The organism is Streptomyces sp. CB01881 (assembly GCF_002953255.1).
Taxonomy (GTDB): Bacteria; Actinomycetota; Actinomycetes; order Streptomycetales; family Streptomycetaceae; genus Kitasatospora.
On record NZ_CP026498.1, the window covers coordinates 9,326,066 to 9,383,736 of the forward strand.

The window sequence follows — 57,671 nt, forward strand, 5'->3', positions numbered from 1 at the left end:
CAACCACTGCGCACAGCACCTCCCCGACCACATGATCCCCACCACCTACACCCTCCTCGACACCCTCCCCCTCACCCCCAACGGCAAGACCGACTACCGCGCCCTCCCCACACCAGAACCCGCCAATACCGGGTCCACCGACTACACCCCGGCCCAGACCCCCGCCCAGGCCCTGCTCGTGCGGATCTGGGAGGAGACGCTCCAGGTCCAGCCCGTCGGCATCAACGACAGCTTCTTCGCCCTCGGCGGCCACTCACTGCTCGCCCTGAGCCTCGCCGACAAGATCCAGCAGGCGTTCGGGGGTGAACTTCCGCTCGCCGCCCTGTACCAGAACCCCACGCCGGCCGAGTTGGCAGCCCGGCTCGAGCGGGCCCCGGACGCCGACTGGCCGTCCTCGATCGTCCCGTTGAAAGCCACCGGCGACCGGCCTCCACTGTTCTGCGTCCACCCGAAGAACGGCACGGTGTTCAGCTTCACCGCGTTGGCCCGGACACTGGCCGCCGAGTGCCCGTTGTACGGCGTGCAGGCGCACTCACTCGATCTGGAGCGGAAACCGCACGACAGCATCGAGGAGATGGCCGCCGCCTACGTCCAGGACATCATCCGGGTGCAGCCTGAGGGCCCGTACCACCTGTGCGGCTACTCGCTGGGCGGCATGATCGCCTATGAGATGGCCCGTCAGCTCACTGCGCTGGGGCGGGAGGTGGCCCGTCTGGTCCTGCTGGACAGCGCTCCGCATCTGGAGGCCGGGTTCCCCTCGCTGGCGGAGCTCGAGTCGATGGACGACGTGACCTTCCTGATCACCGAGTTCGCCGAAGCCGTACCCGTCACGGAGGAGGCGCTGCGCCCGCTCGCGCCCGAGCAGCGGATCAAGCACGTCCTCGATCTGGCCGTGGCCGCCGGCTTCCACATGGAGCACATGGACCTGCGCACCATGACCCGCTACACGGACATCGCGCGGGCGCACACCCGTGCCGCACTCGCCTACCGGCCCGGGCCCTACACCGGCTCGGCGCTCCTGGTGCGCTGCGCCGACCCCACGGATTCTGCCGAAGCCGACCCGAGCTGGGGCTGGCAGGCCCTGGTCGGTGACGGCCTGACGATCCGCGAAGTGACGGGCAACCACCGGACCATCGTGGACGCCCCGCATGTGATCGCGGTGAGCGAGCACGTAAGTGACTACCTGACGTGAACGAAGATCCACGGAAAGTGCCGACCATGTCCGCCGCAACTTCTTGCCGAAAAAGTCCCGATCGGTCCGGCGGATTCACCGGCAACGATGTCAAAGGTCTTGCCAGCGCCACCGCGCGAACTGCTAGCATGATCAACGGCTTGGCTTGAGGATCCCAATCCCTTCCATTGGAGGAAGAACGCCAATGCACCCGACCGGAATTCTGGCCGAGCCTACCTATTCCAGCTATCTGAAGCTCGACCGGCTGCTCGAACTCCAACATCCGTTGAGCACTCCGGAACATCCCGACGAACTTCACTTCATCGTCACGCACCAGGCGATGGAGCTGTGGTTCAAGGTCATGATCCACGAATTGACCAGGGCCCGAACTTATCTGGAGAAGCAGATCTGGACCCAGGCGCTGTCCAAGGTGCGGCGGGCCAACGCCATCCTGGGGGCCCAGATCGGCCAGATGGGAACGCTGGGCCACCTCGACCCACAGGCGTTCCTGGAGTTCCGCGGATTCCTCGGGTCCGCCAGCGGGTTCCAGTCCGCCCAGTTCCGGGCACTGGAGCTGCTGAACGGCCTGCGCGACCCCGGATACCTGGAGCAACTGCGCCGGACCCATGGGGAGAGCCTGCCGGAGCCCCTCGCCGAGGTCCTGTCGGCCCCCAGCCTGGCCGAGGTCGCGGCCGAGGCACCCGGCGCCGCCGGCGCCGGCGACTGGCTCGATGTCTACGCCGACCCGGAGCGCCACGGCCCGCTGTTCCTCCTCGGTGAGGAACTCCTCGAGTACGACCGCCGCTGGACGCTCTGGCGTGAGGAGCACCTGCTGCTGGTGGAGCGGATCATCGGCCGCAGCGTGCGCGGCACCGGCGGAGCCTCCTCGCAGTACCTGGAGCGCAGGATCGGCATCCGCTTCTTCCCGTTCCTGTGGGACGTCCGCAGCCGGCTGACCACAGCAGCGGCGGAACGCGACCACACCACATGACCAACCCGCCGACCAGGCACGACAACCGTCAAGAGAGGAAACCCGTCATGGCAAGCGACGACGCCGAGGACACCACTGTCTACAAGGTGGTCCTCAACCACGAGGAGCAGTACTCGATCTGGCCGGCAGACCGGGAGAACCCGCTCGGCTGGCGGGACGAGGGCAAGAGCGGCAGCAAGCAGGAGTGTCTGGCCCACATCGACGAGGTGTGGACCGACATGCGGCCGCTGAGCCTGCGCCGGCAGATGGAGCAGAGCGCCTCGTGAAGTCCTACAGCAAGGCCTACCCGCTGGCGGAGCTCCGCCGCTTCCCCGGCTGGGCGGCGGCCGCGACCCCAGCCGAACGGGCTCTGGCCGACGAGGAGTTCGGCTATCTCGGCGAGGACCTCGTGGTGTTGGCCGACCCGATCCGCGAGGAGGGCGTCCTCTTCTCGGAGGGCACGCCCGAATGGCGCGAGTTCTGCGCCTCGGTCCTGGGCTTCGAGGTGCCGTTCGACCTCGCCCGGGCCGAGACCGACCAGGCCTGATCCCCCGCACACACCACAGAGAGCTAGGAGCCTCCCCATGGACGACCTGACCCGACGGCTGGCCGACGGACCCCACCCGCTGACCGTGGGTGGTCCGCAGCCCTCGCTGGAGGACCTGCGACGCCGGGTGGAAGAGATCGGCTACGTGTTCGTCAAGTTCACCGGCACCCAGGGCGGCACCGACCTCGGTGTACGCCTGGACCGTGACGCCTCCCAGGTCGGCTCGGCCGACTTCGGCGCGGGCACCGGTTCGATCCACGTCGAGGGCACGCTGTACCTCAACGACGACCCGGTCCGCTGCATCGCTGACATCGACCTGGCGACGATGAACGGAACCGGTCACGTCGTGCTCGTGACCGAGGCCGAGCTGGTCGGCTGAATTCCGGCGATCGCCGCGCGATGGCTTCCCGGCCGCCGTCCGCAGGGGCCGGGAAGCCGCCTCAGGAAAGTAGCAGCGCCGCCTTTCCTCGGATGCCGAGTCGGCGGCCGGAACAGAGAGGTTCGTGAGCGGTATGGGTGAGTCCACCCTGGCCGACCGACTCAATCGGATCAGATCCGGATTCAGCGAGACGCCCATTGTTCCGCTGGATCACGCCCGGCTCGACCTGTTTGCCAAGCTCGAATTCAGCAATGCCAGCGGGAGCGTCAAGGACAGGTCCGCATACGTGATTCTTCAGCGGGCCGTTGAACGCGGTGAAATCACCGGTTCAAGCACCGTCGTCGAGTCCTCGTCCGGGAATTTCGCGATAGCCCTGGCCTCGCTCTGCCGCTTACTCCGCGTTCCTTTCGTCCCGGTCATCGACCCTCATGTCAACGCCTCTACCGAGCTGTTTCTGCGCACCTCCTGTGCGCGCGTGGAAAAGGTGACCGAACCCGACGCCCACGGCGGGTACCTACGCACCCGGCTGGCCCGGGTCGATCAGCTCACGGCCTCCCTGGAGAACGCGTTCTGGCCGGACCAGTACGCCAACCCGGACGCCGCGGACGCGCACGACATGCTGACCGGTGCCGAGATCTGCCGCACCTTCGACCGGCTCGACTACCTGTTCATCGGGGTGGGGACGGGCGCCACCATCGCCGGGATCTCCCGCCGGGTGAAGCGGCTGATGCCGCGGACCAAGGTGATCGCGGTCGACAGTGCCGGTTCCGCCATCTTCGGCGAACCGGCCCGCCCCCGCTACATCCCCGGCATCGGTTCGAGCATTCGTCCGCCGTTGCTGGACCTGGCGAGCATCGACGACGTCGTGATCGTCGAGGAGAGTGACACGGTCGCGGCCTGCCATCGGCTGGTCCGGCGGTTCGGCTTCTTCGTCGGGGGATCCACCGGCAGCGTGTACGCGGCGATCGAGAAGTACTTCGCCGACTATCGCGGCCCCCGTCCGTCCGTCATGTTCCTCTGCGCCGACCGCGGCACCGCCTACGCAGACACCGTCTACCGGCCCGGCTGGCTCGACAGCATCGCCGAGCCGGCAGCGGCGAGATGAAGGGACCCACCACCATGGACCTGTCCATACCCACGTCCATCAACGTCATCGGCGGCGCCGAGGCGCTCAAGTACATCGCGGCGGACCGCTCCGCCTGCGTCGACCTCGTGAGCCGGGCCTACCTCGTCCACGACTCCGGCGACTCTTCCCTCCCGCACAGCAGCTTCCTGCGGATCCCACGGCGCGAGCGCGACCGCATCATCGCTCTGCCGGCCTACCTGGGCGGCGAGTTCGACGTCGCAGGCATCAAGTGGATCGCCAGCTGGCCGGAGAACACCGCGCGCGGGCTGGCCCGGGCCTCCGCGGTCCTGGTGCTCAACGACCCGGCCACCGGCTTCCCGTTCACCTGCCTGGAGGCCTCGGTCATCTCCGCCACCAGGACTGCCGCCTCGGCCGTCCTGGGCGCCGAGGCGCTGATCGGCGGGCGCACCGCCCGGCGGATCGGCTTCATCGGCACCGGCCTGATCGCAGGCCATGTCGCCGACTTCCTTGCCGATCTGGCGTGGGAGACCGACGGCTACCGGCTGTTCGACCTCAGCCGTCCGGCGGCCGAACGGTTCGCCACCCGCCTCACCGAGCGCGGGGCCGCGGACGTCCAGGTCGTGGACGAAGTCGCCGGGGTCTTCGCCCAGTGCGACCTGGTCGTCCTCGCCACCGTCGCCGGCACGCCACACCTCCACGACCCGGAGCTGCTGGCCAACCGGCCGGTCGTGCTGCACCTCTCCCTGCGCGACCTGGATCCCGCGTTGGTCCTGTCGGCCCAGAACATCACCGACGACGTCGACCACGTGATGCGGGAGCACACCTCCCTGCACCTGGCGGAGCAGCAGGCCGGCCACCGGGACTTCGTCGAGGGGACCATCGCCGACATCGTCGCGGGCAGGATCCGGCGCGACCCCGAGCGCGCCGCGGTGTACTCGCCGTTCGGCCTGGGGGTACTCGATCTCGCGATCGGCCAGTGGGTGCACCGCCAGGCGACCGAGGCCGGCGAGGGCCGGCTGGTCAGCGACTTCTTCCCGGCGGCGCAGTGAGCGCGATCCGCAGGCTCACGACCCCCGGGCGGCCGCGGGCGCGCCTGGTCTGCTTCCCGCACGCAGGTGGCTCGGCCAACTTCTTCCGCCCCTGGGCGGACCTCGTGCCGATGGACACCGAACTGTGGGCGGTCCAGTACCCGGGACGCCATGACCGCATCGCCGCGCCCTGCCTGGACGAGATGACGGCGATGGTCGGGGACGTGCTGCCCGGGCTGGAGGCCGCCGAGCGCCTGCCGACGGTCCTGTTCGGACACAGTATGGGCGCCGCGATCGCCTACGAGTGCTCGCGCCGGCTGTCCGAGACCCCTCGGCTCCTTGTCCTCTCCGGACGCGGCGGTCCCGGCCGGTCGATGGGGGAGGAGCTGGCCGACAAGAGCGACGCCGATCTCGTCTCCGCACTCGGCGAGCTGGGCGAGCTCGATCCGGCCCTGCTCGAACACCCCGACCTGCTCGACCTGGTCATGCCCTTGCTCAGGGCGGACTGCCGGCTGAGCGAGTCCTACCTGCCCGACCCGGATCGTCCGACCGACGCCCCGGTCCTCGCCTGTGTGGGCGACCGGGACCCCTTGGTTTCCGAGGACGACATCCTGGCCTGGGAGAAGAGCACGACCGGTTCGTTCACCCACTGCGTGTACCCCGGGGACCACTTCTACCTCCGGGAGCATGCGCCGGCCCTGATCCGGGCCGCACTCGAGGGCTGCGAGACAGCCCGTTCACACACGCTTCGGAAATAGGAGAGGCATGCCAGCGCAACCACTGACCTTCGTCGTCGGAAGCGGAAGGTGCGGATCGACCGCGCTCTCGCAAGTGCTGCGGCAGCACCCGCAGATCCTGAGTCTCAGCGAGCTGTTCGCCTCGCTGGAGCCCTTTCCGCTCCGTGAGGGCACCCTGACGGGCGAGGAGTTCCGGCGGTTCATCGAGGAGCCGCGGCCGTTCACCCTTTCGGTCATGCGACACGGATTCTGGGCCAAACTGCCCGAGGACTCCGAGGTGCGCCAGGCCCTGGGCAACGAGATGCCGGTTGTCGAGGCCATCGCTGCCACCGTCCTGCCCCATCTGACCGACGACCCCGCCTCCCTCCTGGCAGAGTTGCGTCCCGAGCTGGACGTCCGGCCGAGCGGCTCCATCGCCGACCACTATCGCGGCCTGTTCGAACTCCTCGGCCGGCGGCTCGGGACCCGCGTCGTGGTGGAGCGCTCCGGGTACTCGCTCCGCCTGGTACCGCGTCTGCTCGAACTCTTCCCCGAGGCCCGGTTCGTCCATCTCTACCGGAACGGCCTCGACACGGCGCTGTCGATGAGCCGCTACCCGGTCTTCCAGGCCTTCCGGTTCCTCATCGAGCGGGCCGCCGAGGCCGGACGTGGCGGCCCCGACGCGCTGTCGGTCGAGATCGACGAGATGTTCCGCGACGGCGAAGTGGACGTGCGCCCCATCCTGGATGCACAGGTCCCTCTGGCCGAGTACGGCCGGCTGTGGTCGGAGACGATCATCGACGGGCTCGCGTACCTCGACGACGTCCCCGAATCCCGCCTCATCTCGGTGGCTTTCGAGGATCTGCTCGACCAGCCCGAGCTCGAACTGAAGCGCCTGGCCGCCCACGTGGGCGTGGACCCACTGGCCGAATGGCTGGAGGCCGGCCGGGCGGAGCTCGACAGCAACCGGCGCGGCGCGGCTCGGGCCCTCGCGGTTGAGGACCTGACCGCTCTGGAGGAGAGCTGCGCCCCGGGCATGCGGGCCCTCGGACTCTGATCCGGCCGCTCCCGACCGACCACCTGACCGTCCGCCGGCCGAACCGGCGGACGGTCGTTCGTCTCCCCGCTAGGACTCCGTCAGCGCGTTGCGACCGGCTGTACCGGCGGTGAGGGTGGTGCCGTCGGCCGGGTCGATCAGCAGGAACGAGCCGGTCAGACGGTTGTCGCAGTAGCCGTCGAGCGCCAGCGGCTCGGCGGTGCGCAGCACCACGTGGCCGATGTCGTTGGCGTCCAGGCCGTCGGGTGCGTCGCGCTGTTCCAGTGTGTCGATGTCGATCCGGTAGGAGATCTCCTTGACCAGTGCGCGCACGGTGCGGGTGGTGTGCTTGAGGAGCACCTTGGCGCCGACGCGCAGTGGCCGCTCGCTGAGGTGGCTGACGGTGGCCTCGATGTCCTTGGTGGGGACGGGGGCCGGTCCGGCCGCGATGAGGTCGCCCCGGGAGATGTCGATGTCGTCGGTGAGGCGGACGGTGACGGACTGGGGGGCCCAGGCGATGTCGGTGGGCCGGCCGAGTGCGTCGATGCCGGCGACGGTGGTGGTGTGGCCGGAGGGGAGTACCGTCACCGGGTCGCCGACCCGCAGTACGCCGGAGGCCAGCTGTCCGGCGTAGCCGCGGTAGTCGGGGTGCTCGTCGGTCTGCGGGCGGATCACGTACTGGACGGGGAAGCGGGCCGGTTCGATGCTCGGGTCGCTGCCGACCGGGACCGTTTCCAGGTGTTCCAGCAGGGTGGGGCCGCCGTACCAGTCCATGTGGGCGGACGGCTCGACCACGTTGTCGCCGGCGAGTGCGGAGATCGGGACGGCCACCACGTCCTTGACGCCGAGTGAGGCGGCGTAGGCGGTGAACTCGGCGGCGATGGCGGCGAAGACGGGTTCCGCGTACTCGGTGAGGTCCATCTTGTTGACGGCCAGCACCACGTGCGGCACGCGCAGTAGTGCGGCGACGGCGGCGTGCCGGCGGGTCTGCTCGACCACGCCGTTGCGGGCGTCGACCAGGACGACGGCCAGTTCGGCGGTGGAGGCGCCGGTCACCATGTTCCGGGTGTACTGCACGTGCCCGGGGGTGTCGGCGAGGATGAACCGCCGCCGTGGGGTGGCGAAGTAGCGGTAGGCGACGTCGATGGTGATGCCCTGCTCGCGTTCGGCGCGCAGGCCGTCGGTGAGCAGCGCGAGGTCGGGGGTCTCCTGGCCGCGGTTCAGGGAGGCGCGCTCGACGGCCTCCAGCTGGTCGGCCAGCACCGATTTGGAGTCGTGCAGCAGACGGCCGACCAGGGTGGACTTGCCGTCGTCGACGGATCCGGCGGTGGCGAAGCGCAGCAGGGAGGTGGCGCTGGTCTGGGTGGTGGTGGTCATTTAGAAGTATCCCTCGCGCTTGCGGTCTTCCATCGCGGCCTCGGAGAGTTTGTCGTCGGCGCGGGTGGCGCCGCGCTCGGTGAGGCGGCTGGCGGCGATCTCGGCGATGACGGCCTGGATGTCGGTGGCGTCGGAGTCGACGGCGCCGGTGCAGGACATGTCGCCGACCGTGCGGTAGCGGATCAGGCGCCGCTGGAGGGGCTCGTTCTCCTTGGGGCCGCCCCACTCGCCGGCGGTCAGCCACATGCCGTCGCGGGAGAAGACGTCGCGCTCGTGCGCGTAGTAGATCTGGGGGAGTTCGATGCCCTCGCGCTCGATGTACTGCCAGACGTCCAGTTCGGTCCAGTTGGAGAGCGGGAAGACCCGGACGTGCTCGCCGACGGCGTGCCGGCCGTTGTACAGGGACCAGAGCTCGGGGCGCTGGCGGCGCGGGTCCCAGGCGCCGAACTCGTCGCGCAGGGAGAAGACGCGTTCCTTGGCGCGGGCCTTCTCCTCGTCGCGGCGGCCGCCGCCGAAGACGGCGTCGAACTTGTTGCCCTCGATGGCGTCCAGCAGCGGGACGGTCTGGAGCGGGTTGCGGGTGCCGTCGGGGCGCTCGCGCAGCCGGCCGTCGTCGATGAAGTCCTGGACGTGGGCGACGTGCAGGCGCAGGTTGTGCCTGGCCGCCACCCGGTCGCGGTACTCGATGACCTCGGGGAAGTTGTGGCCGGTGTCCACGTGCAGCAGCGAGAAGGGGATGGCGGCCGGCCAGAAGGCCTTGAGCGCCAGGTGCAGCATGACGATGGAGTCCTTGCCGCCGGAGAAGAGGATCACCGGGCGCTCGAACTCCCCCGCGACCTCGCGGAAGATGTGCACCGACTCGGCCTCCAGCGCGTCCAGGTGGGACAGCGCGAAGGGGTTCTCCGAGTCGCCGGGGCCATCGGTGTGGCCGCGAACCGGAAGGGACCTGGTCACACCAGCCCCCTCTCCGCGAGCAGCGCGCGCAGGATGTCCGCCGACTCGGCAACCGTCTGGCGATGGGTCTCAAGACGTAGGTCGGGCAGGTCGGGAACCTCGTACGGGTCGTCGACGCCGGTCAGGCCGGAGAGCTCGCCGGCCGCCTGCTTCGCGTACAGCCCCTTGACGTCCCGCACGGCGCAGACCTCGGCGGGTGCGGCCACATGGATCTCCAGGTACGGGATACAGCCGAGGTCGTGCCGGAGCCGGACGATCTCCCGGCTGCTCCGGTACGGCGCGATGGCCGGGACCAGCACGATCACACCGTTGCGTGCGAGCACCTCGGCGACCATGCCGATCCGCTGTACGTTGGTGTCACGGTCCTCACGAGAGAATCCGAGGCCGGCCGAGAGGAGTGTGCGGATCTCGTCCCCGTCGAGGATCTCCACCCTCCGGCCCACGGCGCGCAGCCGCTCGGCCAGTTCCTCCGCGACGCTGCTCTTTCCCGCGCTGGGCAGTCCGGTCAGCCAGACCGTGACGCCGGACTCACAGGCGGGCGGGTTCGGTGCGGCGGACATCATCGCTTCGTTCATCGCGTCAAGCTCCGGCAGCGCGCTCCCGGTCCGGTCAGCCCGGTGGGCGGAGGCCGCCGTGAGAGCCGCCGCCGGAACGGGGCCGAGAAGCGACCGTACGAGGTCCGCGGCCTGCTGCCGGATCTCCGGCACCGCGGTGCTCTCCCACAGGTCGCCGCGCCGGTGCGCACCGATGGTCCAGAGCGAGCGGGCAGCGCCGTCGCTGCCGCGGAGCCGCCCCTCGGCCGTGGTCGCCAGACCGATCCCCAGCGGCCCGGGTTCTGCAAGTCCGGAGGAGAACAGGCAGGTGAGCAGTGGGTCCGCGCAGTCGGCCGACCGCAGATCCGGCCCGGTGCAGTCCACCACCCAGCCGACCCGGAGCAGCCGGGAGCCGGTCGCCGAGACCGTCAGCGACTCCCCTTCCGCCCGGACCGCGGTGACCTCACCCGTGTGCAGTCGCAGCCGCCGGGTGGTCCGCAGACGGGTGATCGCCTCCGCGGTCTGCGGCGGCATCCGGTGTCGGTGGGTGTTCCACATGGTCTGGTGCGCCCGGAGGAACTCCGCCCGCTCGTCGTCAGCCAGGGTGTCCCACAGCCGGGCCGTGTGCGGGCGCAGTCCGTCCAATGCCGGGCGCCAGTCGCCCTGCGCCCGCGTCACCTGCCGAACGTGTTGCAGGAGGGCCTCGCGCAGCCGGTGCAGCGGGAGCCCGTCCAGGGGCTCCGCCGGCGGCACGGGCGGCAGCGGAGCCAGCGCATGGGCCTGTGGCAGCAGGCCGTGACGGGACAGGGCGTGGACGGTTCGCCCCGGGCGGTCAAGTGACTGGGCGAGGTCCACGGCGGTCAGGCCGCTGCCGACCAGGAGTACGTCGTCGGCCGCGGCGAGAGGCCGCGCGAGCGCGGCGGGTGCCCAGGGATTCGCCACGAACCGCCGCGACTCCCGCAGTTCGCGCGGCGCCCACGAGCTGGTACCGGGCAGCGGACCGGTCGCGATCACCACGCTGTGAGCCTTGTGACGGGATCCGTCGGAGAGGCGCACCTCGGCCCGGTCGCCCTGCCACGAGCAGGCCGTGGCGCGCAGCCGCAGCCGGCGCAGGGTCACCAGGTTGCCGGCCTGTCTTACGGACTCGGCCAGGGTGGCGGCGAGGTAGTCGGCGTAGTGGCGCCTGGGGGCGAACGAGCTTCCGGTCGCAGTGGAGTCGCGGAAGCGGACCAGCCAGTCGGTGAAGTGACCTGGCAGGTCCGGTAAACAGCTCATGTTGCCCGCGGGCACGTTCAGGAGATGCCGCGGATCGTCCGTGGCGAACGCACCGCCCGCTCCCGTCCGCGGGTCGGGATCGACCAAGGTGATCGCCACCGGCACGTGTCGCCGGAGCGACTCCCGTGCGGCCTGGACAGCGACCATGGTCCCGGAAGCCCCTGCCCCCACGACGACGAGCTGGTGAGGGTCACGACCGTGTGCGCCGAGCAATGTGCACCTCCGCAGGATTGTTCACCAATCCGGTGGATTATATGACCATCCCGCTTGGAGTGGTGGCTTCAGATTGCTTTTGTTGCACGTGAGTTGGCGCGAAGTGGTTCTGACCTCACCGATCGTGAGAAGCTGTGCCGCATGCGGATCTCAGCTCGGACGGACTACGCGATACGCGCGATGGCCGAACTCGCGCGCACGCCGGAGGCACCGCAGAAGGCGGAACAGCTGTCCGCCTCCCAGGACATCCCGCTCCGCTTCCTGCTCTCGATCCTGCGCGAGTTGCGACAGCACCGGCTGGTGCAGAGCAGTCGCGGCCCCGAGGGCGGATACCGGCTGGGCAGGCCGCCGGAGGAGATCTCCATCGCGGATGTCATCCGCGCGATCGACGGCTCCCTCGCCAGCTTCCGGGACCTGCGCCTCAGTGACCTCAGCTACCCGGGTGCGGCCGCAGCCCTGCCGGATGTCTGGCGAGCCGTGCGGGTCAGCCTGCGGCAGGTCCTGGAGCGGGTGACGCTGGCCGACATGGCGATCGGCGAACTCCCGCCCTCCGTACAGGCGCAGGCCCAGGAGTACCTCGACGACGCCCGGCACGGATCATAGCGCGCCCTTGCGTTGCAGGTAGCCGAAGCAGATCCACCCGGGCAGCGCCGGCAGCCAGAAGACGAGCACGCGGTAGAGCAGCACCGACGGGGTGGCGATCTCGGCCGGCACCTGGGCGAGCCCCGTCAGGGTCCCGATCAGCGCGGTCTCGACCGCTCCGATGCCTCCGGGCGTGGGCACCACGGATCCCACCGCGTGCGCCGTCAGGAACGCCACCGCGACGGTGGGGATGCCGCCCGAGCCACCGAAGGCACGCAGGGACGCCGCCAGGCAGAGCACGTACGTCACGGTGAGCAGCAAGTGTCCGGCGAGGCCTGTGACCAGTCTGTCCGGCTGCCGCAGCAGGTCGAGCAGCCGGGGCGCCACCCCGGACAGCGGACGGCGCACCAGCGCCACCGCCCGCCGCCGCACCGGGGAAACGACCGCAACCAGGAGGACCGGAATCGCGACGGTCGGCAGACCGATCGCGACGGCCCGGGCGGAGACCAGGTGACCGGGCACCGCAATGCCGCTCATGGCGCCGAAGACGAGCAGCAGGAGCATCCGGCAGGTACCCAGGGCCAGCTGCGAGAGCCCGACGCTCGCGACCGCCAGGACCGGCCGTACGCCCGACTTCTGCAGGAACCGGACCGCGAGAGTCACCCCGGCGAGCTGCACCGGGGCCACCAGCTTCACGAACGATCCCGCAAGCTGCGCCAGCAGGACCCGGCCGAACGGCAGCCGCTCCGGAACGAATCCGCTCAGGCCCATCGCTGCCACCGGATGACTGAGCAGCGCCGCGAGGAGCGCGTAGGCCAGCCACCGGGTGTCCGTGGCGGTGACGTCGATCCGGGCGAGGGGGAACCCGGTGAGGAGGTAGTAGACCGCGCAGCCGCCCACGGCCACGGTGAGGACCGTACGAAGGCGCACCCGTGACAGCCGGGCCGGCGAGGCCGGGGCCCCCGGAACCAGCTCCAGGACGCGCCCGCGGATCGCGGCCAGCAGATTTCCGGCCGCCCTGCCCTCTCCGGCCGCTCCGTCGGCCCCGACGGCCCCGGCCTGGCCGGCCGGCCCGCCGCTCGTCAGGCCCAGCCCGGCCAGGAGCTCACCCCGGCGCCCGCCGTTGAACAGGCGCAGGTCGGCGCGGAGGGTCCGGCTGAGGCCGGCCGGCTGGAGCAGGGGCACCGCGGCCGCCACACGTTCCTCGCCCAGTGCCCCCGCAGCGGCGGCCACCGCCCGTTCCGGGCCCACCCGAAGCGCGAGGACCGTGAGCAGCTGCGCGATGTCCAGGCCCAGCACGAGGTCGTCGGCCGCCAGGGCTGTGCCGCCGAATCCGGCCAGCACGACCACGCCTTGATGGTTGATCAGGAGCGAGCTCCCGGCCAGACCGCGGTGCGCGATCCGCCGGTCGTGCAGCAGTGCGACAGACCTCCAGAACCTGGCCTGGAGCTCGTCATCGATCTCGGCGTCGGCCAGTTGGTCCAGGGTCCGGCCCTCGACCTGCTCGTAGACGAGCAGCACCATGCCGGTGCCCGACTCCACGGTGGCCAGCAGCTGGGGGGCCGGCACACCGGAGCCGGCCACCGCGGCGGCGACCACGGCCGCCCGCTCCACGACCTGTCGCGGCGTGCGTGGGCCGCGCTCCACGACTCCGGGGCGGAACCGCAGCCACCGCAGAAGCCGCGGGAGGGACCCGGACGCCAGCTGCGCGCGGTCGATGACGCGCACGTCGAGCGGCGGCCCACCCTCCTGCGGCACGTGATACCACCGGGTGCCGTCCGGGGCGTCGGTCACGTGGCGGATGCCGTTCGGCCGGAATCCGGCCGAGCCCAGGGCTTCCAGCATCCGCCCGACGGCGGTCTGCGGCCCGGGCCCCCCGAGTACGCGGCGGGTACCGAGGACGATGGTCCGGCCCGCCGCCACGGCCGGGCCGCCGACCGTGGACCGGAGCAGGACGACGCCCCGGCCGAGCATGCGGAGCAGCAGGCGCACCAGGTCCGACAGCCGGCGAGCCCGCGTCGCGTGTGACGGCTCCCCGGGCCCTGTCCGGCGGCCCGGCCACATCGTCAGACCCTCGTCACGGTTACCGCGCATCCGCCGCATCGTCAAAGGAGGCCTCTCACTGGACGGTTCAGCGCATTATCCCGCCGGACCGTCGTCGGAGATCACCCCCATGGCGGAACCCGCGGTCGGGCGGTCAACCCGGGCGACGGTCCGGGCCGGTCAGCCGAGCCCGGCCACCGGACCGAGATGACGCCGTAGCGCGTCCCGGATCGGCGGCAGGATGGGCAGGCCCGCCAGGTCCGAGAACGGAATCCAGGCAGACGCGTCGACACCCCCGTGCCCGCCGTGCGTCAGCTCGCCCCCGGTCACCTCGATCTCGTAAAGGGCGAAGACGGCATGGAAGTCGATGCCGATGCTCAGCAGGCGGTGTTCGGCGTCGAGGTCCAGCAGCCGGCCCGCGGCAACGTCGAACCCGGTCTCCTCCTTGAACTCGCGCACCACGGTGTCCCGCGGGTGCTCGCCGTGCTCGACCTTGCCGCCCGGAAGCATCCAGCGACCGTGGTCGTCCTTGGAGGACGGCCCGATGCGCACCATCAGCACCGCGTCCGGCCGCCGCAGGATCCCGTACGAAGCGAACCGTTGCAACGGCTCGTACGCGGTCGTCATACCGGTCCGTCCTCCCACATCCATACGCCGGGGCCCGTCCTGGAGCTCATGCCCAGTGCCGCCGGTCCTTGTCCATTGTGAACCGCCAGAGCGCCAGCGCCGTGAAGGCCGCTGCGAAGCCGAGCAGCGCCCCGGCGTTCGGCAGCACGCCGCCCACTCCGGCGCCGTCCAGCACCACCTTCCGGAAACCGCCGACCGCCCAGTACACCGGGGTGAACCTGGCGATCCAGCCGATCCAGTCGGCCATCAGCTCGGTCGGCACCAGAGCGCCGCCGAAGACCGTCCAGCTCAGCGTGACCATCCGCTCGACCGCGAACGCCTGCCGCCGGGTCGGGGAGACCGCGCACAGGGCCAGCGCGAAGGAGACCACACAGACGGCCAGCGCGACCATCACCACGAGCAGCGCGAGCAGCGAACCGTGGACCCGCAGGCCGATCACCGCCCAGCCCAGCACGAACAGGAACACGCACTGGCCGACCACGAGGGCCGCGCACAGCGCGGCCTTGCCCACCAGCAGCTCCCAGGTGCGCAGGGGCGACAGACGCAGCCGCTGCCAGGTGTGCAGGCCGTGCTCGCGGAAGTAGGACTCGGTGACCAGCCCGGTCATGAAGAACGAGAACATGCCCGTCATGCCGGGCACCGCCAGCTGGGCGCCGTCGGCGTCGCCGTAGCCGAGCTGGGAGAGCGCACCGGAGTACAGCGGCTTGATGAACAGCATCAGCAGACAGGGCGTCAGCAGCACCGTCACGAGCGGTGCCGGCTCACGGCGGAGCCAGGTCGCGTCATGCCGGAGCAGTGACAGGACTCGTGTCATGCGATGCCTCCCCCGCCAGGATGTTGAAGTACGCGCGCTCGAGATCCGCCCGGGCGATCTCCACTCCCTGAAGCCGCTCCCGGTGGCCGGCCACAGCTTCGAGCGCTTTGACGATGTCGACCGCGGGCCGCGCGGTCGGGAGGAAGACGGTGTCGGCCAACACCCGCGCCCCCGGCCAGATGATCTCCGGTGGCTCGCCGTCGAAGCGGAGGGCGAGTTCGCTGCGGGTGTTCTCGGCGATCAGCCCGTCCACAGTGCCGTCCGCGACGATCCGCCCGCCGGCAAGCACCACCACCCGGGCGCGCAACTCCTCGACCTCCGCCAGGTAGTGCGTCGTGTACACCACGAGCGTGCCGCGCGCAGCCTGCCGTTGCACGACCTCCAGCAGCCGGAGCCGGGTCTGCGGATCCGCGCCTGCCGTCGGCTCGTCAAGCAGCACGACCTCGGGCCGGTGCACCAGCGCGCAGCCGGCGTGCAGCCGGCGCTGCTGGCCGCCGGAGAGCTCCGCCGCGCGCTGGCCGCGCTGACCGGTGAGCTCCAGCGCGTCGATCAGCCCGTCGACGGACTCGGTCAGTTCCCGTCCCCGCAGCCCGCCGAGCGAGCCGAAGAAGCGCAGGTTCTCCTCGACCGTGTGCACCGGGTAGACCGCGATCTCCTGCCCGGCGAGACCGAGGCGGCCTCGCAGCGCCTTGGCCCCGCCGGCCACATCGGTCCCGAGCACCTGCACGGACCCTCCGTCGGGGCGGAGCAGACCAGCGATGACGGACATCAGCGTGGTCTTCCCCGCTCCGTTCGGACCGAGCACTGCCAGCACCTCGCCGCGATCGGCGGAGAGCGTCAGTCCGCGCAGCACGTGCCGCTCGCCGAAGGACTTCTGCAGCCCCTCGATCTCCAGACCAGGTCCCACTAGTCGGCACGCCGCCCGAGCGACACCAGCATGTCCGAGGAGTTCTTCTCGATGGCCCGGACCGCGACCGGCTCCAGCATCGGCCGGAGCATCGGGATGCCGATCTCGAAGTCCACCTCAAGGGTGGCCTCGGTGATCTCCTCCGTCACCTTCGTCACCTGCCAGAACCCGGCGAACCGCTCGAGGTCACCGGCCACCTGCTCATAGGTCAGACGCCACTGCGACGGGTCCCGGACCTCACGCTCGCTCCACTTGAGCACGGACCCCTTGAGCAGGACCTCCCACTCGGTCACCGCCTCGGTGATCCCGTCGGGCCGGGTCTCCTCGGAGAGCACCTGGGTCCTGATCACCGAGTCCATGAAGGTGGGGTAGGACTCGATGTCACAGATTCGCTTCCACACGTCGTCGGCCGAAGCGACCAGTCGTTCACGCACCGTTACGATCGGCAATTTCTTCCATCTCCCCTGTATCAGTCCAGTTCGAGCTGAGTCCGCCGGGCGGCGGCGTTCAGCTTTTCCGCCACGAATGCCAGATCCTGCGCCCCGATGAAGGCCGCCGGGGTGAGCCGCAGGATCGACGGCGCCGTCAGGCACGGTGTCAGCAGCAGGTTTTCCGCCAGAGCGGCCCGCATCATCTCCCCGGCCACGTCCGGCTGGGTGCCGTGAAGCCCGAGCAGCGCGCCCCGGCCGGTGACCTCGGTGAACAGCCGGGGCCAGGACCGGACCAGGTCTTCGAGGATCTCCCGCAGCCGCCCGCCCGCGCTCCGGGCCAGCCCTGGAACGTCCTCGGCGGCCAAGACCTTCAAGGTGGCCGTGAGCGCCGCCGCGGCCAGCGGGTTACCCCCGAAGGTGGAGGTGTGCAGCAGCGGGTCCCGGTCGTACGGCTGGAACGCGTCCTCGGTGGCGATCACCGCCGACACCGGGATGACCCCGCCACCGAGGGCCTTCCCCGACAGCAGGACGTCCGGGCGGACGCCCAGATCCTCATGGGCCCAGAACGAGCCGCACCGCCCCAGGCCGCACTGGATCTCGTCGAAGACCAGCAGCGTACCCGCCTCGTCGCAGGCCTCGCGCAGGGCCGTCGCATAGCCGGGCGTCAGCGGGTAGACACCGCCCTCGCCCTGCACCGGCTCCGCGAAGACCGCGGCCGGGCGGTGCCTGCGGATCAGCTCCGCGGCGGCGCCGGCGTCGTCCCGCGGCAGCCGGATCACGTCGGGGAGCAGTGGGCCCAGGCGGTCGCGGAACAACGCGGCATCGGTCAGGCTCAGCGCACCCACGGTCTTGCCGTGGAACGAGCCGGCCAGATGCGCCAGTGGTACGCGTCCGGTACGGGCCCGGGCGAGCTTGATCGCTGCCTCGACCGCCTCGGCGCCCGAGTTGAGCAGCATCACCTTGTCCAGCCCCGGCGGGGCGAACTCCGCCAGATCGGCTGCGGCCCGGGCGTTGAGCTCGTTGGGCAGCGTCCGGGTCGAGCCCGACAGGCGGGCCAGTTGCTCCGCCACGGCCTCGACCACCTGGGGGTGGCTGTGGCCGAGCAGGAAGACGGAGAACGAGCCGAGGTCGAGGTAGCGCGCGCCGGCGCCGGTGGTCACCCAGGAGCCACTGCCGGACACCTCGGGATCCGTCGCGCCCATCAGCCTGAACAACAGCGCCCGCCCGGACGACTGGTGGTCGCGAATGAGGTCGAGCAGATCCATCAGGAGGCTCCTTCGGTGGGCTGCTCCGAGAGCTCGAAGCTCCAGGGCAGGCCGAGCGCCCAGCGTCCGAGCAGTTGCCGGGTGGCGAACCGGGTGGGCGGGTGGAAGCGGGCCGCCTGGACGTCCCGGATCAGCCGCGAGGCCGGGCCCGTCGCGGAGTACGAAGCGACGCCGACCAGCTCCGCGGCCAGCTCCACCGCGCGCACGGCCATCTGCGCGGCCTGGTCCTTGAGGGCCAGCATGGCCGGCACCAGGCTTCGCGGGTCCGTCCGCCGCTCGTCCAGCTGCCGGGCGAGTCCGGCGGTGGCGGCCTCCAGCGGCAGCGCCGCGGAGATGATCTCGCCGAGGGCGGACTGGAACGAGGGCAGCTGGGACCGCGTCGCGCCAAGGTGGTTGATCCGCGACCGGCCGAGCGCGGCACGTGCCTGGTCGACCGCGGCCGAGACGACGCCGAGGTAGCAGGCGGTGGCGGTGACGCAGAACCAGCCCAGCCCCGCGGCGAAGACCTCGTCACCGAGCGAGCCGGGCTCGCTGCGATGGAAGACCAAGTCGTCGGGGATCTCGCAGTCGGTGAACCGTACCGTGTCGGACTCGGAGGCGCGCATGCCGAGGGTGTTCCAGGTGCGCTCCACGGCGATCCCGGGACTGCCGTTCACCACCAGAGCCACCAGCAGGCTCTCCGGCCCGCCGGCCTCGTCGATCATCTGGAGGCAGAGCAGGTCGCTGCGCTCCGCCAGCGAGCACGGCACCTTGAGGCCGTTGGTGATCCAATTGTCGCCGACCCGGCGGGCGACGGTGTTGGACCTGGTCAGGCTGCCGTTGAGGCCCGGCTCGGCGAAGGCCGAGGCGACGATGCGGTTCTGACTGGCGATGGCCTCCAGGAGCAGCCACGACTCGTCGCGTTCCCGGTACCAGTGCTCGACCACCACCCCGACCGAGAACAGGTGCATGTTCACCGCGACCGCCAGCGCCGGGTCGGCCGCGCCGATCCGGCGCTGCAGCGCGCAGCATTCGGTGATCGACGCCCCGCCGCCCTCGAAGTCCTTCGGTACGGGCGCGCCGAAGTAGCCGTTCTCCCGGAGCAGTTCGATGCTGCGGTCGGCAAGCCGACCGGTCAGGTCGTTCTGCTCGGCGAGGGCGGCCAGCTCGGTCGTGGCCCGTTCCGGCAGCAGGTGCTCGGTGTCCGGCCAGAGCGCGCCGATGCCGTTCCGGTAGTCGTAGGCGTCGTTCATGCCGCCCCCTCCTCGCCGACCCAAGGCCGCGGCGAGCTCTTCGCCAGGTGCGGACGCCGGTCGGCCCAGGCCGCGATCGCGGTTTCGATGGCGCCGGCCGGATCGTCGACCTGCCAGTTCACCCCGATCGGCTCGCCCACCGACATGTAGGGGATGAACTCGCCGAGCAGGTCGATCTGCCTCAGCTGACGATTTGTCAGATGCGGTTTGGCGAAGGGCAGGTAGAAGCGATCCCACTGGTCCGGTGTGACGAACCCGGGGGTCTCCAGCGGCTCGTACCCGTGGGACGCCCGCCAGCGGTTCAGCGACAGGTACATGGAGTCGACCACGCCCTTGAGCGGCAGCACCTGCTCGCCCGCCCCGAGCACCACCGGCTCGGCCCTCGGCCCGGTCTCCGCGATCTCCAGCACGCAGGTGGCGATGTCGCAGGTCGAGACGACCTCCACCGGGGCGTCCACCTCGCCGATGAAGACGGGCAGCATGCCGGTCACGCCGGACTGCATCACCGAGTACAGGCCGGTGTGCCGGCTCACAGCCCCGTCCGAGCGCCGGCCGACCACCAGTGGTGGGCGCACGATGGTCGCCCCGTACCGGCTGGTGGCCTCGCGCTCCGCCTCGGCCTTGGACCACTCGTAGGTGTTGCGGTAGTCGGCGAGGTCGGAGGACCGCGTGTTGCCGCGCAGGCCGGTCGCATAGGCGGTGGAGACGTGGATGACGTGGGTCGCCTGCCCCACCAGCGGCTCCAGCGCGGCCACCGGCGCGACGTTGGAGTCCTTCGCCTCCTGGGCCGGAAGGTTCCAGCGCGGCCGTGCCGCCGCGTGCACGATCACGTCCCAGGGCCCGGCCAGCTGCTCCGGGGCCGGCGCCTCGCCCATACGCCAGGCGACGGCGTCCGCGGCGCCCCTGGCCGAGCTGGCGGTGACGTGCCAGCCGGCGGCCCTGGCGCGTTCCACGATCTCGACGCCCACCACCCCGGTGGCACCGGTGACCAGCATGGTTCCTGGCCTGTTCACAGCGGCTTGGTCCATTCGGTAGGAAGCAACGGGGGAAGGCCGAGCTGGTCGGCAAGTGCGTGCCAGCCCCGGACCAGCCGCAGCGCACCGAACATGCCTTCCGGCGAGCGGAGTTGCGGCAGAGGATCGGCCAGTCCGAGGGTCGCCTCGATCTCCGAGACCCAGGATCGGACCCGCCTCAGCCAGTCACCGGCGCGCTCCTCGGAGGGGGCGGCCGCGGCGAACTCGCGGGCTTCGCTGATCAGTCGGTGGCCGGACTCCCAGTCGGCCGCCGGCACATGCGTGTACGGATCGATCGCCCCGCCGTCCTCGGCGACATAGGGCTCGGCCCCTGATCGCAGGCCGCCGGCCTGGCAGCAAACCATCACCAGATAGCGGGTCTGGGCGAGGACAAGGTGCCACTGACCGGCCGGAACCCCACCCTCGATGTCCTCCAGCGCCGACTGGGCGCCGACCATGATCAGCAGCGCGCCGTGGCTGACCTGGGCCACTTGCCGGTGCAGGCTGTCGTTCGTCCGAACCGTCATACGGGGCACTCCACTCCCAGCCAGAGCAGGTCCTCGACGAAGAGCGCAGCCACGTCCGGGTGCCACTCCTCGTCCAGGGCAAAGGTCCACGTCTTCGCGTGGTCGACCGGGCCACCAGCGGGCACCGACAGCGTACGAAGGCCCCAGCGCGTGACCAGTCGGCTCTCGCCGAACTCGTACTGCTCGGTTCCGCGCGCGTGGCTCAGCCTGACCCGCCAGGCCGAGCCGTCCACGTCCCGCGCGTAGTGGTCGAGCAGCTCGCCGACCTGGGCCAGGTAGGCCGGCACCTTGTCCGGGGAGGCCGGCGGGCACATCGCCAGCTCGAACGCCGCGAGCCCGTCGCGGTCGTCGAGCTTGCGCAGCTTCTCACCCAGCCACTTCGGCTTGAAGTACCGCTCACCGCGCTCGACCGCCCGCCGCTCCAGGGCGGCGGCGAGGGCCTCGCCGATCCGCAGCGCCGCCACCATGGGCTTGCGCTCGGCGAACACCCGGGCGGCGATCCGCTTGCGAACCGCCTCCGCCGCGTACCAGGAACTGATCCAGCCGGACAGCTCGGCGTCGAGCCGCCGCTGCCAGGAGGACCACTCAGGCGTGCCGGTGAGCAGCAGTCCGAGGCCGAACCGGCTTACGCTGTCGAGGACCTGACGCCTCGTCCCGAGATCCCCCGGCCCGATCTCGGCGGGCGGCCAGTGGGTCGTGGTCAGCTCCTCGTACCGCTTGGTGACCTGGCCGGCCCCGTGCAGTACGACATCGATCCGAGACCCCTCCGGATAGGACATCAGCGGAAGGGTGCTGGCCACCTCGTCCGGCACTATCGCATAGAGATCCAAGTCACTGTTGGCATTGCCGAATCCGGCGATCACCGAACCGGCAGCCGTGATCAGGAGCGGCTCTCCGAATGAGCTGTCCACCTGTTCCAGTATCTGATCTGGCGTCAGATTACTGCGAGAAAGGTGCGCGTGAAACCGCTCGGTCAGCGCGGCGTTTGCCGGCGACCCCTGTATGGCCATCAAGGCCCCCACCCTCAATCCCCCGTGCGTGCTGCTCAAAACCCAGCCGTCTACGGCGGCTACCGTCCCACACCGCCACAATGACAGTCAATCACATTACGTGACCAACCAGGGCTTTGCCATGATCAACCCGGTTGTGCATGGCCATGCATCGAATGTGTCCAGAAGGTGACAAGCTCACAGATCCCACACTTCTACCCCCCCAACGGCACGCATGAGAAGCCACCCGGCACACCCGGACAGCCGCAAGGCACATCCGGGTTGACAGATGCGCACCCGGCTATGAAACATGCAGTGAAGCGCGTACGTGGACCAGCCGGAGAGCAGTGCCGCGGCCTGATCAAGCCTCGGGGACATCGCTACTCTCCGCTTATGCACCGCGTCCTGACGGCGCTTCAGACTCGTGATCTAACGGGTTTCCATGGGGGAAATCGAGTGGAGCTTCAGTCCAACCTGTCCGGAATCGATTCGGACGCAACATCGCCGCCTTCGGCGGAACAGATCATGCTGGAGTTGGTGGACCCACAGGGCGTCACCGTCGGGATCTCCGAGAAGATCGCGGCGCACGAATCGCCGGGCCGTCTCCATCGGGCGTTCTCGGTATTTCTCTTCGACGACGAAGGACGCATGCTCCTGCAGCAGCGCGCGCTGTCGAAATACCACTTCCCCGGCGTGTGGTCGAATGCCTGCTGCGGGCACCCCCTTCCGGGAGAGGCGCCGTTCCAGGCGGCCGTCCGGCGGGTCGGGGAGGAGCTGGGCATCGCCCCGGCGCTCCTGATGGAGGCCGGCACCGTCACATACCGACACCCGGACCCGCAGTCCGGGCTGGTCGAGCACGAGTACAACCATCTCTTCGTCGGCCTGGTCAGGGCCGAGCCGCGGCCTGACCCGGACGAGGTGGCCGGATTCGCCCTGGTGACCCCGGATGAGCTTCGCGAGCGCCGGGCGGTCGACACCTTCTCGGGCTGGTTTCAGGACGTCCTGGAGGCCGCCCTGCCCGCGGTGAAGCGCCTGGACGCCGACATCCACTGGTGACGAACGATCAGATCCGCAGTCCCGGAGACCGTCCGAGAGGAACTGGAATGCCGACAAGCGTGGCCGATCAGCACTGGCTCGGCACCGAGGTGGACATCGACTGGACCGATCTCAGGTCGGCCCACGCCCAATGCCGGTCCGTACTGCGCCGGCTGGCCGCCGACAGCTCCCTGCTGACCCACCTGGTCGACCGGCTCGCCGACGACAAGGACCTGCTCGCGGACGCCGACCACCACCCGGTAATGGACCGGCTGACCCTCTGGCACGATCCCGACCGCGGCATCTACCTGCGCCTGCACGTGTCGCCCGGTACCAACGAGCTCATCCCGCACGACCACAAGTACTCGTTCACCACTTACATCCTGCGTGGCTCCTACACCCACGTGTGGCGTCGGCGCGAGGGCAGCTACCAGGGCGACTTCACCTCGGACCAGGCTCCGCTCGGGCTGGTGACCAGCGAGCGGGTCGGATCCTGCTACACCCTCGGGTACTCGCTCATCCACCAGACGGTGATGGAAGCCGGCACAGTGACGCTCTTCATGCGTGGCCCGAAGGAACAGGCGCGGTCCTACGCCGCTCTCGACATGCTCGACCGCCTCACCGTCGATGCGGCGACCGAACCGGTCGCGTCGGAGCAGCGCCGGCACACCGACGGCGAGCGCGGCCTGGGATTCGACGAGTACCTCCGGCTGCGGGACCGGCTGTCGGCCCAGGGCGTCCTCGAACCGTCCGTCTCCCCCACCGATATCACCACGACCCACCCCGAGAGGCGCCCGTCTTGACCGACATCGACACCGTGACCCGCGAGATGCAGGATCGGATCGCGTACTACCAGCGCCACTTCAGCGATCTCTTCGGCCGGTACTTCGAGGATCTCCGCAACGACTTCGACGGCCCGGAGCTCAGCCGCTTCACCCCGCGCTGCCTCGACCTGCTGCAGGAGCTCTCACTGCGCGGCGGCAAGCGCCAGCGTGTGGCGTTCATGTACGAGGCGGCCCGACTGGTCACCGGCGAGCACCTCCCGGGGCTCGACGAAGCGGCGTTGAGCATCGAGCTGCTGCAGACCCACCTGCTGGTGCACGACGACATCATCGACGACGCGCCCACCCGGCGTGGCGGGCCCTCCACGTACTACGCCTACCGCGCGGAGTTCCCCGACCAGCCGCAGACCGCGCTCGGCCTGGCACTGCTCGCGGGTGACCTGGCGGCCTTCCTCTCACTCCAGGTCCTGCTCGACGCGGACCTTCCCCTGGCCCTCCGGACCGGCATGGTGGACCTGCAGACGCGCGCCGCCGCCGCCACCTTCGTCGGCCAGATCTTCGACCTCGAGCGGGACTTCCCCGGCATTCCGAGCGAGGAGATGCTCCACTCCGTCTCCGACTACAAGGCCTCCAGGTCCTCCGCCCTGGCCCCGGTGCAGCTCGGCCTGCTGGTCGCGGGTGAGGACCCGGCCCAGCACGCGGAGACCCTCAGCCGGTACGCACTCATGTTCGGCATCTCCGGGCAGATGTGCGACGACTACCTCAGCCTCTTCGGCGACGAGGCGGTCACCGGCAAGCCCAACACCGCGGACATCCGCGACGGCCGACGCACCTACGCCGTCCGCGCTCTGCTGGCGGCTGCGTCGGAGACGGAGCGCGCCGTGGTCGAGTCCGTGCTCGGCAGCCCCGACTGCACCAACGAGGACGTCAACAAGCTCCGGGAGATCGCCTCGCGCCACGGCGTGGACCGTCAGCTGCGCTCGGACATGCACCGGTACGCCGAGCTGGCGTGCAAGGAGGCAGCCGGCTGGCGCCCCCGCTGGCGGGAGGAGGCCGTCGCCTTCTTCGAGCGCGTCCCCGTGTGGGGTGTGGAGCGGACGCTTTGACCTCGACCACCGATTCCGCGACCGCCGGTTCCCTGATCGGCAGGCCCGGGGCCGCCGGTCCCTCGCACGCCGTGGGCGGGGGCGCGGTGCCCAGGCATCTGGGTCTGATCCTCGACGGAAACCGGCGCTGGGCCAGGGCCCGCGGCCGTTCCGCCTCCGACGGCCACCGGGCCGGGTTCTCCCGGATCCCGGAGGTCCTGCGGTGGTGCGAGAGCCTCGGCGTCGAGGTGGTGACGCTCTGGATGCTCTCCACCGACAACCTGAGCCGGGACCCGGCCGAGGTGGACGCACTGGTCAGCATCATCGCCGACACGGTGGACGGCCTCACCGCGCACGGCGGCTGGCGAATCCGGCATCTCGGAGTCCGCTCCGCCGTCCGCCAGCCGCTGCTCGACGCCCTCGACCGGGCGGTCGCCGACACCCGCGGGGTCGCCGGCCTCCAGGTCAACCTGGCCGTGTGCTACGGGGGCCGCGAGGAGATCATCGACGCCTGCCGGAGCCTCCTTGAGCAGTACCGGGCAGAAGGACTCTCGACCTCCGAGGCGGCTGAGAAACTCAGCGTCGAGACGATCTCGGACATCATCAGCGCCGGCGCACCCGAGCCCGACCTGATCATCCGTACGTCCGGCGAACAGCGCACCTCGGGCTTCATGCTGTGGTCCGGGATGTACACCGACTACTGGTTCACCCCCATCTACTGGCCGGACTTCGATCAGGCGGCTCTCGACGAGGCGCTCGCGCACTACCGGCGGTCACTCTCCGGGCGGCTGCCCGCGAGAGTGGGGTGACCGAGCATGGAGAGGACCGAATCCACCATGGCCCCGAAGCCAATCTCCCGGGGCTGCGCCATCGGGCTCATCGGCATCGACGGCGTCGGGAAGACCACGCTCGCCGGTGAGCTGGAACGACGCCTGACCGAGCGCGGGGTGCCGGCCGTGCTGCTGTCCCGGCGGCAGTACCTCAAGACGCGCCCGCACGACTTCGTCGGCGACACGATGGCGACGCTCTACGAGGGATCCCTGCGGACCCTCTACGGCTTCGCCGGTCTCGCCGGTGGCGGCACGCTGGGCGACCACTTCCCGCCACCGGCGGGCCCGGTCATGTCCGCCGACTTCGAACGGCTCCTGGACGGCGCCGCGATCACCGGCAACGACCCGCACGCGCTGATCACGTCCATGCTCTGCGAGATCGCCGGTCATCTGGCGTTCCGGGAGGCCGTGGTGGCCCCCGCGGTACGCGCCGGGAAGGTCGTCATCGAGGACACCCACGGCATCAAGATGGTGGTGAAGCTCTATCTGCTCGCCACCTCCCTCGCAGGCTCCGGCGACCTGTCGAACCAGAGCCTGGAGGCGGTGCTGAAGGCCGGGATCACCGCGCTGCGGCCCGATCCCGCGGCCTCCGTACCGGTGCTGGTCCAGGTCGATCCCGAGATCGCCTACCAGCGCCGGGTGGCCCAGCACGGCCGCGTGGGAGGGATGGAGCACTACGGCCCGGTGGGCCGTGCCGTCGGACACGACTCGTACGTCGAGCTGCAGAGCCGCAGCCAGAAGATCTTCGACGAGATAGGCACGCTCTGGGGCTGCCTGCGAGTGGAACTTCCGCCGCAGGACCGGGAGGGCGGCCTCCGGACAGCGGTGGACCAGATACTCGCGGCCGTGGACGGCCTGGCGGAAGGGCAGTAAGCAGTGACAGACCAACTCGCGATCGGTCTCGGACCGCATTGGATAGACCACCTGCCGGCGCTCGACTGGACAAACCTGCGCGCCGGGCACCGCCAGGCCCGCTCCGTGCTGACCCGACTGGCCGGGGACCGGGAGCTGCTGACTCGCCTGGTCCACGAGATCGAGCACGACGAACAGCGGATGACCGCCAGCGAGATCCACCCGCTGATCAACCGGCTGATCCTCTACCAGGACGACGCCCGCGGCTTCCAGATCCGGCTGCACATGTCGCCGGGCTCGCGTGAACTCGTCCCGCACGACCACAAGTACACGTTCACCGCCTATGTACTGCAGGGCGCGTACGTGCACGTCTGGCGGCGCCGGGCCGACCGCGGGGAAGGGGAGTTCACCGGGGACGACATCCGACCCGGAATCGTCTCGATCGAACGCCCCGGGACCTGCTACACCTTCGGGCACCCGCTGATCCATCAGACCATCATGGTGCCGGGCACGGTGACGCTGTTCATGCGCGGGCCACGGGTCAAGCAGCGTTCGCACGCGGCCCTGGACATGCTGCCGCAGGCGGACAACTGGCCGCCGCCGTCCGAGCTCGGCAAGCCCAAGCACGCCAACGGTCAACGGCCGGTCACCCTCGACGAGTACCGCGCGATGCGCGCCCAGCTCGTCGACAGCGGGCTGATCGACGTCATATCCGCCTCAGGGTCGACCGGATGACGCCACGCCATGTCGGGGTGATCCTGGACGACGGCGCGAACAGGGCCGGAACCGACGGCCCACCCGAGGCCGAGGCGTACCGGCGCAGCTGCCTCAAGCAGCTTGAGATCGTCGAGTGGTGCCGGGCGGAGGGAGTGTCCGAGGTCACCCTCTACATTCCGCCGCCAACGTCCCCGCTCGCCGACGAGGAGCTGGAAGCCGTCTGGGGCGAGGTGCTCGACCAACTGCGGCAGGACCGGGCCGGCATCGCACCGGTGACGCTTCACCACCTTGGCGATCCGGCCCTGCTGCCGGCCGCCCTGGCGGCCAGGCTGCCCGGCCGCACCGGGCCGGACTCCCGGAACGGCCACGGGTTCACCGTGAACCTGGTGCTGGGCTACGAGGGCCGCAACGAGATCCGCGACGCGGTGAGCTCGATCCTCGTAGCCGCGCAGGACGAGAGCAGGAGCCTGGCGGAGGCCATCTCCGGCCTGGACGCCGAGCAGTTGGGCGCCCACCTGCTCACCGGAACCCTGCCGCCGATCGATCTGGTGATCCGGACCGCCGGCCGGCGGCACCTGGCCGGGTTCCTGCCCTGGCAGGCCGCCTACGCGGAGTTCCACTTCACGACGGCTTCCGCGTCCGAGTTCGCCCGGGGCGACCTGACCGTGGCGCTGGCGGACTACTCACGCAGGAATCGCAGGTTCGGCAAGTGATGGGAGTGATGATGGAGACGCACGACGCGGAGTCGTTCGATCTGGCTGCTGCGTGCTCGGAGATCGACTGGGACGATCCACGTCGGTCAAGCCGGCAGACCCGGAAGCTGTTGGGCCGGCTGGCCGCCGACCGCGAGCTGCTGACGGATCTCCTGGTGGGCATCGAGTCCGATCCGCTGCGGCTCGGCCGTTCGGAGCGCCACCCGCTGATGCACCGGCTCTCGCTGTACGAGGACCCGGAGCGCCGCTGCCAGCTGCGCCTGCACTTCTTCACCGGCCGCGACCGGGACCTGGTGCCGCACGACCACAAGTACCCGTTCAGCGTCCACGTGCTGTCCGGCGGCTACCTGCACGTCTGGAACCGGCGGACCGACGAGGCGCAGATCGGCGACTTCACCTCGGAGGACGTCACCCCCGGCATCGTGACACTGGAGCGTCCTGGCACGAGCTACAGCTTCCAGAACTCGCTCGTGCACCAGACCATCGTGCTGCCGGGCACGGTCTCGCTCTTCCTCCGCGGTCCCAAGCGGCAGGACCGCTGGCATGCCGCCAAGGACATGCTCCACCTTCTCAACGGCTACGAGGCACCCAGCGAGGGCAAGAAGACCCACCTGGGCGCGGAGCCGATCACCACCGATGAGTTCCTCGTCATCCGGGACGACCTGGCGCGACGCGGGATCATTACCGACAGGAGGCCCTCAGGTGTCGCTGCCTGACTTCTTCATCCAGCCCGTCGTGCAGTTGCTGGCACAGACCGCGTCGCCCTACGACGTGCCGGCGGATCCCGAGATCTTCAACGAGAACTGGCTGGAGCCCACCCTGACCCGGACGCTCGCGCTACTGCGCGAGGCCGACCCGGAGAAGCTCGCCGCAACATCGGTCACCGGCAGCGGGCTCACCTACCTCTCGCTCGCATCGGACGTGGAGAAGGACTACTCGGTCCACCTCCGTATCGCCGGCGAAGGCAAGCCGGTGCCGCGCGACCCGGCCGAGAAGGCCGTGGTGCTGACCCTGGGCGGCACGATGGAGCTGGAGGCCTACCGGCACGGCGGGGACGTCGAATCGGACACGCCCTGGTACGTCCGGCAGTTCACCCCGGAGAACATCTACGCCTGCCACCCGGGGACGCTCCACTCGGTGGAGCAGTCCGAGGACGCGGTCCAGCTCGTCATCTCCAGGGGCGAGGCACCCGCGATCGGCCGCCCGCTCGACGCCGACGAATACCGCCTCGCCGCCGAGCGCACCCGGCAGCTGCTCGACCGGGTTCTCGAGAGCCGGCGCACCGAGACTGCGCAGATCGCCTCCTGACCGGGGCTCCTGGAAGGACCCGGCGGTGATGGGGCGGGGCCGCGGCCCCGCCCCATCACCGCCGTCCGGCTGTCGTCCGGGCCGTCCGCGGCCACTCCGACGCCACCGCGTTGGCCCTTCGCCGCGGAGCAGTCCTCGTTCAGTTCCGCTCCGGTCGAGTTCCGGGTCGAGTACCGCCCCGGTCGGTGTCACGGGCAGGACTGGCCGGGTCCCCGGCACGCACGAGACATGACATGCCGTCATGCCGGGCACGACCCGTGGATCCGCATACGCAACATTCGGAATCATCTGAAACGAGGAGGAACGGGTGGCCCTGCTGACCCGCATTCGGGGACCGCGCGATCTCGACAAGCTCACGCCCGGACAGCTGGCCACCCTGGCCGAGGAGATCCGGACCTTCCTGGTGACGGAGGTCTCCAAGACGGGCGGCCACCTCGGCCCGAACCTCGGCGTCGTGGAGCTGACCGTCGCGCTGCACCGGGCGTTCGACTCGCCGCGCGACCGCATCCTCTTCGACACCGGCCACCAGAGCTACGTGCACAAGCTGCTCACCGGCCGCCAGGACTTCTCCCGGCTCAAGATGAAGGGCGGCCTCTCCGGCTACCCGTCCCGGGCCGAGTCCGAGCACGACGTGATCGAGAACTCGCACGCCTCCACCGTGCTCTCCTACGCGGACGGCCTGGCCAAGGCCAACCGGATCCAGGGCAGGAACGACCCGGTCGTGGCCGTGATCGGCGACGGCGCGCTCACCGGCGGCATGGCCTGGGAGGCGCTCAACAACATCGCCGACGCCAAGGACCTGCCGGTCGTCATCGTCGTCAACGACAACGAGCGCTCCTACTCGCCGACCATCGGCGGCCTGGCCAACCACCTCGCGACGCTGCGCACCACCCAGGGCTACGAGCGCTTCCTGTCCTGGGGCAAGGACGCGCTGCAGCGCACCCCGGTGGTCGGCCAGCAGCTGTTCGAGACCCTGCACGGCGCCAAGAAGGGCCTCAAGGACTTCATCGCCCCGCAGGGCATGTTCGAGGACCTCGGCCTCAAGTACATCGGCCCGATCGACGGCCACGACCTCACCGCGCTGGAGTCGGCGTTCACCAAGGCGCGCGGCTTCGGCGGGCCGGTGATCGTGCACTGCCTGACCGAGAAGGGCCGCGGCTACCACGCCGCCGAGAACAACGAGGAGGACCGCTTCCACGCGGTCGGCGTGATCCACCCGGACACCGGCCTGCCGGTCAAGAGCTCGGGCAAGGACTGGACGTCCGTCTTCGGCGAGGAGATGGTCGCGCTCGGCCACGAACGCGAGGACATCGTCGCCATCACCGCCGCGATGCTCCACCCCGTCGGCCTGGCCCCGTTCGCGAAGGCCTTCCCCGACCGCATCTTCGACGTCGGCATCGCCGAGCAGCACGCCGTCACCAGCGCGGCCGGCCTGGCCACCAACGGGCTGCACCCGGTCTTCGCGGTCTACGCGACCTTCCTGAACCGCGCCTTCGACCAGGTCCTGATGGACGTCGCCCTCCACCGGCTCGGGGTCACGTTCGTCCTGGACCGGGCCGGTGTCACCGGCACCGACGGCGCCTCGCACAACGGCATGTGGGACATGTCGATCCTCCAGGTCGTCCCCGGCCTGCGACTGGCCGCCCCGCGCGACGCCGACCAGGTGCGCGCCCAGCTGCGCGAGGCCGTCGAGGTCAAGGACGCCCCCACGGTGGTCCGCTACTCCAAGGGCACGGTCGGCCCCGCCGTCGCCGCGGTGGGCCGGATCGGCGGCATGGACGTGCTGCGGGAGGCCCCCGGGGCCGCGGAGCGGGCCGACGGCCGCCGCGCCGACGTGCTGATCGTCTCGGTCGGTGCGATGGCCCCCACCAGCCTGGAGGTGGCCGACCTGCTGGCCGCCCAGGGCATCACCGCCACCGTGGTGGACCCGCGCTGGGTCAAGCCGGTGGACGAGGCCCTGCCGGGCCTGGCCGCCGGGCACCGGGCGGTCGTCACGATCGAGGACAACGGCCGGGTCGGCGGCGTCGGCGCCGCGGTCGCGCAGGCGCTGCGCGACGCCGAGGTGGACGTCCCGCTGCGCGACTTCGGCATCCCGCAGGAGTTCCTGGACCACGCCTCGCGGGGCGAGATCCTCGCCGAGATCGGCCTCAACGCCCCGGACATCGCCCGCCAGGTGACCGCGCTGGTCGCCCGGCTCGCCAAGCTGGACGTGGCCACCGTCGAGGCCTGAGACCCCGTCGGCTGTTCCCGGGCCGGGACTGTGGAGCTCCTGGCCCGGGCGGAGCGGTGAGGACGGGCGGGGACGCCTTCCGGGTGGCACCGCCCGAGCCGGTCACCGCGACCGGGGGCGGTTCGTCGTCGGGGTCTGCGCCGCGGATGGGTGAGGTACGGCCTTCGAGGCGGACAAGTCCCAGGGCCTGCTTCATCTTCCGGTAGTCGTGCTCGATGCGTCGGCGGAGCTTGGCGAGGCGGACCAGGGGACTCCACGGGCTGGAGGTGACGAAGTGTGCCAGGGCCTGCCGGTTGCCGTCCTCGCCCGGCCGGGGCCGTCATCGGCTCCACCGACTCGCGCCGGCGGAAGGACGACGGGGAGCGGGCCCGAGGACGGCAGAGGGCCAGTGGAAGGCCGGCGGAAGGTCGATGGAAGGCTGGTGGAAGGCTGGTGGAGAGACCGTGGGAGGCCGGTAGGAGGCTGAACCAGTCGTCCGCTCCCGTCCGTCATCTCCTGGAGAACCGTTCACTCGTCCGGTCCCCCGTACAGGAGTCATCCCGCCACCATGTCCACCCAGGCCCCAGCTCTTCGCCGCCCGGAAGCCACCGTCCACCGAAGGCCCCCGGTGCCGCTGCCCGCCGCCCACCGGAGAACCCGCCGGCCGGAGGCCCGGCCTGCTGTGGGGAGTGGCCGGTGAGGGGCTTCGGCGGATCCCGGCGGAGGGTCTGGACAGGCGCGCTCGCCGGGGTGGTAACCGCCGCCCTGGTCGCCGGCCTGCTCTGGTGGCACCCGTGGACCCCGGCCGCGACCGGCCGGCAGAAGCCGATGGAGTTCACCACGGCCGGCGGTGGCTCCCCCCGCTTCGGCACCGGCGAGAAGCTCTACCGCTACAAGGTGCGCGCCGAGAACGGGATCAAGGAGACCCCCGACCAGTTCGCCGCCGAGGTCGACGCGGTCCTCGGCAACGTCCGGCTCGGCTGGGCCGCGGACGGCACCCGGTCCTTCCAGCGCATGCCCGCCGACCCGGTGGACTTCACCGTCTACCTGGCCACCCCGGAGACCACCGACCGGATATGCGGCCAGTACGGGCTGGACACGGGCGGCTGGGTGAACTGCGGCGTGGGCCACCAGGTGGTCATCAACCTCAAGCGCTGGAACGAGCTCACGGAGTTCTACAGCGGCCGGCCCGAGCTCTATCACGCGCTCGCCGTCAACCACGAGGTCGGCCACGTCCTCGGCCTCGGGCACGTCGACTGCCCCGGTCCGGGCCTGCCGGCGCCCGTGATGATGCAGCAGATCAAGGGGCTGCACGGCTGCGTACCGAACGGCTGGCCGTACTCCGAGACCGGCACCCTCCTCACCGGTCCCGCCGTCGAGGCCGCCACCCCCGCCCCGTAGCCGCGCAAGCGGGCCGGCCGCCGTACACGTGGGCGGCGGCCGGCCCCGCCCGGCCCGGAAGCCAGGGTCGGCCCGGGCGGGGCCGGGTGGGCCCGGGCGGGGCCAGGCCGGGTGGGCTGGGCCCGGGCCGGGCCGGGCGGGGCGGGTGGGGTCAGTCCAGGCCGCGCGCGTGCCGCAGGCGGTCGGCGAGCATGTCCGGCGCGATGATCGGGTCCGGGTAGTCGGGGCGGTCGGCGAGCAGCCAGGGCCGGTGCACGGCCCGGCCCTGCACGTGGCCGAGCTCCGGCACCCAGCGTCGCACGTACGCGCCGTCCGGGTCGTAACGGTCCGCCTGGAGCAGCGGGTTGAGGACCCGGTTCGGGCGGGTGTCCGTCCCGGTGCCGGCCACCCACTGCCAGTTGAGCTGGTTGTTCGCCACGTCACCGTCCACCAGCAGGCTCAGGAAGTGCCGCGCGCCGATCCGCCAGTCCAGGTGGAGCGACTTGGCGAGGAAACAGGCCGTCAGGAGCCTCGCCCGGTTGTGCATCCAGCCCTCGTGCGCGAGCTGTCGCATGCCGGCGTCGACGATCGGGTAGCCGGTGCGCCCCTGCCGCCAGGCCTCGGCCTCACGCTCGTCGTGCTGCCAGTGGTCGTGCCGGGTGCGGTAGTCCCGGTGCGCCGCGTCGGGCCGGGCGGCGAGCACCTGGTGGTGGAAGTCCCGCCAGGCGAGCTGTCGGACGAAGGCCTCCGCGCCCTCACCGCCGCGCTCCAGCGCGCGCACCGCCAGCTCGGTGGCCGACAGGCACCCGAAGTGCAGGTAGGGCGAGAGCCGGGAGGTGCCGTCGTCCGCGAGCGCGTCGTGCACGTCCGCGTAGGCGTCGACGTCCCACTTCCGCCAACGTGCCCGGCCGGCCGTCTCCCCGCCGGGCGGCAGCGCGGGCGACACCGCACGGGCGGTGGGCAGGTCCTCGCCGCGCACGGCCGGCGGGGTGTCCAGCGACCGGGGGGCGGGCATCACGGCCCGGCGGGGCACACGCTGCCAGGCCCGGTGGTACGGGGTGAAGACGGCGTAGTGGTCCTTCCCGGCCGGGGTCACCCGGCCTGCCGGGACCACGGTCAGCACGGCGTCGTGGACGTGCAGCCGGTCGCCGAGCCGCGCCCGCAGGCCGGCCTCGCGCCGCTGGGCGAACGCGCTGACCCCGGCGCCGACGTGCACGCTCACCGCGCCGGTCTCCTCGGCCAGTCGGGCAGTCTGCTCGGCGGCGTCGCCGTGCCGTACGACCAGCCGGGAGCCGATCCGGCGCAGCGAGGCATCCAGGTCGGCAAGGCAGTCGGCAAGGAAGGCCTGACGGTTGGGGGTGCTGAAGCCCGCGGCCTCGACGGCGGGGTCGAGCACGAACACCGGTACGACCTGGTCGGCGGCGGCACGGGCGGCGTGCAGGACGGGGTTGTCGTACAGGCGGAGGTCCTGGGTGAACAGGGCGACGGAGACGGTCATCGGCGGTGCCTCGGGCTGGTCGAGTGGGCTGATCGGTCGAGTGGGCTGATCCGTCGAGTGGGCTGGTCGGTCGGGTGGGCGTGGCTTCGGCGCCTCGGTGGCTACCTTGGGTATCCGCCGGTGCGGGCCGCGTGCCGGCATGGTGGCAGCGGTCCACCGCTGCGGCGAGCCAGTAGACATGTCATCAGGAGTGGGCCGGGCAGGTACACCCGACAGCTCGGCGTGTCGGCGGCGGGTCGCAGTAGGCGGCACGGCAGGCGGCGCGTCTCACGCGCGCGGTCGCATGGTCACTCCGCTGTCAGCGCTTGGGGGTGGACGCGAGGGTGGGTGTGGGCACGCGGGCGGGCGTGAGCATGGGACCCCCATGGGAGCCCCTTGGCGGCTCGGGGCCGGCTGAGCGGCCTGTCATGCGGTCTGCAATGCGGTCTGCAGCTTCCGTTCGGAGCCTTGCGCTCTGCGGATTGGACCAGAGGGCAGCGGATCGCCGTCCGTCGGCCGTCGGCCGTCGGCCGCTTGGTCTCGCTGGTCGGACAGGCGCGCCGCGCTCGACGCGGCAGGGACGGGAGGGAGTGACGGGGCAGGAGGCTCGACCGGGGGCCGCTCTCAGGCGGTGGCCGCGGCGGCCTCGGCGAGGGCGTCCAGGACCGGGCGGATCAGCGGGTGGCCGTCCGCGCCGGCCCGGACCGCTGCAAAGACCCGGCGGGTGGCGAGTGCGCTGTCCACCCGCCGGACCGCGACCCGGGCGAGGTCCACGCCCAGCAGCGCGGAGCGCGGCACCAACGCGACCCCGGCGCCGGCCGAGGCGAGCGCGACGACGGCGCGGAAGTCGTCCGAGGAGTGCACCAGGCGCGGCTGGAACCCGGCGTACTCGCAGGCCAGCAGCACCACGTCGTGGCAGGGGTTGCCGGGGTAGGGGCCGATCCACGGCTCGTCGGCGAGGTCGGCCACGGCGATCGGCCCCTCGGCGGCGGCCAGCGGGTGGGCGAGCGGAAGCACCGCCTCGAACGGTTCGGCGTACAGCGGCACCCGGGTGAGTCTGGCATCGTCGGCGCGCGGGGCGCCCCGGTACTCGACGGCCACCGCTAGGTCGGCGCGCCCGTCCAGGACCATCGGGAGGCTGGCGTCCCCTTCCGCGTCCAGCACCTTGAGGTGGACGCCGGGCGCGCGGGCGGCGAGGGCGCCGATGGCGGGTGCGAGGACGAGGGAGATGCCGGTCGCGAACGAGGCGACGGTGACCTCACCGGAGACGCCCGCGGAGTAGGCGGCGAGGTCCGCCTCGGCGCGCTCCAGCTGGGCGAGGACGGCGTCGGCGTGGCCGAGCAGGATCTCGCCGGCCGCGGTGAGCCGGACGCCCCGGCCCTCGCGGGCGAGCAGGTGGTGGCCGGTCTCCTGTTCCAGCGCGGCCAGCTGCTGGGAGACGGCTGAGGGGGTGAGGTAGAGGGCGGCCGCCGCAGCGGTCACGGTGCGGTGGTCCGCCACGGCCCGCAGGGTCCGAAGCCGTCGTGCGTCGATCACACGCCAATTCTGCCAGCGCCTCGGGGCGCTCCGGAGCGGGGTGGCGGGGGCGGCGGAGCGAAGGCGGCGGAGTAGGAAGTCGGGACCGGCCGACTTCCTACTCCGTGAGCCCTGCGGCCTCAGCGCTCACGGCTCATCGGCGGCGGTCGCCACGCTCCCCTCGCTCCCGCACGACCTCGCGCGTGCGGGGAGAGAGAAGGGCGGGCGACGAGGCACCGGCGCGAGCCGGCCGTGTACTTTGCAAAGCTGTACAGCTATTTGCAAAGTGCGGGGCGAGGCGAGAGCGGGGGCGAATCTGGGCGCCGGGCGACGTCCCGCAGCCGGGGAAGCGATTCGCCAAACACTCCTCACACTTTGCAAAGTCACCTGTTTGCAAAGTGCTGGGACGGGAGGGAGGGCACGGACAGCCCGAGCGGCACGGATGGGACGCATGGCATGAACGGCCAGAGAACGTGCACGCCAAGATCGTCAAGAGTGCCAGGAGCGCCATCCCCCAGGCCTGCCAGAAACCGTGCGAACGCTCGACGTGCAGCAACGGCCACAATCGCGGCGAGGCAGGAGATACGGGAAAGGCAGGAGGTACGGGGAAGGGCGTGACGCGCAAGACCTACCGCGAAGGGTCCGCGGTCGGGAGTGGGAAGTCGGGCGGGCCGACTTCCCACTCCCGGGCGGGAGGGTGGGGCAGATGGTCTTCGATGGCACGGCGGCCGGGCGCTGCTCTTCCGGCCGTCGGCCGGCCGGGCCGCCCAGGGGCCTTCGGGGCGGGATTGGTGCCGTGCGGCGGGGGCGGGCCGGGCCGGCCCCCGCCGCTCGGCGGCTTGGGAGCCCGTGGCGCGTCCGGTCCGAGCGGACGCGCCACGGGCGGTCGGGCGAGGAGCCGGGCGAGGCGTCCCCGGGCGCGGGCCGCTCCTCTGGCGCCGGGCTGCACCCCGGTGCCCGGGGCGGCGCCACGGGGTCACTCCCCCGCGGGCCGCGCCGGAGGGTTACTCCCCCAGGGCCGCGCGGGCGTCGACGAAGGCGGCGATGGCGCGCTCGACGTCCTCGGTGGAGTGCGCCGCTGAGAGCTGCACCCGGATCCGGGCCTGGCCGTGGGGGACGACCGGGAACGAGAACCCGATCACGTACACCCCGCGCTCCAGCAGCAGCTCGGCGAGTCGGCCGGCCTTGGCGGCGTCGCCGATCATCACCGGGGCGATCGGGTGGTCGCCGGGCAGGATCTCGAAGCCGGCCTCGGTCATCTTCGACCGGAACAGCGCCGTGTTGGCGGCCAGCCGCTCGCGCAGCTCGGTCGACTGCTCGACCAGGTCGAGCACCTTCAGCGAGGCCGCCGCGATCACCGGGGCGAGCGAGTTGGAGAACAGGTACGGCCGCGAGCGCTGGCGCAGCAGGGCGACGATCTCGCGGCGGGCCGCGACGTAGCCGCCGGAGGCGCCGCCGAGGGCCTTGCCGAGGGTGCCGGTGATGATGTCGACGCGGTCCATCACGCCGTGCAGTTCGGGGGTGCCGCGTCCGTTCGGGCCGACGAAGCCGACGGCATGCGAGTCGTCGACCATCACCATGGCGTCGTACCGGTCGGCGAGGTCGCAGATCTCGCGCAGCGGGGCGACGTAGCCGTCCATGGAGAAGACGCCGTCGGTGACGATGAGGCGGCGGCGGGCGTCCTGGGTGTCCTGGAGCTGCTTCTCCAGGTCGGCCAGGTCGCGGTTGGCGTAGCGGTGGCGGCGGGCCTTGCAGAGGCGGATGCCGTCGATGATGCTCGCGTGGTTGAGCGCGTCCGAGATGACCGCGTCACGCTCGTCGAGCAGGGTCTCGAAGACGCCGCCGTTGGCGTCGAAGCAGGAGGAGTAGAGGATCGTGTCCTCCTGGCCGAGGAACGCGGAGAGGCGGTCCTCAAGCTCCTTGTGGACGTCCTGGGTGCCGCAGATGAAGCGGACCGAGGCCATGCCGTAGCCCCAGCGGTCGAGGGCGTCCTTGGCGGCGGTGAGCACCTCGGGGTGGTCGGCCAGGCCGAGGTAGTTGTTGGCGCAGAAGTTGAGCACCTCGCCGGGGCGTCCGCCGCCGGTGACGGTGACGGCGGCGCTCTGTGGGGTGCCGATCACCCGCTCGGGCTTGAAGAGGCCGGCCTCGCGGATCTCGTCGAGGGTGGCGGCGAGGTCGTCGCGCACGTTGTCGAACACAGCAGACTCCTAGTCGGCGGGGAGGCTCAGGCGGTCCAGTCGAGAATGATCTTGCCGCAGCGGCCGCTGGCCGCGTCGTCGAATGCGGCCTCGAAGTCGGAGGCGGCGTAGCGGCCGGTGATGACGGGGCTGAGGTCGAGGCCGCCCTCCAGCAGGACGGACATCGCGTACCAGGTCTCGAACATCTCGCGGCCGTAGATGCCCTTGATGGTGATCATCGAGGTGACCACGGAGGCCCAGTCGACGGGGAACTGCTCGGCGGGCAGCCCGAGCATGGCGATCTTCCCGCCGTGCGTCATGTTGGCGATCATCGACTGGAGCGCCTCGGGGCGGCCGGACATCTCCAGGCCGACGTCGAAGCCCTCGCGCAGGCCGAGTTTCTGCTGGCCCTCCTCGATGGTGTGCTCGGCGACGTTCAGGGCGAGCGTGACGCCGACCTCGCGGGCCAGGTCGAGCCGGTACGGGGAGACGTCGGTGATCATCACATTGCGGGCACCGGCGTGCTTGGCGACGGCGGCGGCCATGATGCCGATCGGGCCGGCACCGGTGATCAGCACGTCCTCGCCGACGAGTGGGAAGGAGAGTGCGGTGTGCACGGCGTTGCCGAAGGGGTCGAAGATCGCGGCGACGTCGAGGTCGACGGGGACGCGGTGCACCCAGACGTTGGAGGCGGGCAGCGCGACGTACTCGGCGAAGGCGCCGTCGCGGCCGACGCCGAGGCCGATGGTGTTGCGGCAGAGGTGGCGGCGGCCGGCCAGGCAGTTGCGGCACTTGCCGCAGACCAGGTGGCCCTCGCCGCTGACCAGGTCGCCGACCGAGATGTCCGCGACGGCCGCGCCGATCTCGGCGACCTCGCCGACGAACTCGTGACCGAGGACGAGCGGGGTGCGGATGGTCTGCTGCGCCCAGCCGTCCCAGTTGCGGATGTGCAGGTCGGTGCCGCAGATGCCGGTGCGCAGCACCTTGATCAGCACCTCGCCGGGGCCGATGGCAGGCTTCGGGACGTCCATCAGCCAGAGTCCGGGCTCGGCCTTCTGCTTGACGAGTGCCTTCACTGCGGCGGCTCCTGACGCGCGAGGGGGGCGGCCTGGTGTGGGCAGGCCGACGGGGCCCGGCGGGGTGGCGGCTGCCGCCTCCTTCTCACCGGGCACGGAGCAATCTGCCTGGTGGGAGGGGGTGCGGTCCATCGAGGAATTCTTAAGGGCCGCCACAGCTGGGCTAAACGATCGTGCCCGAGCAGCGGCTGGCGGCCTTCGCGGCGTGCCGGTGGCCACCCGTTCGGCGCAGCACGCGGGAGTGTGCGGACCGGCCGGGCGGCTGCGGGGCCGTCTGCGGGGGTGGTGGCAGCCCGGCGACGAGCCTGTCCGGCGCGTCCAGGACACAGGAGGCGGGAGGAGGAAGGCGGCGGGAGGCAGGAGGCGGAGCGCGGACGGCAGGGCGCAGGGAACAGGACGCAGGGAACAGGGCTGGACGGCGGGCGGGCCGTCGGCTCGCTCAGCTCCTCCGGCTGCTGACCACCTCGGTGAGCGCCGCCCCGGCTGCCAGGAGGCCGGCGGCAACGACGAGCAGACCGCCGGTGGACACCAGCAGGTCGGCCGGGCGGGGAGTCGTCACGAGCCGGGAGAGCAGCGTGTTCACCGGGGACAGGCCCTTGGCCACCAACAGCGCCAGCAGCAGCACCAGGGCGAGCAGCAGGGCGTAACCCTGCCGCCGGAAGACCAGGCGGGAACAGACCAGGCCGACCGCGATTCCGGTGAACGCGCAGGTCAGCTGCGCCTCGGTGCCGAGCAGCAGGTCGGCGGGGGTCAGCGGATGGGTGCCGGTCAGGAAGGGGATGCCGAGGCCGAGGGTGGTCAGCAGCAGGCACCAGAGGACGGCGGTGCAGACGGTGCCCAGCAGGACGCGGCGGGAGCCGCCTGCGTTGACGACGACGACGGCGCGGTGGGCGTGGTCCTCCAGTCCGGCCTGGGCGATGGTGAGCCAGGTGGAGCAGAGCAGCATGGCGCCGGCCGCCGCGCCGTAGGTGGCGGTGAGCGGGCCGTTGTCGCTGCTGGTGAGCACGGTCACCAGGCCGACGAAGAGCAGCACCGGCGCGAGGTAGCGCTGGGAGAGCAGCATGGTGGTGAACTGGTAGCGGACCAGGGGGATCATCGGGCCACCTTCCTCGACGCACCGCGTTCGCCCCGGGCGGGACTGTCGGCCCGGGTGGGACTGTCGGCCCGGGTGGCGCCGTCGGCCGGGGTCAGGCGGTCGACGGACCAGTGGTGCTGGAGTGCGGCGAGCAGGACGGCGTCCGAGTGCCTGCGGTCGACCCGGAGCACCAGGGAACCGTCGCGGCGGGCGGTGTCCAGCACACCAGGGAGGGTGTGCCAGTCGGGTCCGGGCGGGGTGGCGCCGGCGCAGGGGGCCGTCAGGACGATCTCGGTGGCGGCGGCCTCGGCGACAGCGGCCGCGGTGCCCCGGCCGTCGGTGCCCCCGACGTCGGCGCGGCGGGTGACCCGCCCCTCGCCGATCGCGTAGGTACCGGTGGCGTGGGCCCCGGCGACCGCCTCGCGGTGGTCGGTGAAGACGACGGCCCCGCCGTCGCCGGCCACCTCGTCGATCAGTGCGCCCAGCACTCCGTGGGCGGAGGCGTCCAGGCCGGACCAGGGTTCGTCCAGGACGAGCAGTCCGGGCCGGACGAGCAGGGCCTGCGCGAGCGCGACCTTCTGGGCGTTGCCCTTGGAGAGGGTGCGCAGCGGGGCTTCCGGTCCGCCGACCAGGGCGAGCCGGTCGATGAGCAGGCCGGCCCGGTCGCGGGCGCGGGCGGTGGACAGGCCGCGGATCCGGCCCATGTGGGTCAGGTAGGAGAGTGTGGTGATGCGGTCGTTGGCGGTGAAGCGGTCGGGGACGTAGCCGGTCTCGCCGGGGCGGCCGGTGACGCGGCCGGTGGTGGGCCGGGAGAGTCCGGCGAGGATCCGCAGCAGGGTGGACTTGCCGGAGCCGTTGCCACCGACGACGGCGAGGACGTCACCGGCGGCGACGTGCAGGTCCACGTCCCGGAGGATCCACCGCCCCGCGCCGTAGCGCTTGCCCATTGCTTCGCACCGCAACAAGTCGGCTCCCGTTGACGTCAGTTCGCCTCCGCACCCTACTGCGCTGCGGGCGGTCCACGGCGCCAGGGTGCGGGAAGAAGGGCCGGCGCCGGGGTGCGGGAAGGTACGCCGGGGTGCAGGGGTCGCCGGGGTGCACGGGTCGCCGGGGTGCACGGGTCGGCGGGGTGCGGGAAGGAGCCGCGCCGGGCTGCGTCCGTTCGGGCCAGCGGGGCGGCGGCCCGGCGCGCGGGCCGGTTGTGGCGCACATACGGTGGCGAACGCTCCCCCCCGGCCTCGGGGAGCGGTGCTCCGGGGCCGTCCGCCGCAGAGAGGCGCCTCAACCATGAGCCCGACCATGAGCCCGACCGTGACGAAGACCCGACGACGGACGTTACCCGCGCTGCGCCGCCGCTCCCCCGCGCGGGCGACCACGACGACGCTGGCCCTGGCGGGTCTGCTGGCCGCAGCCGGTTGCTCGGGCGGGGCGGCGTCGGACCCGTCGGCGTCCGGGGCGGTGACCGCTGTTCCGGCCGCGCTCAGCCCCTCGGCGAGCGGTCCGTCCCCGGCCGGCGGTTCGCCGGGCGGATCCGGTTCGCCGGGCGGATCGGGGCCGGCCACCGCGTCGGGGCCGGCGGGCGCGTCGGGCGGCTCCGTGGCGCCGCTGACCCCGGACGTCACCGCCCGGTTGGACGCCGCGATGCAGCGGGTGCTGAACCAGGCCTCCGTCCCCGGGGTGATGGTCGGTCTGACCACTCCCGACGGCAGCTATCTCAAGGCCTTCGGCGTCTCGGACAAGATCGCCGGCACACCGATGGTGACCGGGCTGAACATGCGGATCGGCAGCGAGACCAAGACCTTCACGGTGACCGGGCTGCTGCGGCTGGTCGACCAGGGAAAGGCGGGCCTGGACGACCCGGTCGCCAAGTACCTCGCGGGCGTGCCCGGCGGTGACGTGATCACCCTGCGCGAGCTCGCCGACATGCGCAGCGGCCTGTTCTCGTACACCGCGGACCAGGGGTTCGTTCAGGCCTTCCTCAACGACCCGAACCGGCCCTTCACGCCGCAGGAGCTGCTGGGGTACGCGTTCGCGCACCCCGCGAACTTCGCTCCGAACACCCAGTTCGAGTACTCCAACACCAACACCGTGCTGCTCGGCCTGGTGATCGAGAAGATCAGCGGGCAGCCACTCGGAGGCTTCCTGAAGCAGCAGGTGTTCGACCCGGCAGGTCTGGGGCGGACCGTCTTCCCGGCCGACGCGTCGTTCCCGCAGCCGCACGCCCGCGGCTACACCAACCAGACGCCCGACGGCGCGGTCGCGGACGCCACCGACTGGAACCCGTCCTGGGCCTGGGCGGCGGGCGCCGCCATCTCGGACCTGGCCGACCTGCAGAAGTGGGCGAAGGTGCTGGCCACCGGCACGCTGCTCAACCCGCTGACCCAGGCCGAACGGCTGAAGACCCCGCCCACCGGGGTGCCCGGACTCGACTACGGGCTGGGGCTGTTCGTCAACCACGGCTGGGTCGGGCACAACGGTTCGCTGCCGGGTTACCAGAGCGTGGCGGTCTACCTGCCATCGGCACAGGCGACGCTGGTGGTGCTGCTGAACACCGACATCCCGTCGCAGGGTTCGGAGCCGTCGACGCTCTTCGCGCAGGCCGCCACCGAGATCGTCTCGCCGGGAAACGTCTACAGCTTCCCGGCCGCCCCGGGGAGCAGCTCGCCCTCGCCCGCAGTGGTCTGAGGGCCGGTCCGCGCGGCGGGCCGAGGGCCCGACTCCGAGCCCCGCCGCATGCGTCGGATTCCCATGCGTCAGAGTTCTTGGCCCGGCTGCCTGATCAGGCAGCCGGGCCAAGAACTCTGACGCCGTATCACTTCCGGACGCCGCACCGCTTCCGTCCCGCGTGCGTCACCTGCCGAGCACCCGTGCGAGGTCGTAGGAGACGGGCTCCTCCAGCTGCGCGTAGGTGCAGCTCTCCGGGGTCCGGTCCGGGCGCCAGCGGCGGAACTGGGCGGTGTGCCGGAAGCGCGTGCCCTCCATGTGGTCGTAGGCGACCTCGGCCACCCGCTCGGGGCGCAGCGCCACCCAGGAGAGGTCCTTGCCGCCGGTCCAGCGGCTGACCGCGCCGGGCAGCCGGGCGCCGGCGTGCGCGGCCTCGTCGGCCCAGGCGCCCCACGGGTGGCCGGAGGGGTCGTCCATCCGCAGCGGGGCCAGTTCCTCGGCGAGTTCGCGGCGGCGGGCCATCGGGAAGGCGGCGCAGACGCCGACGTGCTGGAGCCGGCCCTCGGCGTCGTTGATGCCGAGCAGCAGTGAGCCGACCACCGGGCCGCTCTTGTGCTCGCGGTAGCCGGCGACCACGCAGTCGGCGGTCCGCTCGTGCTTGATCTTGAACATGGTCCGTTCCCCCGGCCGGTAGGGCTGGTCGAGCGGTTTGGCCACCACGCCGTCCAGTCCGGCGCCCTCGTACTCGGCGAACCAGCTCCGGGCGAGGTCGCGGTCGGTGGAGGCGAGTGCGGTGAAGACGGGGTCGGCGGCGCCGGCGAGGGCGGCCTCCAGGGCGGGGCGGCGGACGGAGAGGGGTTCGTCGAGCAGCGAGTCGTCGCCGAGGGCGAGCAGGTCGAAGGCGACGAAGGAGGCGGGAGTGCGCTCGGCGAGCATGGCGACCCGGCTGGCGGCGGGGTGGATGCGTTCCAGCAGCTCCTCGAAGCGCAGCCGCCCCTCCCGGGCGATCACCACCTCGCCGTCCAGGACGCAGCGTGGTGGCAGTTCGTGTTTCAGTGCCTCGACCACTTCGGGGAAGTACCTGGTCAGCGGTTTGCCGGTGCGGCTGCCGAGCTCGACCTCGTCGCCGTCGCGGAAGACGACGGTGCGGAAGCCGTCCCATTTGGCCTCGTACTGCATCCCGGGCGGGATCTCGGCCACGGACTTGGCGAGCATCGGCGCCACCGGCGGCATCACGGGCAGGTCCATGGCTCCGATCCTCGCGCCTGCCGTCCCAGGACGCGCGCCGGACGGGACGCGCGGAACGCGCGCCGGACGGGACGCGCGGAACGCGCGCCGGACGGGACGCGCAACGGGGCGGGGCGTGCCGAGCCCGGCCCCGCACCCCCGCAAGCGGCACCACCTTGGATGGTTTGCCGCTGTTCGGGGGCGCACTCTAGGGTGCGCGGTGTGGTGATCAGGTGATGGACCTCGGGGACGGAACGGCGGGCCTGGGCGGGAGGTTCCGGTTCGTGGGCCGGCAGCGCGAGCTGGGGCAGCTACTGGCCGCGCTGCGGCGGCCGCCCGCAGTCGTGCTGGTCGAGGGCGAGGCCGGGATCGGCAAGTCGCGCCTGGTCCGCGAAGCCGCCGCCGTCCTGCGGGCGGAGCGGCGCCAGGTGCTGACCGGTCTCTGCCACCCGCTGCGCGAGCCGTTCCCGTACGGGCCGGTGGTGGACGCGCTGCGCAAGGCCGACCTGGCGGACGTCACCGGCTTCCCGCCCACCGCCGGCGCCCTGGCGCCGCTGCTGCCCGACCTGGCCGGCCGGCTCCCGGCCCCGCCGCAGCAGCCGGCCGACGCCTCCGGGCGGCGTTTCCACCTGCTCCAGGCCGTACGGTCCTTCCTGACCGCGCTCGGGCCTGCCGTGCTGGTCGTCGAGGACCTGCACTGGATCGACGACGCCACCCGCGACCTTCTCCTGCTGCTCGCCCGCGACCTGCCGCCGCAGCTGAGCCTGGTGCTCACCTACCGCGCCGAGGACCTTCCGCCGAAGAGCGCCGTGCTCGGCGCCGTCTACCACCACCCGCCCGGTACCGGCGGCTCGGTGATCCGGCTCGGCCCGCTGCTGGAGCCGGAGGTGCGGGAACTCGCGGCCGCCGCCCTCGGCCCGTCCGCGACCACGGCGCTCGGCGCCGCCCTGTACCGGCGCAGCGAGGGGCTGCCGTTGGTCGCCGAGGAGGACCTGATCACCCTCGCCGAGCACAGCGGAACCCACGGCTACCCCGAGGCGCTGGAGCGGTTGCAGGACGCCGACGTGCCGCACGGGCTGCGCGAGGCGGTCACCGGGCGCCTCGGCATGCTGTCGCCGGAGGCGTCGGCGATCGCCGAGACGTCGGCGGTGCTCGGAGTGCCGGCGCCCGAGGAGTTGTTGGCCGACGTCGCCGGGTTGGGCCCGGAACGGGGCGCCGAGGCGGTGATCGAGCTGCTCCGGGCGTCGCTGTTGCGCGAGGCGGACCAGGGCGAGTACGCGCTGCGGCACGTGCTCGCGCAACAGGTCGTGTACCGCGCCATCCCGGGCCCCGCCCGGCTCCGCCTGCACCGGCGCGCCGTCGAGGCGCTCCGGGCCCGTACCCCGGCGCCGCTGATGCAGATCGCCCACCACACCCTGGCCGCCGGTGACCGGGCCGGTTGGCTGCTGCGGGCGCAGGAGGCCGCCGACCAGGCGATCGCCGTCCGCGACGGCGGCACCGCCGCCTCCCTGCTGCGCCGGATGCTCGACCGGCCCGAGCTGGCCGGCGGGGCGCGGTCCCGGGCGGCCCTGGCGCTGGCCGGGATAGCCGCCTACAGCCTGGACTTCCGCACCGATGCGCTGCCGTTGCGCCGGCTGCTCGACGATCCCGGGCTGCCGGTGGAGGTCCGCGGCGAGATCCGCCTCGGCCTGGGCCTGGGCATGCTGAACGAGAACGCCGATCCGGCGGGCTTCGACGAGGTCGAGCGGGCGGTCGGCGAGCTGGCGGCGGGCCGCCCCGGGCTCGCGGTCCGGGCGATGGTCGCCCTGGCCCTCAAGGAGGCCGAGGGGCCCGCGTACACCCGGGCGTGGCTGGAGCGCGCCGAGGACGCCGTCCGCGACCTCGACGACGAGGCGATGAAGGCCGCCGTCCACGCCACCCGCCTGACCCTGATGGCCTGTCAGGGTGACCCGGAGCTCTGGGGGCCGACCGGGCGGTTGCCGCGCCACACGGACGACCGCGAGGTGCTCCGGCAGACCGCGCGCGCCCTGCAGAACGTCGCCGACACCGCCGCCTACCTGGGCCACGACCGGCGGGCCGCCGCGCTGTCGGCGGAGGCCGGGCAGATCGCCGTCCGGGTGGGCAGCCCGATCGTGGTGTTCCTGTCCCGCGGCACCCGGCTGCGTCTGGACGCCCTCGCCGGCCGCTGGGACGGGCTGGAGGAGCGGCTTGACGCGCTGGTCGACGAGTACCCGACCGCCGGGGGCGCCCGGGCCGAGCGGGCCGTGGTGGGCGGTATCCTCGCCGCGGCCCGGGGCCGGCACACCCGGGCGCTCGAACACTTCCAGGAGGCGTTCCGGATCGGTACCGACCAGATGCTGGTGGGCATCGAGCTGCGGGCGGCCGCCGGACTGGCCTCGCTCCACCTGGCCAGGGGAGAGGCGCCGCGCGCCTGGGCGGTCGCGGGACAGGCCGTGGGCACGGCGCGGCGGGCGGCCGCCTGGCCCCGGGCGGCCGGCCTGCTGTCGGCCGCGGTCGAGGCGGCGCTGGCCTGCGACCGGCGGGCGGCCGCCGAGCGGCTGGTGGCCGAGGCCGGGTACGGACTGGACGGGTGCGACGCCCCGGCGGCCGCCGCCGACCTGGAGGTCGCCCACGGCCTGCTGCTCCTGGACACCGACCCGGCCGGCGCCGCAGGGCACTTCTCCGGGGCTGCGCGCAGGTGGCACGGGACAGGGCGCCCGTACGAGGCGGCCAGGGCCCTCGAACGGGCGGGCGACGCGTGGCGCGGCGCCGGCGGCGCCGGGGCGGTCGAGCCGCTTACCGAGGCGCTGGCCCTCTTCACGGAGGTCGGGGCCACCGCCGACGCGACGCGCTGCGGGCGGGTGCTGACCGACCTCGGTGCCGTCCGCCGCGGTCCCGGCCGCCGGGGCTACGGCGGCAGTCTCTCTCCGCGTGAGCACCAGGTCGCCGGGCTCCTCGCCGCCGGTGCCACCAACCAGCGGATCGCCGAGGCCCTGTTCCTGTCACCGCGGACGGTGGAGAACCACGTCGCCAAGGTGCTGCGCAAGCTCGGCACCGGCCGCAAGGGCGTCGCGGCCGTCTACCCCGAACGCGCGGACGGCGGATGAACCGGTCCGCAGCACGGCGGCCGCCGCCGCCCGGAGGACGGACGGCGGCGCCGGCAAACCGGCTGCGGCGGCGCGGACCCGGAGGTGGTCGGCGCGCCGCCGCAGTGGTGCCCGGTGCCGGGTGGCTCCTCGGCCACCCGGTACCGGGGATCAGTGGACGGACCGGTGGACGATCCGTCGGACCTCAGGAGACGGTCCACTCCTGGTTGGGCTTGTTGCTGCCGCAGGTCCACTGGATGACCTTGGTCCCGGCGGTCTGCGAGTTGCCGGTGACGTCCAGGCACATCCCGCTGTTGACGGACACCAGCTGGTCGGCTCCGGTGCCGGGCACCGGGAGCAGCCGCCACTGCTGGTTGGCCTTGCCCGGGGCGCAGGTCCACTGGACGACGCCGGCACCCTCGGTGGCGGAGGCGCCCGCCACGTCCAGGCACATCCCGCTGCCGGCCGACGCCACCTGGTAGGTGTCGGCGGCGACCGGGGCCAGCTGCCACTGCTGGTTGGCCTTGCCCGGGGCGCAGGTCCACTGAACGATGTCGGCACCCTCGGTGGTGGAGGCGCCCGCCACGTCCAGGCACATCTTGCTGTTGGCGTTGACCAGGCTGTTGACGGCCGGGCCGGCCAGCGGGGTGACCGTCAGGTTGGCGAAGTCGGCGTTCTGGAAGCCGCCGACGCCCAGGCCCAGCTGCCCGCCGAGGTGGCTGTAGTCGGTGACCGACGCGACCTGCACGTGGTCGACGGACACGGTGATGGCCGGTCCCTGCATCGCCAGCTGGAGGTTGTGCCAGGTGCCCTGCCCGCCGCCGGGGTAGCTGCCGGTGGCGAGGGTGGTGCCGGCGCCGGAGGTGTTCTCGGTGAACAGGGTCCAGGTGCCGTCACTGGTGATCTTCAGGTGGTACGCGGAGTGGTCGTGGTCGATGTGGTCGAGGCGGCCCAGCAGTTCGGCGGACCCGGACTGCTCCAGCAGCACGTCGACGCCGGCCTGGTAACTCGTCCACTTCGGGTCGCCGACGAGGGTGAGCGGGGTGTACCCCATGTCCGTGTGCCACGGGATCGGCGCGGTGGTGAGGACCTGGCGCGCGCAGGTGGCCGTACCGGCACCGGCCGGGCACGGGCCGGTCTCGAACGCGCCCGCCCAGTCGTGGAAGTACGGGACGGCGGAGCCGGTCGTGGCGTGGGTGAGATCGGCCGTGTAGGGGAGCGGGAACGCGGTCCGGCTCGGCGGCACCGCGGTGCCCTTGCCCTGGCCGGTGGTGGTCGTCACGGTGTAGAGGTAGCCCGGCTGCACGGTGAGCGAGTACGCGCCGCCCTTCGGCGTGATGTCCTGGGTGTGCAGGAACCACTGGCCCGGGTCGGTCGACGCCATGTCGGTCGCCCAGACGTGGACGGTCCCGGTGGACAGGCCGCCGGTCACCTTGAGGTTCAGGGTGGCCGGGCCGGTGGCGTCGGTGGTCTCGATGACGGTGCTGTAGTCGCGGCCGGACCTGAGCGTCACGTAGCTGCCGCTGTGCGGGTCGCCGTTGGCCCCGGTGCCGGCGAGGTATCCGCCGGCGGTGTCGAGGTACTTCCAGCCGGGCTTGGTGAACTGCGTGGTGTGGGCCATGGCCCAGATGTCGCGGTCCACCGAGTAGGCGCCCGACCACGGCTGGTCCGCCGCCATCAGGCCGGCGCCGTGGTACGGGAGGTGGGCGGGCCAGGAACTGACCAGCGCCCACTTGAGGTTGGCGGTGATCCTGGCGTCGATGTACTCGCGGTTCAGGTTGCGGGCCAGCGCCGTCGGGTTCGGGCCGCCGCTGTCGTTGTCGTCCTCGGACTGCCACAGCGGCTTGTTCAGGGCGAGGGCCGTGCTGTTGCCGGGGCAGCCGGTGTACACCGGGTCGGAGTGCCAGCAGACGCCGTGGGCGCCCACCACCGCGACGGCCTTGTTGAACGCCTGGTCGGTGGCGAGGTCGGTGGCGACCTTCCACTCCGGGTCGTCGGTGTCAGCGGCCACCAGCTTCGTGGCGGAGTTGCCGTCGGCGTCGAGAGCGGTGCGCAGGTTCTCGAACCACGCCTTGTCGTAGCCGATCTCGTTCCAGCCGCCGAGGTAGCCGACGCTGAGCCCGTGGGTCTTGGCGCAGCCGAGCCAGCTGGTCAGGTAGGTGATGTTGTCCTGCGACCACATCCCGCCGTTGAACCAGCCCGGTCCGGCCCATTCGAGTCCGTAGAAGGTGATCGAGGGGTTGCGCTGCTTGGCCTGCTCCATGAGCCACCACTCGTAGCCGCGGTTGCAGTCCAGGTCGGTGCGGCTGCGCATGTGGCTGGGTTCGGGGCCGTCGCTGGAGTTGGCGTCGGCGCCGATCTCCACCTTGAGGATCTGCAGGTTGGCGCCGTAGCCGGGCTTGAACAGGTAGTCGAGGATCTGGGAGCGCTGCGGCTCCGGATAGTCGACCAGCAGGCGCGAGGTCGCGCCGCCGCCGCTGATCGCACCCATGCCGTCGAACGTGCGTCCGGCGGAGGTGCCGTCGATCGTCACCGCCTGGGTGGCGGTGGCGGTGGCGGCGGCGGCCGGTGCGGCGGAGGACGGCAGGATCGCCGATGCCAGGGCGAGCCCGAGACCCGCTGCGCCGGCGGCTGCGCGGCGGAGCGGACGAGCGAGGCGTCTCATGGGGACTGCCTTTCTACGGGGGACGGACAGGGAAGGTGGGCCTCGGCCGGTGCGGCCGGTGCCCGCCCGGAAGGGATGTCAGGCGGGCAGGCCGACGGCGCGTTCGCGGCTCTGGCGCTGCTGGATGACGACGGCGGCGATCAGGAGGGTGCCCTGGGCGACGTTCTGCCAGAAGGTGTTGATGCCCTGGACGGTGAGGCCGTTCTGGAGGGCGCCGAGCAGGGCGACGGCGAGCAGGGTGCCGCCGATGCCGCCCTTGCCGCCCTTGAGGGCGCAGCCGCCGAGGGCGGCGGCGGTGATGGACTGGAGTTCCAGGCCCTCGCTGCCGGAGACGGGCTGGCCGCTTCCGGTGCGGGCGGTGAGCAGGACGCCGGCGAGGGCGGCGACGACGCCGCTGAGCGCGTAGGCGGCGATCAGGTACTTGTTGAGGTTGATGCCGGCGAGGCGGGCGGCGGTGTCGTTGCCGCCGATCGCGTAGACGTTGCGGCCGATGTCGGTGTACTTGAGCAGCACGTGCACGGCGGCGGCGGCCAGGATCAGGATCCACACCATGGTCGGCAGGCCTGCGATCTTCCCGCGGCTGAGGAAGACGAACACCGGGTCGTTCAGGACGAAGCCCTGGGCCCGGCCGTCGGAGACCAGCTGGGCGACGCCCTTGTAGGCGGCGAGGCCGGCCAGGGTGGCGATGGTCGGGTTGACCCGGCCGTAGATGATCACCGCACCGTTGAGCAGGCCGACGGCCGCGCCGACGGCGAGCGCGGCGCCGATGCCGGCGGGTGCGCTGGACCCGGCCGAGGTGAAGACCATGGCGCTGACCACGGAGGCGAGTCCGGCCTGCGAGCCGACCGAGATGTCCAGGCCCCCGCAGATGATGACGACGGTCTGGACGACGGCGAGCAGGCCCGCGATGGTGGCCGCCTCGGCGATCACCTGGACGTTGTCCCAGCCGAGGAAGTTGGGGTTGAGCGAGCCGAACAGCGCGACGACGACGGCGAGCGCGCCGATCAGGCTGAGGTTCTGGGCGCCGACGGAGCCGAGCAGCGCACGCGGGCCGCCGGTGCGGGGCTGCGGTGCCGTGGTGGGGGCGGTGCTGGTGGTCATGCTGTTGCTCCGGTGCTGGCGTGGGGGTCGGTTCGGGCGTCGGTGGCCAGGTCGTCGGCCATGGCGAGGGCGAGGATGCTCTCCTCGCAGGCTTGGTCACGGCTCAGCTCGCCGGTCACCCGGCCGCCCTGCATCACCACGACGCGGTCGGCGAGGCCGAGGACTTCGGGGAGTTCGGAGGAGATGACCAGCACCGCGACGCCCTCCCGGGCGAGGTCGGCGATGATCTGGTAGATCTCCGCCTTCGCTCCGATGTCGACGCCGCGGGTGGGCTCGTCCAGGATCAGCAGGTCCGGCCGGCGGGCCAGCCAGCGGGCGAGCACCACCTTCTGCTGGTTGCCGCCGGACAGCGTGCGCACCTCGGTCTCGATGGAGGGGGCGCGTACCCGCAGGCGGTCGGCGTACCGCTGGGCGAGCTCCTTCTCCTCGCGGACCTTGACGAAGCGCCGGCGGCGCAGCCGTTCGAGGCTGACCAGCGAGGTGTTGTCGCGGATCGTGCGGTGCAGGAAGAGGGCCTGGGCCTTGCGCTCCTCGGGGGCGAGGCCGACGCCGGCCCGGATCGCCCGGCGCGGGCTGCCCAGGCGCAGCCACTGTCCGGAGACGCTGACGGTGCCGGCCCGGACCGGGGCGTCGCCGGCCAGGGCGAGGGCGAGTTCGGAGCGGCCGGCGCCGATCAGGCCGGCCAGCGCGACGACCTCGCCGGCCCGGACGGTGAGCGACACGTCGTGGACGTCGTCCGTGCTGAGCCGGTCCACGTCGAGCACGACCCGGTCGGTGGCGACGTTCTGCCGGACGAACAGGCCCGCGAGGTCGCGGCCGACCATGAGCCGGACCAGTTCGTTCTCGTCCGTGTCGGCGGCGTCGACCACGCCGGCCAGCGTGCCGTCGCGCAGCACCGCGATGCGGTCGGCGAGCTGGAAGATCTCCTTCATCCGGTGCGAGACGTAGACGACCGCGATGCCCTGCGACCGCAGCCGCCGGATCAGGGCGAACAGGGCGTCCACCTCGTGCTCGGAGAGCGAGGAGGTCGGCTCGTCGAAGGCGATCGCCCGGGGGGTGACCTCGCCGGTGAGGGCGCGCAGGATCTCGACCAGCTGGCGCTGCGCGGCGGTGAGTTCGGAGCCGAGCAGGTCGGGATCGAGGACCTTGGCGAAGCCGAGGCGGTCCAGGTCGGCGGCGATCCGGCGGCGCAGTTCGGCCCGGTCCAGGCGGCGGCCGGCCCGGCGGGGAAGGCTGCCGGCGTAGACGTTCTCGGCGACCGAGACGTGCGGGATGATCTCCGGTTCCTGCGGGATGATCCGGATGCCGGCCCGGCGGGCGTCGGTCGGCGAGCCCAGGTCGAGGGCCTGGCCGTCGAGCAGGACCCGCCCCTCGCTCGGCCGGTGGTCGCCGGTGAGGATGCGCAGCAGGGTGGACTTGCCGGCGCCGTTCTCGCCCATCAGGGCGGTGACCCGGCCGGGCGGGAAGCTCAGGTCGACGCCTTGCAGCGCCTGGACGGTGCCGAAGCGTTTGCCGATGTTCTCGGCGGTCAGGCCGGCTGGTGCGGTGGGCGGGCGGCTGGGTGTCGTCATCGTGGCCTCAACTGGCGGTGCGGTAGTACGGGCCGGGCGGTACGGGCCGGGCAGTACGGGCTGGACGGGGCCGGGCGGGGGCCGGTGCGGCGGCGCGGGGGTGACGGTGGCCGCACCGGCCGGGCCGCGGGTCAGCTGCAGCCGACGCCCGCGGCCTGCCAGGTGGCGGCGTCGACCATCTTGGTCGGGGCGAACGCCTCGGCCGGGAAGTCCTTGCCGTTCTTGAGCCTGTCGTACATGGTCTGGACGGCGAGGGCGCCGACGTCCTTGCCGTTGATGAACAGCGCGGCCTTCATGCCCGAGGGCTTGCCGGACTTCCAGTCCTTGCACGCCAGGTAGGCGCCGAGGCCGACCCCGTCGATGTCGTCGGGGCTGACGCCGCCGTTCTCCAGGGCGGTGACGGCGCCTTGGACGTTCTCGTCGTTGCAGCCCCACACCACCCAGTGCTTGACGCCGGGGTTGGCGGTGACGGTGGCGGCGACCTTGTCCTGGGCGCCGGTCGGGGTGTTGTCGGTGGCCACGTCGAGGGTCTGCACGCCGCTGACGGCGGAGTCGAAGGCCGTCCTGGCGGCCTTCACCCGGTCCCCGCAGACGGTGACGTCCTGCTTCCAGGCGGAGATGATCCGGGTGTCGGCGGGGTTCCAGCCGGCCTTCCTGAACTCCTCGGCGGCCCGCTTGCCGACCTCGCCGCCCATCTGCTCGCCGCTGAAGCCGATCCGCGGCACCAGGTCGGACTTGCCGCAGGAGGCGGGGGCGGGGCCGGTGGTGCAGATCTGGTCGTCGGAGGTGAGCAGCGCGACCTTGGCGTCGCGGGCCGTCTGGACGACCTGCGGGCCGACCGCCGGGTCCGGGACCACGACGATCAGGCCGTTGCTCTTCTGCGCGATCGCGGACTGCACCTCGCTGACGGTCTTGTTGGCGTCGCTGCCGAGGTTGACCACCTTGAGGTCGATGCCGAGTTCGGCCGCCTTCGCCCTGGCGCCGGCGGCCTCGCCGACGAAGTACTCCTGGTCGCCCTGCTTCTGCAGGTACGTCAGCGAGACCTTCCCGGTGACCGGTGCGGCCTGGGAGTCCGCCGTGCCGGAGGTCTGGCCGGTGGAGCAGGCGCAGAGGCCGAGGACGGTGGTCAGGCCCAGCACGGCGGCGGGGACCAGACGGGCACGGATGGGGGACACGGGGCGGCTCCAGGGTGGACGAGCGAGACCGGACCGATCCAACAGAATCGATCACATGTCATCACTTTCAAACGCGATACATCACAGGAAAACCGGCACTTCACCTTCCCGTCAAGAGGCCGAAAACATTCGGCCCCCAGCCGATGCACCTTTGTTACCAAGGCGCCGACCAGCCCATTCTCAGGCACCGCGGCGTGAAATCGGAAAACACCTACGGCAAGGACCACCCATGAATTACGCGCGCAATTACTAGGTATCCGGAGTCAATCAGGTCCGGATGGCTCTCCCGCCCGACCATGGACGACAGTGGATCACCGGCCACCACGCCCGATCCGGCGGGTCCGCTCCGCCGGATCCGCGCGGAATACCAGCAGAATTCCGCCGGTCCGGAGCCGACCGCCGGAGCCCGGCCTCAATGCCGCGCACCCCGGGTTCTTCGGGAGCCCCGCGACCGCGCCCCATTGACCGCCGGCTCGCGCACCCCTACTGTGCGGATCCGGTCGACTCTGTTTGCTTGTGAGCGATTGCGACCTCCCCCACCCAACCGCTCGGCAGCGCGCGGTGCGCCGCTTCCGGCGTCGTACGAAAGGCCTCTCCCGTGCACGGACCCCTCCGTCTCCTGGCCACGCCCGGACGCACCCTCAGAAGGGCGGCCCTCGCCGCCTCACTCCTCCTGTCCGGCGCGCTCGTCGCCGGACAGGCCGCGACTCCGGCCCTCGCCGCCACCACCACGGTGAGCACCGCCATCACCGTGGACGGCACCAAGTCCGGCCGGACCTTCGACGGCATCGGAGCCGCCAGCGGCGGCGGCGGCAACTCCCGCCTGCTCATCGACTATCCGGAGCCGCAGCGCAGTCAGCTGCTGGACTACCTCTTCAAGCCCGGGTACGGAGCCTCCCTCCAGTCGCTGAAGATCGAGATCGGCGGCGACACCAACTCCACCGACGGCGCCGAGCCCAGCTACCAGCACTCCCGGGGCGCGGTCGACTGCAACCAGGGGTACGAATGGTGGCTGGCCGAACAGGCCAAGGCCCGCAACCCCGACATCAGGCTCTACGGCCTCGCCTGGGGCGCTCCCGGCTGGATCGGGGTCGACGACCCCGCCAACCCCGACCCCGGCAAGCCGTACTTCTGGTCCCAGGACATGATCGACTACATCGGCGGCTGGCTCGGCTGCGCCGCCCGGCACAACCTGCCGGTCGACTACATCGGCGGCTGGAACGAGCGCGACTACAACGCCACCTGGTACAAGAACCTCAAGCACACCCTGGTCACGACCGGCCACGCCGACACCAAGGTCGTCGCGGCCGACAGCTACGACTGGAACCTCGCCACGGCGATGACCGACGACCCGGCGCTGAACGACGCGATCGACGTCATCGGCATGCACTACCCGTGCGGCTACCTCGGCGCAATGACCACCTGCAACAGCACGCCGGCCGCGCAGGCGCTCGGCAAGCCGATCTGGGCCAGCGAGAGCGGCTCGCAGGACTACAACACCGGCGCCCCGGCGGTGGCGCGCGCGATCAACCGCGACTACATCGACGGCAAGATGACCTCGTACATGAACTGGCCGGTCATCGCGGCGCTCTACCAGAACCTCTTCTTCTCCACCGACGGCCTCTCGCTCGCCGCGCAGCCCTGGTCCGGCAACTACTCCATCGGCCAGACCACCTGGGTCACCGCGCACACCACCCAGTTCACCCGGCCCGGCTGGAAGTACCTCGACCCGGCGGCCGGCTACCTCGGCGGCAACCGGGCCAACGGCAGCTTCGTCTCGCTGAAGTCGGCGGACGGCCGCGACTACTCCACCGTCGTCGAGACCATGGACGCCACCGCCGCGCAGACCGCCACGTTCAAGGTCACCGGCGGGCTGTCCACCGGCCAGGTGCACGTCTGGTCGACGAACCTCGCCACCGCCGACACCGCCGACGACTTCGTCCACGAGCAGGACCTCAAGCCGGTCCGCGGGGCCTACACCCTCACCCTCCAGCCGGGACACGTCTACACCGTGACCACCACCACCGGCCAGGGCAAGGGAACGGCCACCCCGCCGGCGCCCGCGCCGCTGAACCTGCCCTACGCCGACGGCTTCGACAAGCCCGCCGCGACGGCCTCCCCGAAGTACTTCTCCGACATGAACGGCGCCTTCCAGACCGTCCCGTGCGGCGGCGGCCGCACCGGCGCCTGCCTGCGTCAGATGGCCCCGGTCTCCCCCATCCGCTGGACCGACGAGTCGAACAACCAGCCCTACACCATCGTGGGTGACAGCAGCTGGGTGAACTACACGGTCGGTGCGGACACCCTCTTCGAGCAGCCGGGCTCGACCGAGGTCCTCGGCCGCGTCAACCAGCAGGGCCGCAACAACGGCGGCCTGAACGCCTACCACCTGCGCCTGAGCGACACGGGCGCCTGGGCGATCCAGAAGAGCGACCTCGCCTGGAACCTCACCACCCTGGCGTCCGGCACCGTCACCGCGCCCGGCCTGAACACCTGGCACCACCTCGCCCTCACCATGCAGGGAGCGACGCTCACCGCGACGATCGACGGGCAGAGCGTCGGCGGCGCGACCGACCACTCCTTCACCTCCGGCATGGCCGGCCTGGCCGTTGCCGGCTACCAGACCGACCAGTTCGACTCGTTCACGCTGACCCCGGGAACCGGCAGCAGCTCGTTCACCGGCCCGGTCACCTCCGGCCTGGCCGGTAAGTGCCTCGGCGCCTCCGCCGCCCCCGCCGCCGACGGCGCCAAGGCCGTCATCCGCGGCTGCGACGCCGCCGACCCGGCCCAGACGTGGACCTGGGACAACGGCCGGCTCCTGTCCGGCGGCAAGTGCCTCGACGTGGTCGGCCAGGGCAGGGCCGACGGCACCCCCGTCGACCTGTGGACCTGCAACGGCGGCACCAACCAGCAGTGGACCCCGCAGGCCGACGGCACACTGAAGGGCGTCCAGTCCGGCCTCTGTCTCGACGACCCGGCCGCCAGCACCACCGACGGCACCCAGCTGATCGTCTGGCCCTGCAACGCCGGCACCAACCAGCGCTGGAACCTGCCGTAGTTCCGCATCGCGGAAGCCTTCAGGCCTCCGAGGAGGCCTGAAGGCTCACCCGAACGGAGCGGGGGACGGCCGAGGACGACCGGTGACCACGTGCGCGAGCACGTCCGCCCGGTCGCGCGGACGTCCCCCGCCGGCCGGGCAGGGGCCGGAGGTCCGGTCCGGCGCGACGCCGCGGGCGAGGTCGTGGTGCTACGGCTAGCGTGGGACGCATGGGCTCAGCCGTGGAACTGGATGTCGCCGGGCGCAGCGTCCGGCTGTCGAACCCGGACAAGGTGTACTACCCGGAGCGCGGGTTCACGAAGCTGGACGTCGCGCAGTACTACCTGGCGGTGGCGGACGGGGTGTTGCGCGGGCTGCGGGACCGGCCGACCACGCTGCAGCGGTTCCCGGACGGGGTGGAGGGCGAGTTCTTCTACCAGAAGCGGGCGCCGAAGGGCCTGCCGGAGTGGCTGCCGACGGCGCGGATCGCCTTCCCGAGCGGGCGGTCGGCCGACGAGATCTGCCCGACCGAGCCGGCCGCGGTGCTCTGGGCGGCCAACCTGGGCTGTCTGACCTTCCACCCGTGGCCGGTGCGGCGCGGCGACACCGACCACCTCGACGAGCTGCGGATCGACCTCGACCCGCAGCCCGGCACCGACTTCCACGACGCGGTGCGGGTGGCGCACGAGCTGCGTGCGCTGCTGGAGGAGTCGGGGCTGCGCGGCTGGCCGAAGACCTCCGGGGGGCGCGGGCTGCACGTGTACGTGCCGCTGGAGCCGCAGTGGACGTTCACCGACGGCCGGCATGCCGTGATCGCGCTGGGCCGGGTGCTGGAGCAGCGGCTGCCGGGCCGGGTGAGCACGGCCTGGTGGAAGGAGGAGCGCGGCGAGCGGATCTTCGTGGACTACAACCAGATGGCCCGGGACCGGACCATCGCCTCCGCGTACTCGCTGCGGGCCCGCCCGCGGGCGACGGCGTCGGCGCCACTGCGCTGGGAGGAGCTGGACGACGCCGCGCCGGAGGACTTCGACCTGCGGACGCTGCCGCCGCGGTTCGCCGAACTGGGCGATCTCCAGGCGGAGATGGACGACAAGGCGTACCGGCTGGACGGGCTGCTGGAGCTGTACGAGCGGCAGCTGCGGGACGAGGGCATGGGTGAACTGCCGTACCCGCCGGACCATCCGAAGGCGGCGGGTGA

49 protein-coding genes and 1 pseudogene (1 of these 50 cut by a window edge) are annotated in these 57,671 nt (G+C 71.7%); 25 read left to right on the top strand and 25 right to left on the bottom strand.

The genetic code is table 11. The annotated features are described in order from the left end of the window. The 9 genes from C2142_RS30365 to C2142_RS30405 all read left to right on the top strand — a co-directional run. On the top strand, window positions 1-1,192 hold a 1,192-nt coding region (locus C2142_RS30365; RefSeq protein ID WP_241002866.1), incomplete at its 5' end, for a thioesterase domain-containing protein. A gap of 184 nt (window positions 1,193-1,376) precedes the next feature. Beyond that, entirely contained in the window at window positions 1,377-2,162 is a 786-nt protein-coding gene (locus tag C2142_RS30370) for a tryptophan 2,3-dioxygenase family protein (protein ID WP_148646041.1), read from the top strand. A gap of 47 nt (window positions 2,163-2,209) precedes the next feature. After that, window positions 2,210-2,428: an MbtH family protein gene (locus C2142_RS30375; RefSeq protein ID WP_148646042.1), complete on the top strand. Its 219-nt coding sequence runs from the start codon at window positions 2,210-2,212 to the stop codon at window positions 2,426-2,428. Then, a complete protein-coding gene (locus C2142_RS30380; RefSeq protein ID WP_148646043.1) occupies window positions 2,425-2,688 on the top strand; it encodes a hypothetical protein in 264 nt (87 codons plus the stop codon). Before C2142_RS30375 ends, C2142_RS30380 begins: the two co-directional genes overlap by 4 nt. A gap of 37 nt (window positions 2,689-2,725) precedes the next feature. Next, window positions 2,726-3,067 carry an MbtH domain protein gene (locus C2142_RS30385; RefSeq protein ID WP_148646044.1) on the top strand — a complete coding sequence of 114 codons (342 nt, stop codon included), beginning with the start codon at window positions 2,726-2,728 and terminating at the stop codon, window positions 3,065-3,067. 133 nt (window positions 3,068-3,200) lie between these two features. After that, entirely contained in the window at window positions 3,201-4,172 is a 972-nt protein-coding gene (sbnA, locus tag C2142_RS30390; protein ID WP_148646045.1) for a 2,3-diaminopropionate biosynthesis protein SbnA, read from the top strand. Window positions 4,173-4,186: 14 nt separating this feature from the next. Then, window positions 4,187-5,203 carry a 2,3-diaminopropionate biosynthesis protein SbnB gene (sbnB, locus tag C2142_RS30395; protein WP_148646046.1) on the top strand — a complete coding sequence of 339 codons (1,017 nt, stop codon included), beginning with the start codon at window positions 4,187-4,189 and terminating at the stop codon, window positions 5,201-5,203. Continuing rightward, window positions 5,200-5,940, top strand: coding sequence for a thioesterase (locus C2142_RS30400; protein ID WP_162002592.1), 741 nt, complete (start codon window positions 5,200-5,202; stop codon window positions 5,938-5,940). Before sbnB ends, C2142_RS30400 begins: the two co-directional genes overlap by 4 nt. A 7-nt stretch (window positions 5,941-5,947) precedes the next feature. Further along, complete coding sequence (locus C2142_RS30405) at window positions 5,948-6,955, top strand: sulfotransferase (RefSeq protein ID WP_148646048.1); 1,008 nt, start codon at window positions 5,948-5,950, stop codon at window positions 6,953-6,955. A 69-nt stretch (window positions 6,956-7,024) separates the two neighbouring features. On the opposite strand, the gene C2142_RS30410 is transcribed toward C2142_RS30405, so the two are convergent. The 4 genes and pseudogenes from C2142_RS30410 to C2142_RS40565 all read right to left on the bottom strand — a co-directional run. Continuing rightward, window positions 7,025-8,311, bottom strand: a complete 1,287-nt coding sequence (locus tag C2142_RS30410; protein ID WP_148646049.1) for a GTP-binding protein — start codon at window positions 8,309-8,311, stop codon at window positions 7,025-7,027. After that, window positions 8,312-9,265, bottom strand: a complete 954-nt coding sequence (gene cysD / locus C2142_RS30415; protein ID WP_148646050.1) for a sulfate adenylyltransferase subunit CysD — start codon at window positions 9,263-9,265, stop codon at window positions 8,312-8,314. Beyond that, entirely contained in the window at window positions 9,262-9,825 is a 564-nt protein-coding gene (gene cysC / locus C2142_RS40560; protein ID WP_241003299.1) for an adenylyl-sulfate kinase, read from the bottom strand. The genes cysD and cysC overlap by 4 nt, the downstream gene beginning before the upstream one ends. A 783-nt stretch (window positions 9,826-10,608) precedes the next feature. Next, window positions 10,609-11,244 (bottom strand): annotated as a pseudogene (locus tag C2142_RS40565) (FAD/NAD(P)-binding protein); the annotation flags it as partial. A 183-nt stretch (window positions 11,245-11,427) separates the two neighbouring features. Here C2142_RS40565 and C2142_RS30425 point away from each other — a divergent pair. Next, window positions 11,428-11,889, top strand: coding sequence for an Rrf2 family transcriptional regulator (locus C2142_RS30425; RefSeq protein WP_148646052.1), 462 nt, complete (start codon window positions 11,428-11,430; stop codon window positions 11,887-11,889). Here the strand turns inward: C2142_RS30425 and C2142_RS30430 are convergent. From C2142_RS30430 to C2142_RS30475, 10 genes are all read right to left on the bottom strand, one after another. Beyond that, entirely contained in the window at window positions 11,884-13,962 is a 2,079-nt protein-coding gene (locus tag C2142_RS30430) for a lysylphosphatidylglycerol synthase transmembrane domain-containing protein (RefSeq protein ID WP_162002593.1), read from the bottom strand. The genes C2142_RS30425 and C2142_RS30430 overlap by 6 nt on opposite strands. A 129-nt stretch (window positions 13,963-14,091) precedes the next feature. Beyond that, window positions 14,092-14,538, bottom strand: coding sequence for an NUDIX domain-containing protein (locus C2142_RS30435; RefSeq protein ID WP_148646054.1), 447 nt, complete (start codon window positions 14,536-14,538; stop codon window positions 14,092-14,094). A 46-nt stretch (window positions 14,539-14,584) separates the two neighbouring features. Continuing rightward, entirely contained in the window at window positions 14,585-15,352 is a 768-nt protein-coding gene (locus tag C2142_RS30440) for an ABC transporter permease (protein WP_148646055.1), read from the bottom strand. Beyond that, complete coding sequence (locus C2142_RS30445) at window positions 15,321-16,205, bottom strand: ABC transporter ATP-binding protein (RefSeq protein ID WP_208693241.1); 885 nt, start codon at window positions 16,203-16,205, stop codon at window positions 15,321-15,323. The genes C2142_RS30440 and C2142_RS30445 overlap by 32 nt, the downstream gene beginning before the upstream one ends. Before the next feature lie 53 nt (window positions 16,206-16,258). After that, on the bottom strand, window positions 16,259-16,693 hold the full coding sequence (locus C2142_RS30450) for an SRPBCC family protein (protein WP_162002594.1): 435 nt from the start codon (window positions 16,691-16,693) through the stop codon (window positions 16,259-16,261). Window positions 16,694-16,728: 35 nt separating this feature from the next. Then, entirely contained in the window at window positions 16,729-17,955 is a 1,227-nt protein-coding gene (locus tag C2142_RS30455) for an aminotransferase class III-fold pyridoxal phosphate-dependent enzyme (RefSeq protein WP_148646058.1), read from the bottom strand. Beyond that, entirely contained in the window at window positions 17,955-19,187 is a 1,233-nt protein-coding gene (locus tag C2142_RS30460) for an acyl-CoA dehydrogenase family protein (RefSeq protein ID WP_148646059.1), read from the bottom strand. The genes C2142_RS30455 and C2142_RS30460 overlap by 1 nt, the downstream gene beginning before the upstream one ends. Continuing rightward, window positions 19,184-20,200 (bottom strand): SDR family oxidoreductase, encoded by a 1,017-nt coding sequence (locus tag C2142_RS30465; protein WP_162002595.1) that lies wholly within the window; start codon window positions 20,198-20,200, stop codon window positions 19,184-19,186. The genes C2142_RS30460 and C2142_RS30465 overlap by 4 nt, the downstream gene beginning before the upstream one ends. Next, window positions 20,197-20,727: a hypothetical protein gene (locus C2142_RS30470; protein WP_241002867.1), complete on the bottom strand. Its 531-nt coding sequence runs from the start codon at window positions 20,725-20,727 to the stop codon at window positions 20,197-20,199. The genes C2142_RS30465 and C2142_RS30470 overlap by 4 nt, the downstream gene beginning before the upstream one ends. Continuing rightward, window positions 20,724-21,638 carry a hypothetical protein gene (locus C2142_RS30475; protein WP_206671052.1) on the bottom strand — a complete coding sequence of 305 codons (915 nt, stop codon included), beginning with the start codon at window positions 21,636-21,638 and terminating at the stop codon, window positions 20,724-20,726. Before C2142_RS30475 ends, C2142_RS30470 begins: the two co-directional genes overlap by 4 nt. A 603-nt stretch (window positions 21,639-22,241) precedes the next feature. On the opposite strand from C2142_RS30475, the gene idi reads away from it, so the two are divergent. The 11 genes from idi (at window position 22,242) to C2142_RS30530 (ending at window position 32,648) form a co-directional block, all read left to right on the top strand. Then, window positions 22,242-22,772: an isopentenyl-diphosphate Delta-isomerase gene (gene idi / locus C2142_RS30480; RefSeq protein WP_241003300.1), complete on the top strand. Its 531-nt coding sequence runs from the start codon at window positions 22,242-22,244 to the stop codon at window positions 22,770-22,772. Between the two features lie 47 nt (window positions 22,773-22,819). Beyond that, window positions 22,820-23,554, top strand: coding sequence for a hypothetical protein (locus C2142_RS30485; protein ID WP_241002868.1), 735 nt, complete (start codon window positions 22,820-22,822; stop codon window positions 23,552-23,554). 26 nt (window positions 23,555-23,580) lie between these two features. Next, window positions 23,581-24,639 carry a polyprenyl synthetase family protein gene (locus tag C2142_RS30490; protein WP_148646636.1) on the top strand — a complete coding sequence of 353 codons (1,059 nt, stop codon included), beginning with the start codon at window positions 23,581-23,583 and terminating at the stop codon, window positions 24,637-24,639. Next, on the top strand, window positions 24,636-25,427 hold the full coding sequence (gene uppS, locus C2142_RS30495) for a polyprenyl diphosphate synthase (protein WP_241002869.1): 792 nt from the start codon (window positions 24,636-24,638) through the stop codon (window positions 25,425-25,427). The genes C2142_RS30490 and uppS overlap by 4 nt, the downstream gene beginning before the upstream one ends. A 27-nt stretch (window positions 25,428-25,454) precedes the next feature. Continuing rightward, a complete protein-coding gene (locus C2142_RS30500) occupies window positions 25,455-26,321 on the top strand; it encodes a hypothetical protein (protein ID WP_148646062.1) in 867 nt (288 codons plus the stop codon). A 3-nt stretch (window positions 26,322-26,324) separates the two neighbouring features. Continuing rightward, window positions 26,325-27,035 carry a hypothetical protein gene (locus C2142_RS30505; RefSeq protein ID WP_241002870.1) on the top strand — a complete coding sequence of 237 codons (711 nt, stop codon included), beginning with the start codon at window positions 26,325-26,327 and terminating at the stop codon, window positions 27,033-27,035. Continuing rightward, on the top strand, window positions 27,032-27,730 hold the full coding sequence (locus C2142_RS30510) for an undecaprenyl diphosphate synthase family protein (RefSeq protein WP_148646063.1): 699 nt from the start codon (window positions 27,032-27,034) through the stop codon (window positions 27,728-27,730). Before C2142_RS30505 ends, C2142_RS30510 begins: the two co-directional genes overlap by 4 nt. Window positions 27,731-27,738: 8 nt before the next feature. Next, window positions 27,739-28,446 (top strand): hypothetical protein, encoded by a 708-nt coding sequence (locus tag C2142_RS30515; protein ID WP_241002871.1) that lies wholly within the window; start codon window positions 27,739-27,741, stop codon window positions 28,444-28,446. Beyond that, entirely contained in the window at window positions 28,433-29,038 is a 606-nt protein-coding gene (locus C2142_RS30520) for a hypothetical protein (RefSeq protein WP_148646064.1), read from the top strand. The genes C2142_RS30515 and C2142_RS30520 overlap by 14 nt, the downstream gene beginning before the upstream one ends. Before the next feature lie 307 nt (window positions 29,039-29,345). Further along, the gene (gene dxs, locus C2142_RS30525) at window positions 29,346-31,268 is read left to right on the top strand and encodes a 1-deoxy-D-xylulose-5-phosphate synthase (protein WP_148646065.1); all 1,923 of its coding nucleotides are present in this window, start codon (window positions 29,346-29,348) and stop codon (window positions 31,266-31,268) included. Window positions 31,269-31,997: 729 nt separating this feature from the next. After that, window positions 31,998-32,648: a DUF3152 domain-containing protein gene (locus C2142_RS30530; protein ID WP_241002872.1), complete on the top strand. Its 651-nt coding sequence runs from the start codon at window positions 31,998-32,000 to the stop codon at window positions 32,646-32,648. Window positions 32,649-32,799: 151 nt separating this feature from the next. Here C2142_RS30530 and C2142_RS30535 read toward each other — a convergent pair whose 3' ends face one another. The 6 genes from C2142_RS30535 to C2142_RS30560 form a co-directional block, all read right to left on the bottom strand. Continuing rightward, window positions 32,800-34,125, bottom strand: coding sequence for a deoxyribodipyrimidine photo-lyase (locus C2142_RS30535; protein WP_148646066.1), 1,326 nt, complete (start codon window positions 34,123-34,125; stop codon window positions 32,800-32,802). 603 nt (window positions 34,126-34,728) lie between these two features. Beyond that, window positions 34,729-35,640: a LysR family transcriptional regulator gene (locus C2142_RS30540; protein ID WP_148646067.1), complete on the bottom strand. Its 912-nt coding sequence runs from the start codon at window positions 35,638-35,640 to the stop codon at window positions 34,729-34,731. 983 nt (window positions 35,641-36,623) lie between these two features. Beyond that, a complete protein-coding gene (locus C2142_RS30545) occupies window positions 36,624-37,817 on the bottom strand; it encodes a glycine C-acetyltransferase (protein WP_148646068.1) in 1,194 nt (397 codons plus the stop codon). A 26-nt stretch (window positions 37,818-37,843) separates the two neighbouring features. Continuing rightward, on the bottom strand, window positions 37,844-38,872 hold the full coding sequence (gene tdh / locus C2142_RS30550) for an L-threonine 3-dehydrogenase (RefSeq protein WP_148646069.1): 1,029 nt from the start codon (window positions 38,870-38,872) through the stop codon (window positions 37,844-37,846). A 439-nt stretch (window positions 38,873-39,311) separates the two neighbouring features. Beyond that, window positions 39,312-39,968, bottom strand: coding sequence for a hypothetical protein (locus C2142_RS30555; protein ID WP_148646070.1), 657 nt, complete (start codon window positions 39,966-39,968; stop codon window positions 39,312-39,314). After that, window positions 39,965-40,894 (bottom strand): ABC transporter ATP-binding protein, encoded by a 930-nt coding sequence (locus C2142_RS30560; RefSeq protein WP_162002596.1) that lies wholly within the window; start codon window positions 40,892-40,894, stop codon window positions 39,965-39,967. Before C2142_RS30560 ends, C2142_RS30555 begins: the two co-directional genes overlap by 4 nt. Window positions 40,895-41,246: 352 nt before the next feature. Here C2142_RS30560 and C2142_RS30565 point away from each other — a divergent pair, with 352 nt between their 5' ends. Next, entirely contained in the window at window positions 41,247-42,632 is a 1,386-nt protein-coding gene (locus C2142_RS30565; protein ID WP_148646072.1) for a serine hydrolase domain-containing protein, read from the top strand. 165 nt (window positions 42,633-42,797) lie between these two features. On the opposite strand, the gene C2142_RS30570 is transcribed toward C2142_RS30565, so the two are convergent. Further along, window positions 42,798-43,859: an ATP-dependent DNA ligase gene (locus tag C2142_RS30570; protein ID WP_148646073.1), complete on the bottom strand. Its 1,062-nt coding sequence runs from the start codon at window positions 43,857-43,859 to the stop codon at window positions 42,798-42,800. 215 nt (window positions 43,860-44,074) lie between these two features. Here C2142_RS30570 and C2142_RS30575 point away from each other — a divergent pair, with 215 nt between their 5' ends. After that, window positions 44,075-46,945: a LuxR family transcriptional regulator gene (locus C2142_RS30575; RefSeq protein WP_148646074.1), complete on the top strand. Its 2,871-nt coding sequence runs from the start codon at window positions 44,075-44,077 to the stop codon at window positions 46,943-46,945. Window positions 46,946-47,129: 184 nt separating this feature from the next. On the opposite strand, the gene C2142_RS30580 is transcribed toward C2142_RS30575, so the two are convergent. The 4 genes from C2142_RS30580 to C2142_RS30595 all read right to left on the bottom strand — a co-directional run bounded on the left by C2142_RS30580 (window position 47,130) and on the right by C2142_RS30595 (window position 53,436). Beyond that, window positions 47,130-49,589 carry an RICIN domain-containing protein gene (locus C2142_RS30580; RefSeq protein ID WP_148646075.1) on the bottom strand — a complete coding sequence of 820 codons (2,460 nt, stop codon included), beginning with the start codon at window positions 49,587-49,589 and terminating at the stop codon, window positions 47,130-47,132. Between the two features lie 78 nt (window positions 49,590-49,667). Continuing rightward, entirely contained in the window at window positions 49,668-50,690 is a 1,023-nt protein-coding gene (locus C2142_RS30585; RefSeq protein ID WP_148646076.1) for an ABC transporter permease, read from the bottom strand. After that, window positions 50,687-52,261 (bottom strand): sugar ABC transporter ATP-binding protein, encoded by a 1,575-nt coding sequence (locus C2142_RS30590; protein ID WP_148646077.1) that lies wholly within the window; start codon window positions 52,259-52,261, stop codon window positions 50,687-50,689. The genes C2142_RS30585 and C2142_RS30590 overlap by 4 nt, the downstream gene beginning before the upstream one ends. A 131-nt stretch (window positions 52,262-52,392) precedes the next feature. After that, window positions 52,393-53,436 (bottom strand): substrate-binding domain-containing protein, encoded by a 1,044-nt coding sequence (locus tag C2142_RS30595; RefSeq protein WP_206671053.1) that lies wholly within the window; start codon window positions 53,434-53,436, stop codon window positions 52,393-52,395. Window positions 53,437-54,034: 598 nt separating this feature from the next. Here C2142_RS30595 and C2142_RS30600 point away from each other — a divergent pair. Together C2142_RS30600 and ligD are read left to right on the top strand one after the other, a co-directional pair. Beyond that, complete coding sequence (locus tag C2142_RS30600) at window positions 54,035-56,494, top strand: ricin-type beta-trefoil lectin domain protein (protein ID WP_241002873.1); 2,460 nt, start codon at window positions 54,035-54,037, stop codon at window positions 56,492-56,494. 209 nt (window positions 56,495-56,703) lie between these two features. Beyond that, window positions 56,704-57,671 carry the 5' portion of a non-homologous end-joining DNA ligase gene (gene ligD / locus C2142_RS30605; RefSeq protein WP_174315791.1) on the top strand. 40 nt of this gene lie beyond the right edge of the window, so 968 of the gene's 1,008 nt are visible here — the first part of the coding sequence; its start codon is at window positions 56,704-56,706; the stop codon falls past the right edge of the window.

What these genes read in the sequence shown, in the direction of transcription:
- C2142_RS30370 (WP_148646041.1), top strand. Translation starts at nt 1,377, where the DNA reads ATGCACCCGACCGGAATTCTGGCCGAGCCTACCTATTCCAGCTATCTG.
- C2142_RS30375 (WP_148646042.1), top strand. Translation starts at nt 2,210, where the DNA reads ATGGCAAGCGACGACGCCGAGGACACCACTGTCTACAAGGTGGTCCTC.
- C2142_RS30385 (WP_148646044.1), top strand. Translation starts at nt 2,726, where the DNA reads ATGGACGACCTGACCCGACGGCTGGCCGACGGACCCCACCCGCTGACC.
- sbnA (WP_148646045.1), top strand. Translation starts at nt 3,201, where the DNA reads ATGGGTGAGTCCACCCTGGCCGACCGACTCAATCGGATCAGATCCGGA.
- sbnB (WP_148646046.1), top strand. Translation starts at nt 4,187, where the DNA reads ATGGACCTGTCCATACCCACGTCCATCAACGTCATCGGCGGCGCCGAG.
- C2142_RS30405 (WP_148646048.1), top strand. Translation starts at nt 5,948, where the DNA reads ATGCCAGCGCAACCACTGACCTTCGTCGTCGGAAGCGGAAGGTGCGGA.
- C2142_RS30410 (WP_148646049.1), bottom strand. Translation starts at nt 8,311, where the DNA reads ATGACCACCACCACCCAGACCAGCGCCACCTCCCTGCTGCGCTTCGCC.
- cysC (WP_241003299.1), bottom strand. Translation starts at nt 9,825, where the DNA reads ATGTCCGCCGCACCGAACCCGCCCGCCTGTGAGTCCGGCGTCACGGTC.
- C2142_RS30425 (WP_148646052.1), top strand. Translation starts at nt 11,428, where the DNA reads ATGCGGATCTCAGCTCGGACGGACTACGCGATACGCGCGATGGCCGAA.
- C2142_RS30430 (WP_162002593.1), bottom strand. Translation starts at nt 13,962, where the DNA reads ATGCGCGGTAACCGTGACGAGGGTCTGACGATGTGGCCGGGCCGCCGG.
- C2142_RS30435 (WP_148646054.1), bottom strand. Translation starts at nt 14,538, where the DNA reads ATGACGACCGCGTACGAGCCGTTGCAACGGTTCGCTTCGTACGGGATC.
- C2142_RS30440 (WP_148646055.1), bottom strand. Translation starts at nt 15,352, where the DNA reads ATGACACGAGTCCTGTCACTGCTCCGGCATGACGCGACCTGGCTCCGC.
- C2142_RS30455 (WP_148646058.1), bottom strand. Translation starts at nt 17,955, where the DNA reads ATGGATCTGCTCGACCTCATTCGCGACCACCAGTCGTCCGGGCGGGCG.
- C2142_RS30460 (WP_148646059.1), bottom strand. Translation starts at nt 19,187, where the DNA reads ATGAACGACGCCTACGACTACCGGAACGGCATCGGCGCGCTCTGGCCG.
- C2142_RS30470 (WP_241002867.1), bottom strand. Translation starts at nt 20,727, where the DNA reads ATGACGGTTCGGACGAACGACAGCCTGCACCGGCAAGTGGCCCAGGTC.
- idi (WP_241003300.1), top strand. Translation starts at nt 22,242, where the DNA reads ATGCTGGAGTTGGTGGACCCACAGGGCGTCACCGTCGGGATCTCCGAG.
- C2142_RS30485 (WP_241002868.1), top strand. Translation starts at nt 22,820, where the DNA reads ATGCCGACAAGCGTGGCCGATCAGCACTGGCTCGGCACCGAGGTGGAC.
- C2142_RS30490 (WP_148646636.1), top strand. Translation starts at nt 23,581, where the DNA reads ATGCAGGATCGGATCGCGTACTACCAGCGCCACTTCAGCGATCTCTTC.
- C2142_RS30500 (WP_148646062.1), top strand. Translation starts at nt 25,455, where the DNA reads ATGGCCCCGAAGCCAATCTCCCGGGGCTGCGCCATCGGGCTCATCGGC.
- C2142_RS30510 (WP_148646063.1), top strand. Translation starts at nt 27,032, where the DNA reads ATGACGCCACGCCATGTCGGGGTGATCCTGGACGACGGCGCGAACAGG.
- C2142_RS30515 (WP_241002871.1), top strand. Translation starts at nt 27,739, where the DNA reads ATGATGGAGACGCACGACGCGGAGTCGTTCGATCTGGCTGCTGCGTGC.
- C2142_RS30535 (WP_148646066.1), bottom strand. Translation starts at nt 34,125, where the DNA reads ATGACCGTCTCCGTCGCCCTGTTCACCCAGGACCTCCGCCTGTACGAC.
- C2142_RS30555 (WP_148646070.1), bottom strand. Translation starts at nt 39,968, where the DNA reads ATGATCCCCCTGGTCCGCTACCAGTTCACCACCATGCTGCTCTCCCAG.
- C2142_RS30560 (WP_162002596.1), bottom strand. Translation starts at nt 40,894, where the DNA reads ATGGGCAAGCGCTACGGCGCGGGGCGGTGGATCCTCCGGGACGTGGAC.
- C2142_RS30565 (WP_148646072.1), top strand. Translation starts at nt 41,247, where the DNA reads ATGAGCCCGACCGTGACGAAGACCCGACGACGGACGTTACCCGCGCTG.
- C2142_RS30570 (WP_148646073.1), bottom strand. Translation starts at nt 43,859, where the DNA reads ATGGACCTGCCCGTGATGCCGCCGGTGGCGCCGATGCTCGCCAAGTCC.
- C2142_RS30575 (WP_148646074.1), top strand. Translation starts at nt 44,075, where the DNA reads ATGGACCTCGGGGACGGAACGGCGGGCCTGGGCGGGAGGTTCCGGTTC.
- C2142_RS30580 (WP_148646075.1), bottom strand. Translation starts at nt 49,589, where the DNA reads ATGAGACGCCTCGCTCGTCCGCTCCGCCGCGCAGCCGCCGGCGCAGCG.
- C2142_RS30585 (WP_148646076.1), bottom strand. Translation starts at nt 50,690, where the DNA reads ATGACCACCAGCACCGCCCCCACCACGGCACCGCAGCCCCGCACCGGC.
- C2142_RS30590 (WP_148646077.1), bottom strand. Translation starts at nt 52,261, where the DNA reads ATGACGACACCCAGCCGCCCGCCCACCGCACCAGCCGGCCTGACCGCC.